Below are 57671 nucleotides of genomic sequence, written 5' to 3'. Positions count from 1 at the left end.
CGCTGCCAGAATTCGAGGTCGTACTTGCGCAGATAGGAAGCGGCGAGTTCGTCCTTGGACGGGAAGGTCCGGTACAGGCTGGGCTTGGTGACGCCGGCGCGCCTGACGATCTCATCGACGCCGATCGCCCGGATGCCTTCGCGATAGAACAGGTCGCGCGCCACGTCGAGGATCTTGTCGGCAGCCTTCGGTGCCGGCGCCGTGCCGGCTCCGCTGATCGACGCTTCAATTTTATTGTCCGATGGCATTCAACAAACTCGCTTGACAATGTTACTGACCGGTACGTATGAATGGCGCCGCTCCATTGCAACGTACCGGTCAGTAACATGATAGCTCATTCCCGTCCCTTTGGCCAGCGCTACGCCTTCGTCGTCGTCGCAGTCATCTTCTTCTGCCTGCTGATCGCCGCCGGGCTTCGTTCCGCGCCGGCGGTCATGATGCTGCCGCTGGAAGAGAGCTTCGGCTGGCGGCGCGATGTCGTCTCGCTTGCCGCCGCTGTCGGCATCTTCCTCTATGGCCTCACCGGGCCGTTTGCCGCGGCGTTGATGGAGCGGATCGGGCTACGCCGCACGCTGCTTGCCGCGCTGCTGATCATGTCGGGTTCCACAGCGCTCAGCCTGCTGATGACCAAGCCGTGGCATCTGCTGCTCACATGGGGGGTATTTTCGGGCATCGGCTCGGGCGCGGTCGCCACCGTGCTCGGCGCCACCATCGTCAATCGCTGGTTCAAGACCAATCGCGGCCTGGTGATGGGGCTGATGTCCGCCTCGAGCGCGACCGGCCTGCTGGTGTTCCTGCCGCTGCTCGCCTCGTTGGCTCAGTCGGGAGGTTGGAAGCCGGTCGCCGTTGCCATCGCCATTGCCACGGCGGCTCTCGTGCCGCTGGTCTTTCTGCTGGTGCCGGAGCGCCCGGCTTCCATCGGCCAGGTGCGTTATGGCGCCGATGCCGACGACGTGCCGCCGGTGTCGCCGGCCGCGCAAGGCAATTTCCTGGCGCATACGCTGAACACGTTGCGCCGTGCCGCGGGAACCAGGGTGTTCTGGTACCTGTTCGCCACATTCTTCGTCTGCGGTTTCACCACAAACGGCCTCGTCGGCACGCACCTCATCGCCTTTTGCGGCGACATGGGCATCGGCGAGGTGCAGGCAGCCGGGCTGTTGTCGATGATGGGCATCTTCGACCTGATCGGCACGACGCTGTCCGGCTGGCTCACCGACCGTTTCGATCCGCGCAAGCTGCTTGGCGTCTATTATGCCGTGCGCGGCCTGTCGCTGATCTATCTGCCCTATTCCGGCTTCTCGGCCGTCAGCCTGGTCATCTTCGCCGTGCTCTATGGGCTCGACTGGATCGCCACCGTGCCGCCGACGCTCAGGCTCGCCAACGAAGCTTTCGGCGACCGCAGCGGCCCGATCGTGTTCGGCTGGATTGTCGCCGGCCACCAAGTGGGCGCCGCGGCGGCGGCGGCCTTCGGCGGCACGATGCGCGAATTGCAGGGCAATTACGAGCTTGCCTTCCTGATCGCCGGCATGACCGGCATAGCCGCGGCCTGTATTTCGCTCTTGATCAACACGAGCAAGCCGGCTTTTGAGCCGGAACCGCAGGCGGCGTAAGCGCGACTTCCCTTCTCCCGCAAGGGGAGAAGGGGAGAGCTGTGACCTGTTATCAAAATTTCATGGTTCCGATATGCGCCTGAAACATTGAGGCCGGAGGTTGGCGGTCCCGTTCAACGCCATCCGGAGACAGCCATGAACAAGCTCTCGTTAACCCGCCGCGCTTTCGTCACCTCGGCCAGCGCCTTTGGCCTAGTCGGCGCCTCCGGATTCGCGTTGCCTTACTATTCGCGCGCCAATCAGCGCCCGGCCTTCACCCACGGCGTCCAGTCCGGCGATATCGACGCCACCTCCGGCATGGTCTGGACCCGCACCGACCGGCCGGCGCGCGTGATGTACGAAGTGTCGACCACCGAAAGCTTCGTCGACGCCGTCAGGCTGGCGCCGCTCGATACCTCGCCCGCCAGCGACTATACGGTGAAGCGGCTGCTCACCGACCTCGCCGCCGACCAGGACATTTTCTACCGGATGACGGCCGCCGATCTTTCCGACATCAACGCCGTCTCCAAGCCGATCGTCGGCCGTTTCCGCACCGCGCCGGCGTCGAAGCGCGACGTGCGCTTCGCGTGGTCGGGCGACACCGCCGGCCAGGGCTGGGGCATCGACGAGACCGGCATGAAGACCTACTCCACCATCGCCAAGCATACGCCTGACTTCTTCCTCCATTCCGGCGACACGATCTATGCCGACGGCGCCATGAAGGACGAGGTCGACCTGCCCGGCGGCGGCAAGTGGAAGAACGTCGTCATGATCGACGGCAAGCGCAAGGTTGCCGAAACGCTGGACGAGTATCGCGACCAGTGGAAGTACAACATGATGGACAAGCACGTGCTCGCGCTTAGCGCCATCTGCCCGACCTTCTACCAGTGGGACGACCACGAGGTGGTGAACAACTGGTCGGATTCGAAGGACCTGACGACCGACAACCGCTACACGGAAAAATCCATCCCTGTGCTGGCGGCCCGCGCGGCGCGCGCCTTCCATGAGATGACGACCATCCGCTACGAACCTTCGGAACCGGGACGCGTCTATCGCAAGATCGCCCACGGGCCGCTGCTCGACGTGTTCTTCCTCGACATGCGCTCCTACCGCGGCCCGAACGGCCCCGACATGGAGGACACGCTGACGCCGAAGTCGCGCATGCTCGGCGAGCAGCAGACGCAGTGGCTGAAGCGCGAGCTGGCGAATTCCAAGGCGACCTGGAAGATCATCGCCGCCGACATGCCGCTCGGCCTCGTCGTCTGGAACGACGCGGCCAAAAAGGTCGGAGCCGAGGCGGTCAGCAACGGCGACAATGGCGCGCCGAAGGGCCGCGAGCTCGAATTCGCCGACCTGCTGCGCTACATCAAGACCGCCGGGATCACCAACACGGTGTGGCTGACCGCCGACGTCCACTACACGGCGGCGCATTACTACAATCCAGACAAGGCGCAGTTCCAGGATTTCAACCCGTTCTGGGAATTCGTCTCCGGCCCGATCCACGCCGGCACCTTCGGTCCCAACGATCTCGACATGACCTTCGGGCCCGAGCTGAAGTTCATCAAGGCGCCGAGCGCCGAGCAGGGCCAGAACCTGCCGCCATCAGCGGGCCTGCAGTTCTTCGGCCTGGTCGACATTTCCGGCGCCACCGAGCAACTAACGGTGCGGCTGATGGATCGCGACGACAACCAGCTCTACAAGGTCACGCTCGATCCGGTGCGGTCGGCTTAGGGTCGGCGCCAGGCAACCCTCTCTGTCCTGTCGGACTGTCCGTCACGGCAGAGGAGGGTGTGCCGGAGTGCTACCTTTGTCGATAGCCGTCGCAATATTAATCCGGATAGCAGGTCGCGGGAATGCTCGGCCAGACGGCGGTGTCGCAGTTGGCTGCCTTCTGGCGCTGCTTGAATGCGGCGCTGACCGGGCCGGTGACGATCGGGTCGACCCCGTCCGGGGCGTCGGCAAACATCTGCTGCGCGGTTTTGGCATCAGGGGGCGAGGGGTCAGCTTCTCTCAGGGCAGCCGCCGACTGCGCGGCGCCAGCCGCAACAAGCACGCCAAGCGCTGCCCACGCGAAAACCGGACGCAATCTGGACATCTGATCGGTCATGAACATGAAATTGCCCGGCCCCTCAAAGGTTCCGCCTTGGTTAACAGAATCATTTCACACCAAGACGTTTAAGAATCAGTGACCATTTATTTGGGGCGGGGCCTCCCCTTTCGCAATTGCGAAAAACCTTGTATGAGCCGCCCAACGAAAAAGGCGGCGCTTTCGGGCCTGCTGCCTGCAACGCTCCCGAGACCAGACAATGAACCTCCGCAATATCGCGATCATCGCGCATGTCGACCATGGGAAAACCACGCTCGTCGACCAACTCCTGAAACAGTCCGGCGCCTTCCGCGAAAACCAGCGCGTCGCCGAGCGCGCCATGGACTCCAACGACCTCGAAAAAGAACGCGGCATCACCATCCTGGCCAAGGCGACCTCGGTCGATTGGAAGGGCACCCGCATCAACATCGTCGACACGCCCGGACACGCCGACTTCGGCGGCGAGGTCGAGCGCATCCTGTCGATGGTGGATTCGGCGATCGTGCTCGTCGACGCCGCCGAAGGGCCGATGCCGCAGACCAAATTCGTCGTCGGCAAGGCGCTGAAGGTAGGTCTGCGGCCGATCGTCGTCATCAACAAGATCGACCGCCCGGACGCCCGTCACATCGAGGTGGTCAACGAGGTGTTCGACCTGTTCGCGGCGCTCGATGCGACCGACGAACAGCTCGACTTCCCGATCCTCTACGGCTCGGGCCGCGACGGCTGGGTGTCGGAAAATCCTGAAGGCCCGAAAGACCAGGGCCTTGCGCCGCTGTTCGATCTCGTCGTCAAGCATGTGCCGGCGCCGACGGTGCATCCCGGTCCGTTCCGCATGATCGGTACGATCCTCGAAGCCAATCCGTTCCTCGGCCGCATCATCACCGGCCGCATCGAGTCCGGTTCGCTGAAGCCCAACCAGGCGGTCAAGGTGCTGCACCATGACGGCACGCAGATCGAGACCGGACGAATCTCGAAAATCCTCGCCTTCCGCGGGCTCGAGCGCCAGCCGATCGAGGAAGCCCAGGCGGGCGACATCGTCGCCATCGCCGGCCTGTCGAAGGGCACCGTCGCCGACACCTTCTGCGATCCGAGCGTGAGCGAGCCGCTGCATGCGCAGCCGATCGACCCGCCGACGGTGACCATGTCCTTCCTGGTCAACGACAGTCCGCTTGCCGGCACCGAGGGCGACAAGGTGACCAGCCGCGTCATTCGCGACCGGCTGCTGCGCGAGGCCGAAGGCAATGTGGCGCTCAAGATCGAGGAATCGCCGGAGAAGGATTCCTTCTTCGTCTCCGGTCGCGGCGAGTTGCAGCTTGCCGTGCTGATCGAGACGATGCGCCGCGAAGGCTTCGAGATCGCCGTGTCGCGCCCGCGGGTCGTCATGCAGAAGGGCGATGACGGCCAGTTGCTGGAGCCGGTCGAGGAAGTCGTCATCGACGTCGACGAGGAGCACGCCGGCGTGGTCGTGCAGAAGATGTCGGAACGCAAGGCCGAGATGGTCGAGCTGCGCCCCTCCGGCGGCAACCGCCAGCGCCTTGTCTTCCATGCGCCGACCCGCGGCCTGATCGGCTACCAGTCGGAGCTGTTGACCGACACGCGCGGCACCGCCGTGATGAACCGGCTGTTTCATGCCTATGAGCCGTACAAGGGCGAGCTGCCCGGCCGCACCAATGGCGTGCTGATCTCCAACGAACAGGGTGAGTCGGTCGCCTATGCGATGTGGAACCTGGAGGACCGCGGCCCGATGATCATCGATCCGGGCGTCAAGGTTTACCAGGGCATGATCATCGGCATCCATTCCCGCGACAACGACCTGGAAGTGAACGTGCTGAAGGGCAAGAAGCTCACCAACATCCGCGCCGCCGGCAAGGACGAGGCGGTGAAGCTGACGCCGCCGGTCCGCATGACGCTGGAACGCGCGCTGGCCTGGATCCAGGACGACGAGCTGGTCGAGGTGACGCCGAAGACCATTCGGCTCAGGAAGCTCTATCTCGACCCGAACGAGCGCAAGCGCTTCGAGAAGTCGGCCAAGGTGATGGGCGCGGCGTAGGGTTTTAGCCCAGGCAGTTACTCAAGGGAGGGGGCATCGCTCCCTCTCTTTTCACTTCATGCACATGCGGCCGAAACGACAGCGTCACGGCCGGTCTCGCCGGAGAGGTCGACGCGTACCACCATGCCGTCGCGCACCGGCCTGCGCAGGGCTTTGGCGCCGCACGGTTCGATAGCGAGCAACCGCCGCGCTTCCCAGGCCTGCAGCCTCGACCGGGAGATGCCGAGCTCGCCGGCGAGCAAGCGGTCAAGCCGCAAGGGCGTTGCGGCATCGAGCCGAAGCTCAAGCCAAAGCGCCGTCGCGCCTTCCGGCCTGCCATCCAGCGGCTCCTTTCGCACCGTGACTTCGGGAGATTCTTCGATCCGCCCGACCCGATTTCTGAGCGCCACGGCATCGAAGCCATAGTGTCGGACCAGCGTCGGATCGTTGCGCTCCAGTGCAGCCATCAGCGCCGGTGCGATGTCGCGACGGTTGCATCGCTCGAAAATGGTTCGGTTCCAGGAATTGTCGCAGTCGGTGCAGCGATAGATCAGCCAGGCATCGATGCGCTTGCCGTTGGCGTTGACGCGGAACTTTCCGCTGCATTGGTAAGGTTTGACGCCGCCGCAGCGATTGCAGTTGATGAGAGGTCGAGGCGCGACTGCGGGCGCGACCACCCAGCGAATGCGCAAAGTTCGAGACATGCCGATAGGCCCTTCCCGTCGGGAAGTCCGTCAGCGCGGCAATGTCCGAGATGCCCATGCGGGCACGGTGTGGCGAAAGGCTGTAGTGGTTGAAAATCAGGCGCCCGCGCGATTGCGCGACGGCGGCTCAGCAATGCCAAACCGGTCTCGCTCCGCCGCCTGAAGAACACATGAAATGAATGCAGGTGCCGCCAAAGCGCGCCTGCGGTGCTTTCGGGAGTAGACGAGACCGGCGGTTACTGAGGCAAAGTGAAACTCGAAATCGGGAAAGGATCGGCTCTTCTAGCCGTGCGACGGCGGGCGGGCAAGAGTATGCCGCCCGCCGTGTTTCACTGTGACGACCTTCGGGCGCTTTGGCGCTACATCATCTCGATGATCGGCGCGACCTCGACGCTGAAGGCCGGGTTCATCAGGATCGGACAATCCCTGGCCTTGGCGACGGCATCGTCGATATCCTTCGCTTCGACGATCGTGTAGCCGGCGGTTGGATTGCTGCCGCCATTGTTCTCGACCGCGCCGCCGGGCAGCACCGTTCTCGACATGCCGACAGGATTGCCGCCGTCGATCACGGCCGAACCCAGCTTGTCGTACCAGCCGGTCCAGGCATCCATCGCGGCTTTGCGCTCGGCCTCGTCGGTCGGCATCTTGCCGGAGCCGTGATAGACATAGAGAAATTTCGCCATGTTCTCCTCCCTTTTCGGCAGCGTCGAGCCGGGATGCGGCAGCGCCGCCTGGCGGTATGCGGCTATGTCGCAATCCGATATGCGGCTACGCCGCAATCCGATATGGGCTACGCCGCAATCGTTGATATGCGAGCTAGCCGCAATCATCGATATGCGGGCTAACCGCAATCGTTGATCATCGACCCAAACGGCGGGGCGGGCAACGAGAAATTCGACGTTGCTAATGTGAGGCCGGTGAGCCTCACCTTGCCATGGCGTGGTATTCGGGGTTCGGTCGCATGTCGACCGCGGCGGCCACCCGGTTCGACATGTTGAAGAAGGCGGCAGTCGAGGCGATGTCCCAGATGTCGCGATCACTGAAGCCCACCTGTCGCAACGCGGCGCGGTCGCCCTCGACGATCTTGGCTGGCTCCTCCGTCAGCTTGACCGCGAATTCCAGCATCGCCGTCTCCCTTTCGGGCAAGCCGGCGGCGCGGAAATTCATCACCATCATCTCGCCAAGAGCGGGCTCACCGGAAAGCTGGCGCACCGCCGCGCCATGCGCGGTCAGGCAGTAGTAGCACTGGTTGATCGAGGAAACGGCGACCGCGATCATCTCGCGCTCCAGCTTCGACAGGCCGGACTCGCCCAGCATCAGCTCGTTATACATGTCGGTGAAGGCGCGCAGCTTCTTCTCGTCGAAGGCGTAGGCCAGAAGCACGTTGGGCACGAGGCCGAGCTTTTCCTCGCATTTGGCGAAATAAGCCTTCGTCGCTTCGCTCAGCTCCGCCCGGGCCAGGTCGAGCGCCGTAATCCTGTCGGTCATATCCGTTCTCCTCGCAGGGTGAGCGTCGGTTCGATTTTCTTAAAGCGTCGTCAAACCTTTGTCGCCAAATAGCGCTCATCTGCTACCATAGACCCAAAAGCATGTGACGGGAGGGACTTCACATCATGGCCAGCCTGAAAACCGCAAGCCAGCCGAAAAAAACCAGTCCGGCAAAAGGAGGCGCGGCAAGGGCAGGCGAAAAGCCCGGCAGGCTCGCCGACTATCTCCTCGCCCGCACGCCGGCCGAAGACATCGCCGCCTATGACGTCGCCGACCTCGAACGCGCCGCCGATCTCGCCGGCCGGGCGGTCGCCAGGCACAGAAAGGGCGATTGCATCATTGCCATAGACGTGGATTCCGGCGTGACGCGCCAGGGCCGGCCGATGACGGTCATCACCGTCGTCAACGACAACATGCCGTTCCTGTTCGATTCCATCCTCGGCGAGATCACCGAGAGCGCCGGCGAGCCGCTTTTGGTCACCCATCCCGTCATCGTCGTCCGGCACGGCAAGAGCGGCATCGAGGAGATCCTCGGAGACGGCGGCTCCGTCAAGGGCGAAACCAGCCATGACCGGCTGAGCGTCGTCCACGTCCATATCGGCCGCCTTTCGGCGGATCAGGCCGAAGCCCTGGCCGGCCGCCTGAAGAAGCTGCTGGACCAGGTGCGCGCCGCCGTCGCCGATTGGAAGCCGATGCTTGCCCGGCTCGATCAGGCCATCTCGGAATTCCGCTACGCGCCGGTGCCGCTCGACAAGGCGCATGTCACCGAGGCGATCGCCTTCCTCGAATGGCTGCGAGACGACAATTTCACCTTCCTCGGCATGCGCGAGTTCAACTACACCGGCGGCGAGAAGAGCGGCATGCTGGAGCGCGCCGACAAACCCGGCCTCGGCATCCTCGCGGATCCCGACGTCCTGGTTCTCAGGCGCGGCACCGAGGCGGTGTCGACAACGCCGGAGATCCGCGCCTTCCTGCATGGGCCGGAACCGCTGATCGTCACCAAGGCCAATGCCAAGTCCCTGGTGCACCGGCGCATCTATCTCGACTATATCGGCGTCAAAACCTACACCGCCAAGGGCGTGCTTTCAGGCGAGCTGCGCATCGTAGGCCTGTTCACCTCGACCGCCTACACGCGTTCGGTGATGAAGATCCCCTATCTGCGCTCGAAGGCCGAGACGGTCATCGCCAAGTCCGGCTTCAATCCACATGACCATTCCGGCAAGGCGCTGATCAACGTGCTGGAGAGCTATCCGCGCGACGAGCTGTTTCAGGTTCCGGTGCCGATCCTCAGGAAGCACGCCGAAGCCATCCTCGGACTGATCGAACGGCCGCGCGTCAGGGCGCTGGTGCGGGTCGATCAGTTCGACCGGTTCGTCTCGATTCTCGTCTTCGTGCCGCGCGACCGCTACGACAGCGTCGTGCGCGAGAAGATCGGCACCTACCTGAAGACAGTATTTCAGGGCCGGCTCTCGGCATATTATCCGGCCTTCCCAGAAGGCGGGCTGGCGCGTGTGCATTTCATCATCGGCCGCTCCGGCGGCAAGACGCCGAAGGTCGAGCCGGCAACGATAGAGGCAGCGATCCGCGACATCGTGCGCACCTGGGACGATGCGCTGCGCGAAGCAGTGTCGGAATCGGGCGCCGATGCAACGCTTACGGCAATTGCCTCGCGCTTTTCGGAAAGCTATCGCGATTCGTTCTCGCCGGCCGTGGCGCTGGCCGATGCAGGACGCATCGCCAGGATCGATGCGGCCAATCCAATCGCCATCGACTATTACCGCCATGCCGACCAGAAGCCGCACCAGGCGGCGCTGAAGATCTATCACCACGGCAGTCCGGTGGCGCTGTCGCGGCGCGTGCCGGTGCTGGAGAATATCGGCTTCCGCGTCATCAGCGAGCGCACCTTCGAGGTTGGCGACGAAGCCTCCGGCATGGTGTTCATCCACGACATGGAGCTGGAGAACAGCTACGGCAAGCCGATCGACCTCGGCGACGGTGCGCTGTTCGAGGATGCCTTCCTGTCGGTCTGGCGCGGCGACGTCGACAATGACGGCTATAACGGCCTTGCCCAGACCGCGGGTCTCTGGTCGGGCGAAATCACGATCCTGCGCGCCTACGGCCGCTATTTGCAGCAGGCCGGTATCCCGCAGAGCCAGGATTTCATCGCCGCCGCGCTCAACCGCTATCCGGAGATCGCGCGCGGCCTGCATCAGCTGTTCGTTGCCCGCCTTGGCCCGACGGCCGAGACCGAGGGCGTGGTCGCCGCCAAGCACCTCAAGGCCAAGATCAAGGACGCGCTGGAAGAGGTGCCCAACATTGATGACGACACCATCATCCGTCGTTATCTCAACCTGATCGAAGCCTCGCTGCGCACCAATCATTTCGTTGCCGATACGAAAGACAAAGGACAGTCGCTGGCGATCAAGCTGGATTCGCAGGCGGTCGACGGGCTGCCGGCGCCCCGCCCCTGGCGCGAGATCTTCGTCTACGGCTCGGAGGTCGAGGGCGTTCATCTGCGCTTCGGCCCGGTGGCGCGCGGCGGCCTGCGCTGGTCTGACCGCGCCCAGGACTACCGCACCGAGGTGCTGGGTCTGGTCAAGGCGCAGCAGGTCAAGAACGCGGTCATCGTGCCGGTCGGCGCGAAGGGCGGCTTCTATCCGAAGAAACTGCCGATGAGCGCCGGCCGCGACGCGATCTTCGAGGCCGGCACTTCGGCCTACAAGAATTTCGTCTCCAGCCTGCTTTCGATCACCGACAATATCGGTGTCGACGGCATCATCCCGCCGGCCGGCGTGGTGCGGCGCGACCAGGATGATCCCTATTTCGTCGTTGCCGCCGACAAGGGCACGGCGACCTTCTCCGATACGGCCAACGCCATTTCGGAGACGCACAATTTCTGGCTGGACGACGCCTTCGCCAGCGGCGGCTCGGCCGGCTACGACCACAAGAAGATGGGCATCACCGCCAAGGGCGCCTGGGAAGCGGTGAAGCGGCATTTCCGCGAGATGAACCGCGACATCCAGACCGAGCCCTTCACGGTCGTCGGCGTCGGCGACATGTCGGGCGACGTGTTTGGCAACGGCATGCTCCTGTCACCGGCAACCAAGCTGATCGCCGCCTTCGACCACCGCGACATCTTCATCGACCCCGACCCGGACATGGCGGCCTCGCTGGCCGAGCGCCAGCGCATGTTCGGACTGCCGCGCTCGTCGTGGCAGGACTATGACAAGTCAAAGCTGTCGGAAGGCGGCGTCATCGTCTCGCGCAGCCTGAAGTCGATAACGCTGCCGCAGGCGGCGGCCGCCGCGATCGGCCTCGCCAAGACCACGGCAACGCCGGTCGAGATCATGAACGCCATCCTCAAGGCGCCCGTCGATCTTTTGTGGTTCGGCGGCATCGGCACCTATGTCCGGGGCTCCGGCGAGACCAATGCCGATGTCGGCGACCGCGCCAACGACGCCATCCGCGTCACCGCGCTCGACGTGCGCGCCAAGGTCATCGGCGAGGGCGCCAATCTTGGCGTCACGCAGCGGGCGCGCATCGAGTTCGGTATGAAGGGCGGCCGCTGCAATTCCGACGCCATCGACAATTCGGGCGGCGTCAACTGCTCGGACGTCGAGGTCAACATCAAGATCGCGCTGGCGTCGGCCATGCGCAAAGGCTCGCTGGCGCGGCCGGCGCGCAACAAGCTGCTTGCCGAGATGACCGATGAGGTGAGCACGCTGGTGCTTTCTAACAACTACCAGCAGACGCTGGCGCTGTCGCTGGCGCGCAAGCGCGGGCTGGCCGACATCGCGCACCAGGCGCGCTTCATGACGGCGCTCGAAGCGCGCGGCCTGCTCGACCGCGCCGTCGAGACGCTGCCTTCGCCGGCGGCGCTCGCCGAGCGCGAGGCTCGCGGCGAGCCGTTGACCAGGGCCGAACTCGGCGTGCTGCTTGCTTATGCCAAGATCGTGCTCTTCTCCGACATCGTCGCCAGCGACGTGCCGGACGATCCGCATTTCGACCGCGATCTGATGGGCTATTTCCCGGAGCGGATGGCGAAGAAATTCGCCGGCGAGATCCGTGCCCACCGGCTGCGGCGCGAGATCATCGCGCGCGTCGTCGCCAACGATCTCGTCAACCGCGGCGGGCCGTCTTTCGTCAACCGGCTGCAGGAAGCGACGGGCCGCACAGCGGGCGCCGTCGTGCGCACTTTCGCCCTGGTGCGCGACGGTTTCGCGCTGCCTTCGCTATACAAGGAGATCGATGCCCTCGACAACCAGATCGACGGCCAGACGCAGCTCGATCTCTACCAGGCAGTCAGCCGGCTCATCTTCATGACCAGCGGCTGGTACCTGAAGAACGACCTATCCTCCGCGCCGCTGGGCCAGCGCATCGCCGACTTGCAGGAAGCGCGCAAGGCTTTGGAGCCGAAGCTCATCTCGCTGCTGCCGGCCTTCTCGCGCGAGCGGATCGAGGCGCGGCGCCATGACCTGTTTGAGGGCGGCGCGCCCGACAAACTTGCCGAAAAGCTGGCGCTGGCCGAGGTGAGCGACCTGATCCCGGACATCGCGCTCACCGCACGCACGGCCAATGCCGACATCGTCAGCGCCGCCAGGGCCTTCTTCGCCGTCAGCGACGCTTTTCGCATCCCTCGCGTCGAGGAGGCCGCGCGCTCGATCATGCCGCCGGACTATTACGACCAGCTGGCGCTGTCGCGCGCGACCGACACGATCGGCGCCGCAAGGCGCGGCATCGCGGTCGCCGCGCTCACCGGCCACGGCAACGCGGCGGATCCGGTGGCGGCCTGGCTGGAGGCCGGCGGCGAGCAGGTCGGGCGCATCCGCGAGCGGCTGCAGGCGCTGACCGAAGGCGGCGACATCACCGTGTCTCGGCTGTCGGTGGCGTCCGGCCTGATGAGCGACCTGACGGGGATGTAGGTTTACCCTCCCCCTTGCGGGGAGGGTCGCTGCGAAGCAGCGGGGCGGGAGGCAGCGCCGACCCCCATGCGGACCTGAGGTGCGACTTCCCCAGAAGGAAGAGGTCGCGGCCGGCGCTCTTGTTCCCGCTGACGCGGAGTGGAAACGCGCAAGCCAATGAGCGGCGGCGCCGTGCTTGTTCATTTGCATCGCCGCCCGAAAACATGCAGACATGCGCGGGTCGCGGGCGGAGCGGACGATGCCGGAGGGGACATGGCCGAAGTAGCAGTGCAGCGGGCAACGGGGCGCGGCATTTGGGGCTGGATGTTCTTCGACTGGGCGGCGCAACCCTTCTTCACCGTCGTCACCACCTTCATCTTCGGGCCATACTTCGTCTCGCGCATGGCGAGCGACCCCACAACCGGGCAGGCTGCCTGGGGCTACGGCATCGCTGCCGCGGGTCTTGTCATTGCGGTGCTTTCGCCGGTGCTCGGCTCGATTGCCGACCAGACCGGGCCGCGCAAGCCATGGATCGCCTCCTTCGCGGCGGTCAAGATCGTCAGCCTTACGCTGCTTTGGTTCGCCGCGCCCGGCTCCAGCCTGTTCCTGATCGTGCTGCTCTTCTCGCTCGCCTCCGTGGCCGCGGAATTCTCCACCGTCTTCAACGATTCCATGATGCCGCGCCTGGTGCCGAAGGAGGATATCGGCAAGATCTCCAACATCGCCTGGGGGCTCGGCTATCTCGGCGGCATGGTGGCCTTGATCTTCGTGGTGCTGTTCCTGGCCGGCAATCTGGAAACCGGCAAGACGATCATCGGCCTCGACCCGCTGTTCGGGCTCGATCCTAAGCTTGGGGAGGACGCGCGCTTCACCGGGCCGATGTCGGCCGGATGGTACTTCCTGTTCATCCTGCCGATGTTCATCTTCACGCCGGACGCCATCAAAGGGCTTTCAATGGGCCCGGCGGTGCGAGAGGGCCTGTCGGAATTGAAGTCCACGCTCTTCGAGGTGCGCAAGCGCGTCGGCATCTTCCGCTTCCTCGTCGCCCGCATGATCTATCAGGACGGCGTCAACGCGCTCCTGGCGCTCGGCGGCACCTTCGCCGCCGGCATGTTCAACTGGTCGATCACCGAGATCGGCATGTTCGGCATCATCCTCAACGTCGTCGCGATCTTCGGCTGCTGGATCGCCGCGCGCCTCGACACCGCGCTCGGCTCGAAGGCCGTGGTGATGTTTGCGCTGATGCTGCTTTTGCTGGCTACGATCGGCGTCGTGTCGACCGGGCCAGGCTTCACGCTGCTCGGCCTAATACAACTGCCCACCACCGATTCCGGCGGCCTCTTCGGCACCGCGGCCGAAAAGGCCTACATCCTCTACGGCCTGCTGATCGGGCTCGCCTTCGGGCCGGTGCAGGCCTCCTCGCGCTCCTACATGGCGCGCAGCGTCACGGCCGCCGAGTCCGGCCGCTATTTCGGCATCTACGCGCTGGCCGGCAGGGCAACGAGCTTCCTGGCGCCGTTCCTGGTGTCGACGATCACGCTGGCCAGCGGCTCGGCACGGCTCGGCATGGCGGTGATCGCGCTGTTCCTCGGCCTCGGCATGGCAATCCTGGTCAGGACGCCATATCCGGCGGACAAGCCGGTGGAATAGCGCTCTCCTTCTCCCCTTGTGGGAGAAGGTGTCGCCGAAGGCGACGGATGAGGGGTGCTGGACGGAATGAGGCGGCGGCAATTTCAAGCGCATTGCCAAGCTGGAACACCCCTCATCCATCTCGGCGCTAAGCGCCGATCCACCTTCTCCCACAAGGGGAGAAGGGAAGAAGGGCCCTCAATGCCTGAAATGCCGCACGCCGGTGAACACCATGGCGATGCCGTGCTCGTCGGCGGCGGCGATCACGTCCTCGTCGCGCATCGAACCGCCGGGCTGGATCACGGCCGTGGCGCCGGCCTCGATGGCCGACAGCAGGCCGTCGGCGAAGGGGAAGAAGGCGTCGGAAGCGACGACCGAACCCCGGGTCAGCGGCTCGGCCAGGCCAGCCGCCTCGGCAGCGTCGAGCGCCTTGCGGGCGGCGATGCGCGAGGAATCGACGCGGCTCATCTGGCCGGCGCCGATGCCGACGGTCGAGCCCTCCTTGACGTAGACGATGGCGTTCGACTTGACGTGCTTGGCGACGCGGAAGGCAAATTTAAGGTCGGCCATCTCGGCCGGAGTCGGCGCGCGTTTCGTCACCACCTTGAGCTCGAGGTCGTCGACCACCGCATTGTCCCGGCTTTGCACCAACAGCCCGCCGGCGACCGATTTGGCGACCGTGCCGGCGGCGCGCGGGTCGGGCAGACCGCCGGTGACCAGAAGGCGCAAGTTCTTCTTCGCCGCTATGATCGCCGCGGCCTCATCGGTGGCATCGGGCGCGATGATGACCTCGGTGAAGGTCTTCACGATCTCTTCCGCTGCCTCGGCGTCGAGCATGCGGTTCATGGCGACGATGCCGCCATAGGCCGAGACCGGATCGCAGGCCAGCGCCTTGGCGTAAGCCGCCTTCAGCGTCGCGCCCTCGGCCACACCACACGGGTTGGCGTGCTTGATGATGGCTATCGCCGCTGACCGGGTCGGATCGAATTCACCGACCAGCTCGAAGGCGGCGTCGGTATCGTTGATGTTGTTGTAGGAAAGCTGCTTGCCCTGCAGCTGCCTGGCGGTCGCGACGCCCGGGCGCTTGTCGCCGGAGAGATAGAAGCCGGCGCCCTGATGCGGGTTCTCGCCATAGCGCATCACCTGGTCGAGACTGCCGCCAAAGGCGCGCCAGGTCGGATGCTCGATTTCGAGCGTGTCGGCAAACCAGCCGGAGATCGCCGCATCGTAGGTCGCGGTGCGGGCAAAGGCCTTCGCCGCCAGCTTCTTGCGGAAATCGAGCGACAGCGAGCCGAGATTCATCTCGAGCGCGTTGAGCACCGAGGCATAGTCGGCAGGGTCGGTGACGATGGCGACATAGGCGTGGTTCTTGGCCGAGGCGCGGATCATCGCCGGGCCGCCGATGTCGATGTTTTCCACGATCGAGGCGTAGCCGGCGCCGGAGCGGCGGACCTCCTCGAACGGGTAGAGGTTGGACACGACGAGGTCGATCGGCTGGATGTGGTGGTCGTGCATCGCTTTCGCGTGCTCTGGGTCGTCGCGCACGCCGAGCAGGGCGCCATGCACTGAGGGATGCAAGGTCTTGACGCGGCCGTCCATGATCTCGGGAAAGCCGGTCAGCTCCGAAACATCGCGCACGGCAAGGCCGGCCGCGGCGATCTCCTTCGCGGTGCCGCCGGTGGAGACCAGCTCGACGCCGGCGGCGGCAAGGGCTTTGGCAAAGTCGATCAAACCGGTCTTGTCGAAAACGGAAAGCAGCGCGCGGCGAATCGGAACGAGGTCGGGCGCCGGAATGTTCTTGGCGGGGACGGCCATGGCTGGCGGCCTTTCAAGGCTGGTTGGGAACGTTCGCGGGCCGTAGCATATGAGGCTCGGAAATCAAGCGCGCAACTCGGGTTCCTTGGCCGCGAATCAGTTGTTCTCGGGATAGCCGGCGACGGCGGCGCGCGTCAGCTGCCAGTGCACCTCGGCGATCTCCGAGGCCTTGAAGGCAAGCACGATCTGCCGGCTGCGGCGCGGTCCGCCGAGCCCGGCGAAATAGATCGATTCCTCGATTTCCGGCGCCACTTCGGCACAAGTGAACACCCAGGTGTCGCCCTGGGAGGCCGCCAGGGTCAGGCGGCCCTGCTCGTCGTGCAGCAGGCCGATGTCGGGATGGATATGGAAGCGCACGGTGACGAAGTCGCGGCCATTGTTGCGGATCGCCGCACCTCCGGGGCGAAGGAAGCGGTCGCGGCCGGTCAGCACATTGCCGTTCTCCGCCAGCTTCAGCTCCCGCTCGTGCAGCAAGCCGAAGCGCGCGGCATAGCCGTCGTGGCGCGCGACAAAGCCCTGCACACCCTTCTGGTCGATGCGCTTGCAGGGCACATGCTGCGGGCCGCCGATCAGCGGCGAGCCGAGCAGGTCGCTGACCCGCAACGAGTGACTGAAGCGCGCCGAGGACGTGTCGTTGACGGTGGCTGTCGAATGCGCGGCGGTGGCGCGGGCGAGCGGCCGGAATTCGGCCGCGCCATAGGTATCGATGCCTGCGTTGACGATGAAATGCTGGCGCCCGGAAGAAAGCTCGAAAGCGAGGCAGCCGGCATGCGCCGCGTTGGAGATGTCGACAGGCGGCGGCAGGCCGGTGTCGGCGATCACCGTGACGCCGCCCATCGACAGGCGCTCATAGCCGGAATGGGGCGCGTGCAGCAGCGGCGCGCCGACCGTGTCGTCATGACGCAGGATGGTGGCGATGCGATCGTGGATGGTGGCGCCCATGCCGTTGAAGCGGGCAAGGCTGCCGTCCTGGTGGCGGAAGAAGCGCAGCGCCGGCAGCATGCGGTCGATGGCGTTGATCAGCGCCGGCGGCGGCGCCTCCGCCTGGTTGGCATAGGTCTGGCGCAACGGCAGAAGGTCGGCGAGCAATTCCAGCACCGTCATCGGGTTGCGCGAGATGTGACCGCCGTCCGGCAGGATCTGGTGGTCGAGCTCCTCGGCCAGGTTGCGCGTGGCGGCGCGCAGCGCCGAGGCCGGCGCGGGCAGCGACAGGGTGGAGAAGGCGAGCGCGATGCGAGCGCGCAGCCTGTCCTTGCCGTCCGGCATCTCGCGCGCCATCGATCTGAGATAGCGGATCTGCATGGCGAGCGATTTGAGGAAGGCGCGGTAGAACGGGAATTCGGCGCCTTGCAGCACGACCGAGGAATGCTGGAGCCAGGCAATCACCCGCTTGGCTGTCGTGCCAGGCTCCCAGGCAACGCCCGATATCTGGTTGCCGTGCATGACGATCCAGTCCGAGACCAGGGCGCGAGCGTTGGCGGCGGCGAGCTCGGTGCCTGCGGCGCGCATATGGCGCAGCCAGCGGAAGCCGTGCAGCGACTTTTGCCAGCCGCGGTTGGGCACATTGATCTGGAAAGGCGATTTGCCGCCGGTCTCGACCATGTGGCCGGACAGCGGATAGCGGCCATAGTAGATTTCGAGCGCGATCTGCGGGTCGGCAAGCCTCAGATCTGGCGGCGCGATGAGGACGCGCTCGGGCGTGCGGCCGGAATAACGCCAGCGATAGATAGGACCGGCACGAAGGCGGCGGCGCGTTTTGCGCCAGAACTCCCTCGCGACAAGCGTCCAAAGACGCGTCGTGCTGCCGGCAGCAAGTGCCAAAACCCCTCCTGATAGTCGTCAGCCCCTAAGCACAAGCTTATATGATTCAAGAACTTATGCGAAGGCGGATTTCCACGAAGTGAACCCCTTCACGCGGCCATGACCTGGGCATCGCTAAAAAAGTCGGCAAGATTTATGCAATAACGTCCTAAATCGTCCTTCTCATCCGGGCGGCAAAGAAGCCGTCGAGCCCCGAAACCCCCGGTGAATTCAGCACCAAATCGGCGGGGGTGGTGCGCAGCGTGCCATCGGGCGTGAGGAAGGGATCGAGGCCGGCGAATTCACCCGCTTGGATCGGATCGGCGATCACGCCGCGAGTTCCGGCAAGGAAGACGCGATAAAGCTCCTCGCCCTCGATCGGGTCGAGCGAACAATTGGAAAAGACGAGCCGTCCGCCCGGTTTGACGAGAGTGACGGCGTGAGCGAGCAGGCGCCGCTGCAGCGTGGCGAGCTTCTCGACATCGGCTATGTTTTTTGTCCACGGCACGTCGGGATGCCGGCGCACGGTGCCGGTCGAGGAGCAGGGCGCGTCGAGCAGCACGGCGTCGAACGGCTCCGCCGGCCGGTAGTCGAGCAGGTCGGTGTGCGCCAGTTCGGCCGAAAGGCCGAGGCGTTTTAGGTTCTCACCCAGCCTGGCCAGCCGGTTCTTTGAACTGTCGACGGCGGTGACGTTCGCGCCGGCGAGGATCAGCTGGGCCGTCTTGCCGCCGGGCGCGGCGCAAAGATCGGCGATGCGTTGTCCCTTGATGTCGCGGAAAAGGCGCGCGGGCAGGGCTGCCGCCGCATCCTGCACCCACCAGGCGCCGTCGGCGAAGCCGGGCAGATCGGTGACGCCGGTCTGCAGCTTCTCGACGCGCACCGTGCCGGTCGGCAGCACGATGCCGCCCAGCTTCTCCGCCCAGAGCGAAGGGTCGGTTTTAACGGTGAAATCGACCGGAGCCTCATGGCGATGGGCGGCAAGAATGGCCTCCGCCCTGGCGGCGCCATAGGCTGTGGCCAGTCGGTCTGCGAACCACTGGGGCGCCTCGGTCGTCGCGGCGAGCGTCGGCGCCAGCTCGGCGCCCTTGGCACGCGCCAGCGAGCGCAGCACGCCGTTGACGAGACCGGAGAAACGCAGCGTGCGTGGGTCGGACTTGGCGTGGGTGACGGCGAGGTCGACGGCGGCGCTGTCGGGAATGTCGAGAAACAGGATCTGCGCGGCGGCCACGTGCAGGATGTGCGAGAGCACGGTGGCGTTGGCCGGCAACGGCCTTTCCAGACGCCTTGCAAGCAGTCCGGCAATGGTCATGCGGTGGCGCAGCGCCGTGACCAGAATGGCGCGCACCAATGCGCGGTCGCGCTGGTCGAGCGCCTTGTATTGCGGGTGGCCGTGCTCGTTGTCGGTCAGGCCGTCGAGCGGGGTATGGGCATCGATGACGGCGGCAAGCAGGCGGGCGGCCGCCTTGCGCGCCGCGAGGCCGGCGACCGTTTCGCTCGCACTTGCGTCACCTCTGCCTTGGGTTTGCGGTCGGCGCTTCGCTCCGTTCACGACCACGGACCTTTGGATCCTGTGCCGCGGGGGCCGGTCGGGTTGCGACCCCAGGGATTGGGCTTCGGCCGCTCCGGCTCGGCCGGCTGGCTCCATGGTCCTGCCTGCGGCTCGTCCGGCTGGCCTGGCGCAGGGGCTTCGCGCCGCGCGGCTTGGGCGGCACCGCTCATCTCGCGCGCCATCTGCTGCAGGGCGGCGATGCGGTTCTCTGTGCTCGGGTGGGTCGAGAACAGATTGTCCATGCGCTCACCGTGCAACGGATTGATGATGAACAGATGTGCCATCGCCGGATTTCGCTCGGCATCCGGATTGGGAATGCGCTCGGCGCCGCGCGCGATCTTGTCGAGCGCCGAGGCGAGCCACAACGGATTTCCGCAAATTTCGGCGCCGCGCCGGTCGGCCTCGTATTCGCGGGTGCGGCTCACCGCCATTTGCACGATCATGGCGGCAAAGGGCGCAACGAGCATGGCGACAAGCACGCCGACGAAGCCCAGCGGATTGTTGTTTTCGCGGCTGCCGCCGAAGAAGAAGGCGAAATTGCCGAGCATCGAGATCGCGCCGGCAAGCGTCGCGACAATCGTCATGGTAAGCGTGTCGCGATGCTGCACATGGGCGAGTTCATGCGCCATCACCGCCGCGACCTCTTCGTGGCTGAGCCGCTCCAGCAGGCCGGTCGATGCGGCTACAGCGGCGTTTTCGGGATTGCGGCCAGTGGCGAAGGCGTTCGGCTGCGGACTGTCGATCAGATAGGTCTTCGGCATCGGCAGGCCGGCCTGCTTGGCCAGCGCCTCAACGATCGCATAATATTCGGGAGCGTTCCTCTCGTCGACCTCGATGGCGCGGTTCATCGACAGCACCATCTTGTCGGCATTCCAGTAGCTGAACAGGTTCATGCCGGCGGCCAACAGCAAGGCGATCACCATGCCGCCGGTGCCGCCGATCAGAAAGCCGACGCCCATGAACAGCGCGGTCATCGCAGCAAGGAGCATGGCGGTGCGAAGCGTATTCATCGTCTCTTCCGTCTGGCGTGGTGGCGAATAGGGGTCGATCCTGCCATTGTCATGGCTATATGATGGGAAAGGCCGGTCCCCGTTTCAATCGGCAGGAAGCATCGCATGACCGATCAACCCAACAAAACCGAAGGCGCCAAGCCGCAAAGGACGCTGTCGCCTGAGGCGCAACGCGCATTGGCGGAAGCGGAAGCCAGGCGGAAGGCATACCGCGAGGCGGAAGCCCGCCTGCCGAAAGAGTTCGGCGGACGCGGCGGCAAGGAACCCGGGCGCTACGGCGACTGGGAGGTGAAGGGTCTGGCCACTGATTTTTAATGACACTCAAGGCGCGTCGCGCTGAAGCGGATTCAGGCGACGCGCTTTAAGTCATTGTTCGTGCTGTCGTCTTCGCAAAACCGCTGCACACCGCGACATGCATCAGGCCGCGTCGCGCTGCGGCTCGATGATCATCCAGCCATCGTCGTCGGTGGCGACGCCGAGCGCATCGTAGGTGGCGATGCTGGCGTGCTGCGTCACGACCGGATGGACATGCGTGGCGCTGATCACCATGACCGAGGCGCCGGAGGCTTCGCCCGCGGCGATGCCGGCCGGGGCATCCTCGAAGACGAGGCAATCGCGCGCCTCGACGCCGAGACGCTTTGCCGCCAAAAGAAAACAGTCGGGCGCCGGCTTGCCGCGGGTGACGTCCTCGGCCGAGACCATGATGGCGGGCACCGGAATGCCGGCCGCCGCCATACGCAGCAGCGCGAGTTCCCGCGGCGCCGAGGTGACGACCGCCCAGCGCTCCGGCGGCAGCGACTTGAGAAACGCCACAGCACCCGGAATCGGAACGATGCCCTCGAGGTCGGCCGCCTCGGCCTCGAGCAGCGCATCGGCTTCCACGACGGGATCGACGCCGGGAAGCTTCAGCGCGGCTATGGTCTCGATCGCGCGCTTGCCGTGGATAGTCGGCAGGAAGCTCGCGACGTCGAGGCCGTGACGGCGAGCCCACTTGGTCCACACGCGTTCCGCCGCGGCGATCGAATTGAGGACCGTGCCGTCCATGTCGAAAAGGAAAGCGGCGAACTTTCTGCCTGGGAACATCGGATATCCTGGGGGAATCGTTTTCGGGGAGCGCGAAACGCACCGCTATCCTAACCTCCGAAGCGGAGCCTGCAAAGGCGCATGCCGGCATTTCGACTCGCCGCCGGAACAACGCTCCTCATTGCGGCGTTCTCCAACCAGTCTTGCAAGACCACCAACAAGGGCAAGACCACCAACAAGGGCAAGACCACCAACAAGGGGAAGTGATGCTGATCAGGCTCGGCTACGAAATCGCCATCGAATGCGATGCCGCGACGCCGATCATCGCGCTTCTCGACATCCACCCGGATCGCCATGCCGACATCAAGCGGCAGACTCGCTTTCTCACCTCGCCTTCGGTGCCGACGACCACCTATCGCGACTGCCATGGCAATATCTGCCGCCGCTTCACGGCGCCGGCCGGCGGTTTTCGCATCCTCTTTGATGGGGTGGTCGAGGACAGCGGCGAGGCCGACGAGATCAACACGCTGGCGCGCGAAATGCCGGTGGCGGAGCTGCCGGACGAGGTGCTCGTCTACCTGCTCGGCAGCCGCTATTGCGAAACCGATCACCTCAGCAACCTCGCCTGGGAGCTGTTCGGCCACCTGCCGCCCGGCTGGGCGCGCGCGCAGGCGATCGTCGACTATGTCCATAGCCGGCTTTCGTTCGGCTACGGCTATGCCCGCGCCACCCGCACGGCGGCGCAGGCGCATGAGGAGCGCGTCGGCGTTTGCCGCGACTTCGCGCATCTCGCGATCGCGCTCTGCCGCGCGATGAACATTCCAGCGCGCTATGTGAACGGCTATCTCGGCGACATCGGCGTGCCGGCCGATCCGGCGCCGATGGATTTCTCAGCCTGGATGGAAGTGTTCCTCGACGGGAAATGGTACGCGTTCGATCCGCGCCACAATCGTCCAAGGATCGGCCGCGTCGTGATCGCGCGCGGCCGCGACGCCACCGACGTGCCGCTGCTGCACAGCTTCGGCCCGCATCGGCTTACCCTGTTCAAGGTGTGGACCTATGAGCAGCAAGGCAACCTGTTCAAGCCGCCGCATCACGGCATCGACAGGACCGCGAGCGCCCAGATGCTCGCGTAAGCCAGGCGGCTGTTTCACTGCGGCGCCAGCACCAGCGCTGACCCGCTTTGGCACAGGGCGCACTGTGCCGAAGCGGGAAGGGCCGCAATGGCTCCGCCACTCATGGTAAGCGCTTTATGAACGGCATTTCCCTATTGCGTTTCCATTTACCCGCCATTCACCTTCCTGTCTGCCGTGTTCCAGCAGAAACAATGAGTTAGCTGTCGCTCCGCGCTTTCGAACAGAAGGGTGGCCGTGTCTGGCCGAAGTCCTGCAGCGCTTCCGTTGAGCGGCACCGAAGCCGCAGCAGGCGGGGGTGAGGATGCGGCAGTTGAAAGGTCTCGTTTGTGGGGTGGACGGCTTTGCGCGGGATCGCGGAGGCAATTTCGCGGTTCTGTTTGGGGCTGCCGCATCGGTGCTGGCGCTGGGGGTGGGATTCGCAGTCAATATCGCGCAGGTCTACAATGCGAGATCGAGTCTGCAGAGCGTCGTCGATGCCGCTGTGACCTCGACGGCACGCGATCTCACCCTTGGTGTCATCAAGGAAGCCGATGCCGACGCGTCGGTACAGGCATTTCTCGACGCCAACAGCGCGGCCGGCATCCTGCAGGCCAAACAGATCGTGCTCGACAAGCTCACCATCGACAGGACATCGAAGACCGTGCAGGTGAATGCGCATGCCGATGTCGGCCTCTATTTTCCGCTGTTCAGCGTTGGCGATATGCAGCGTGTCGGCGCCTCGACCACCGCGCTCTATTCAGACAAGAAGATCGAGGTGGCGCTGATGCTCGACATCACCGGCTCCATGGCGGCCAACAAGCGCGCCAAGACCAATAAGATCGGCGACCTGCAGGCGGCCGCGTCGCAGACGGTCAAGGATCTCCTGGGACAGAACCGGGATCCCAGCGAGCCTCGGGTCCGGGTGGCGATCGTCCCCTATGCCGAGGCCGTCAACACTGGCGGCCTCGCCGACACCGTCTTCGTCGAGACGTCGGCCGGACCGAAGCTGCCGCCGCCGATCGATGCGCCGCTTGCCGTTTCCGTGACGACCGCGCCTGACAAATGCGCCACCGAGCGCAAGGACAAGGACGGCTATGCCGATTATTCGTCGGATGGCCCGTATACGCTGCGGCAGGACAACAATGGCAGGACCTATCAGGCCAAGGTCAACCGCGACTACCGCATGAAAGTGTGTCCATCCGCGGCGCTGGTTCCGCTGACGGCCGATCAGAACACGCTGCTCACGGCCATCGGTCATTTCCAAGCTGCGGGCGTGACGGCAGGTGGGATTGCCGCGCAATGGGGCTATTACATGCTTTCGCCGTCCTGGCGTTCGGCCATCGCCGATGCCCGCCTGGGCGCTGGTCCGGCGAATTTCGATCCGAAGAAAGTGGCAAAGATCGCCATCCTGATGACGGATGGCCAGTTCAACACCGCCTTTGCCCGCGGGCGCGGCACGTCCGCGTCCGACGACGAGGGCCGGAGGTCGCGCGCCAATGCCGAAGCCATTTGCGAGAATATGAAGCACGACGGCATAGAGGTTTTCACCATCGGCTTCGATCTCAACGATCCGTCGATGACGACGACCGAGAGGGATCAAGCGAGATCCGTATTGAAGGACTGTGCGACCGACGACACGTCGTCGCTGAAGCATTTTTACGAGGCCGCCACGGGCACCGAACTGTCAGATGCCTTCGATCAGATCACCCGCAATATCGAGAAGCTCACCATCAATCGCTGACCCACAGGGCAGGCCGCGAGAAAAGGAAAAGGCCGCCGCTTCTTGACGAAGCAGGCGGCCTTCCGTGTTTCCGTCCATGACGCGGCTCCTGGCGGCGACCCCTTCGGGTCACCTGCCGCGCGTCTCGCGCCTTAACGGGAAGACTGCTTCCCGGAAGTGCAATCCGCTGAGCTCACGTTATGGAAAACGAAATCACTCGACATCGGATCACCTCCTTTCGGTTTGTTGAACACAGCCAAATGATGGGGTGCGTCGCGGCAAAACACAAGATGACGCTACGGAATGGCCGTGCATCGGGCGAGGATCATCCTCGCGCGATGCTTTTGCGCAACAGATCGGGATTGCGGTCGACGGGCCGGTGGACGACAGTGGCGCTCGAGGGCGGGGTTCGCCTATTGGGAGGTGGGAATGGACGCCGCCGACAGAGCCGCGCGGATCGTACGCAGGGTCGTCGAGACGTTGAAGCCGGGTTTTGCGGTCAGGCTTTGGACCGGCGAGCGGATCGGGCCCGCCGGCGGTCCGGTGCTTGCCATCAACGATCAGGACATCGTCTGGCAACTGGTGCGGCGTCCTGCCTTCTCGACGCTTGTCGAGATGTGGATTTCCAAGACCGTCGACATCGAAGAGGGCACGCTGTTCGACTTCTACGCCGTGCCCTCGCAGGGCAGGCTCAAGACGAAGCTCAGATCATTGCCCAAGCTGGAGATCCTGCGCGACCTCCCGGTAGTGCTGTTCTCGCGAAAACAGATGACGGCGCGCAGCGACCTCTCCGGCCGCAACCCTTATGTCAGCGGGTCGAACAAGGAAGCGATCCAGCATCACTACGACATCTCGAATGCCTTCTACCGGCTCTTCCTTGACGAGCGCATGGTCTATAGCTGCGGCTATTTCAAGGATTTCGCCAACGGCATCGACCAGGCGCAAGTCGACAAGCTCGACCATATCTGCCGCAAACTCAGGCTGAAGCCCGGCGAAAGGCTGCTCGACATCGGCTGCGGCTGGGGCGCGATGCTGATCCATGCGGCGAAGCATTACGGCGTCGTCGGCCATGGCGTCTCGCTGTCGCGGGCCCAGACGGAGCTTGCCCGCGAGCGCATCCGCGCCGAGGGTCTCGAGGACCGTATCACCATCGAGATCAAATCCTACGCCGAGCTCTCCGGCACGTTCGACAAGATATCGTCCATCGGCATGTTCGAGCATCTGGGTATCGCCAATCACGACGCCTACTTTTCGGCCGTCCATCGTCTGCTCAAGCCCGGCGGCGTCTATCTGCACCACGCCATCACCAGGCGCAGCAAGGGCGACATCCGCAAGACGTTGCGCAAGGGTCCGGAATACAAGGCGCTGATCAAATACATCTTCCCAGGTGGAGAGCTCGACACGATCGGCATGACGCTCGGCAATCTCGAGGCGCGTGGCTTCCTCGTCCATGATGTCGAGAACCTTCGCGAGCATTATCAGCGCACCTGCCGGCTGTGGGCCGAGCGTCTCCATGCGCGCTTCGACGAGGCGATCGCCGAGGTCGGCGAGGCGAAAGCTCGGCTATGGCTGCTCTATCTCACCGGCTGCTCGATCGCCTTCGAACGCGCCTCGGCGCAGATTTTCCAGACGGTCGCCACCAAGCGCGCGCGCGGACCAAGCGGCCTGCCGCCGACGCGTGAGGATTTGTATCGGTAGGGACAAAGGCGGGTCAGGCGAACCGCACCTCCGCGCCGATCTCGACGCGTGCCGGCCGGTCGACGGTGCAATAAACGCCGATATTGTGGGCGTTGTAGCGGACCAGGTTGCGCAGGATGCCGGGGTCGTTGTCGAAGCCGTCCTGGGCGATGATGGTGAAGCCGCAGCGGCGGCAGGGCTCGGAGATCGTGAGCAGCAGATCGCCGATCGCGAGCTTGCGGCCGAGCCATTCCGTCTCCGGGAAGGAGCCTTCCACCGGCTCCATGTCGACGACGATGTTGGGGCGAAAGCGGCGCGAATCTGGCACGCCTTGCGGATGCAGCGCCTTCAGCCGCGCCAGCGAGGCGGTGGTGAGCAGATGGATCGGCGTCCTGCTGTATCGCTCGGCCGTCAGCGAGCCGGCATAGCCCGGCGCGTGCTCGCGGAAGTAAGGCCGGATCGAGGCGTCGAAGCCAAGAAATCCGGAAAGAACCCGGTCGCTTTCCGGGTCGGGCGCCGGCAGCCAGTCGCCGCCGGGCACAGCCACTTCGAGCCGGCGGTCTTCGGTCAGCCGGGTGCGGATCAGCGGCACCTTGTGCCATTTCGGTCCGCGGTCCGGCCTGGCGATCTCGCCATCCGAGGCATCGACCAGGCCGAACAGCCGGTCGCCGTCGACAGTCGACGTGCCGACGGAGATGGTGTCCAGCCGCTCGCCGGCGAGCGAGCTCGCCGGATAGCGCCATAGCTGGCTGACGGTGCCGAGTGCGGACTGCGCGTTCATCAGGCCCTTTTATTCTGCCGGTTGGCAACGAGATCGTCGACCACGGCCGGATCGGCGAGCGTCGAGGTGTCGCCGAGCGCGCCGTAATCGTCCTCGGCGATCTTGCGCAGGATGCGCCGCATGATCTTGCCTGAACGGGTCTTGGGCAGGCCCGGCGCGAACTGGATCTTGTCGGGCGTTGCGATGGCGCCGATCTCCTTGCGGACATGGGCGACAAGCTCCTTGCGCAGATCCTCGCTCGACGTCGTGCCGGACATCAGCGTGACGTAGCAGTAGATTCCCTGACCCTTGATATCGTGCGGATAGCCGACGACGGCGGCTTCCGAGACCTTGTCGTGGCTGACCAGCGCCGATTCAACTTCCGCCGTGCCCATGCGGTGGCCTGAAACGTTGATGACGTCGTCGACGCGGCCGGTGATCCAGTAGTAGCCGTCGGCGTCACGGCGGCAGCCGTCGCCGGTGAAGTATTTGCCCTTGTAAGTCGAGAAATAGGTCTGCACGAAACGGTCATGATCGCCATAGACGGTGCGCATCTGGCCGGGCCAGGAATCGGTGATGCAGAGATTGCCGTCGGCCGCGCCTTCCAGCACCTTGCCTTCGCCATCGACCAGCTGCGGCTTGACGCCGAAGAAGGGCCGTGTCGCCGAGCCGGCCTTAAGGTCGGTGGCGCCCGGCAGCGGCGTGATCAGGATGCCGCCGGTCTCGGTCTGCCACCATGTGTCGACGATCGGCACCTTGGCGTTGCCGACGACGTTGAAATACCACTCCCAGGCTTCCGGATTGATCGGCTCGCCGACCGTGCCCAGCACGCGCAGCGACTTGCGCGAGGTCTTCTTCACATGGGAATCGCCGGCGCCCATCAGGGCGCGCAGCGCCGTCGGCGCGGTGTAGAAGATGTTGACCTGGTGCTTGTCGACGACTTCCCAGAAGCGCGACTGCGACGGATAGTTCGGCACGCCCTCGAACATCAGCGTCGTGGCGCCGTTGGCCAAAGGGCCATAGACGATGTAGCTGTGGCCGGTGACCCAGCCGACATCGGCGGTGCACCAGTAGATGTCGCCGTCATGGTAATCGAAGACATACTGGTGCGTCATCGAAACATAGACGAGATAGCCGGCGGTGGTGTGCAGCACGCCTTTCGGCTTGCCGGTCGAGCCCGAGGTGTAGAGGATAAACAACGGGTCCTCCGCCTTCATCTTCTCGGGTTTGCAGTCGGCCTTAACGGTCGCGGCCTCGTCATGGTACCAGACGTCGCGGCCCGGCACCCAGCCGGTCTTGCCGCCGGTGCGTCGCACCACCACCACTTTTTCCACCTTGGTGCCGGCCTTGGCGGCGATGTCGATGGCCTTGTCGGTGTTGTCCTTCAGCGCAATCGGCTTGCCGCCGCGCAGGCCCTCGTCGGCGGTGATGACGATGGTCGACTTGCAGTCGTCGATGCGGCCGGCCAGCGCATCGGGCGAGAAGCCGCCGAAGACGACCGAATGGATCGCGCCGATACGCGTGCAGGCAAGCATCGCGTAAGCCGTTTCCGGGATCATCGGCATGTAGATGGTGACGCGGTCGCCCTTCTTGACGCCGTGCTTCTTCAGGACATTGGCGAAGCGGCAGACATGCGCATAGAGCTCGTTGTAGGTGATCTTCCTGTCATCGTAAGGGTTGTCGCCTTCCCAGATGATGGCGGTCTGGTTGCCGCGCTTCTTCAGATGCCGGTCGATGCAGTTGTAGGAAACGTTGGTCTGGCCGTCCTCGAACCACTTGATCGAGACCTTGCCGTCGAAGGAAGTGTTCTTGACCTTGGTGAAGGGCTTGAACCAGTCGATGCGCTTGCCGTGCTTGCCCCAAAACTTGTCCGGGTTCTTCACGCTGTCGGCATACCATTTGAGATAGGTGTCGTTGTCGATCAGCGCGTTTTTCTTCCACGCCGGCTGGACGCGGTGGACATGGACATCGGACATTTTCTAGCTTTCCTCCGAAACCGTTCCGCCGGCTTGATGTGCCGACGGCATCACGGCGAAGCAGCCGTGAATTCGCGGCATTATTAACAGTTCCGCCGTGACGGCAATATTAGACGTTGGATTCGCGCGGCGGGATGACGCAGGGGCAAGTGAAAACGCCTGTCAGCACTCTCGCCCAAGGGCTGCTAACCGTCTGTTTTTTCGATGGAAAACTTGGGTCTGATATGCGAAAATCAATAGACGGTTAAGCAACGAGGCGCAGAGTTTCGCGTTGGGAGGAAAGGAGAATCAACTGAGGACGGCAATGCGCCATCATCTCGAAATGGACTTGATGCTCAGCGGCTATGGGCTGACCACCGCCAAGATCCTTTATCACTTCCCAGACCATCCACATCTGCTGCAAAGCTATATCTGGCAGGATTACGACATCGCGCCGGAGTTTCCGGTGCTGATCCGCTTCATCGAATTCTGGAAGACCAAGCTCGACGGCCCGCTGCATTCGGTGACGTACACGCACCAGAAGCTGATCGCGCCGAACGAGTGGCGGAAAGTGGACGGGGAGTTCGTGCTGCACTGAGCGGCGCAGAGGTTCTCTGGACGTCCGACGTTTGGCGGAAACGCCCATCACTCGTTATCCCCGGGCGGAGCAAGGAGCTGCAGCTAATCGCAAACGTTCACGCTTGCCCTGATAGGGACGGCCGTAATGACGTGGCCCCGAGCATCGTGTTCCGCCAAGCTGAATGACGACGGGGGAATAGGAACGGCCCGCTTCGCTTCAAGCGCCGGCGAAAGCGTTATCATTGTCGGGTCGGTAACAAGATCGTTACGGAGGTGTCGAGGCGCTTAGCGACTGCCGAAGATCGCCGAGCCCAGCCTGACGCTGGTCGCGCCGAAGGCGATCGCGGTCTCGTAATCGCCGGACATGCCCATCGAGAGCATTGCGACGCCGGCCTCGCGGGCGATCTTTTCCAAAAGCGCGAAATGCGGACCGGGATTCTCGTCCGCCGGCGGGATGCACATGAGGCCCTCAATGGCGAGGCCGTGCACCTCGCGGCAGCGTTTGACGAAGGCGACCGCGTCGCGCGGCTCGATGCCGGCCTTCTGCGGCTCGGAACCGGTGTTGACCTGGACATAGAGTTTCGGCGCCCGGCCTTGTCTGGCGGTCTCCTTGGCAAGCTCGGCGGCGATCTTCTCGCGATCGACGGTCTCGATGACATCGAAAAGCGCCACCGCTTCCTTCGTCTTGTTGGATTGCAGCGGCCCGATCAGGTGCAGCTCGATGTCGGGAAACGCCGCTTTCAGCGCCGGCCATTTACCTTGAGCTTCCTGCACGCGGTTCTCGCCGAAAACACGCTGGCCCGCCTCGATGACCGGGCGGATATCTTCGGCCGCGAAGGTCTTCGAGACCGCAACCAGCATGACGGCGCCGGGCTCACGCTTTGCCTCGCGTTCGGCGCTTGCGATCTTCGCCTTGACCGCGCGAAGCTGTTCGACGGGGCTCGTCATGTCCATATCCTGCCCATAGTTTTAGCACCAACGCCGGATCGCCACAGTTGACGGGTCTGGCAATCCATGGTGAACACCGACATTGTCTCGGCTGCCGGCCTTGCCCAGCGCCGCGCACCCGCTTTTAAGTGAAAAACATCTGATGGCAACCGAACGATACAATCCGCGCACGTCAGAGCCCAAATGGCAGAAGGCCTGGGCCGAAAAGAAGCTGTTCGAGGCCAGGAACGAGGACCCGAAGCCGAAATACTACGTGCTCGAGATGTTCCCTTATCCCTCGGGGAAGATCCATATCGGCCACACCCGCAACTATACGATGGGCGACGTCGTCGCGCGCTACAAGCGGGCCAAGGGCTTCAACGTGCTGCACCCGATGGGTTGGGACGCCTTCGGCATGCCGGCCGAGAATGCCGCGATGCAGAACAAGGTCCATCCCAAGGACTGGACCTACGAAAACATCGCCGTCATGCGCGAGCAGCTCAAGATGATGGGCCTGTCGCTCGACTGGGCGCGGGAGTTCGCCACATGCGACGTCGACTACTATCACCGCCAGCAGATGCTGTTCCTCGACTTCGTCGAGAAGGGGCTGGTGACGCGCAAATCCTCCAAGGTCAACTGGGACCCGGCAGACATGACGGTGCTCGCCAACGAGCAGGTCATCGACGGCCGCGGCTGGCGCTCGGGCGCGCTGGTCGAGCAGCGCGAGTTGACGCAGTGGTTCTTCAAGATCACCGATTTCGCGCAGGACCTGCTGGATTCGCTCGGCCGTCTCGACGAATGGCCGGAGAAGGTCAAGCTGATGCAGCATAACTGGATCGGCCGCTCGGAAGGGCTGCTGATCCGCTGGCCGCTGGCGGCTGCAAGCTCTGCCAAGATCGGCGGCGACATGCACGAGCTGGAAGTCTACACGACCAGGCCGGACACCATCTTCGGCGCCTCCTTCATGGCGGTCGCGGCGGATCATCCGCTGGCCAAACAAGCCGCCGAGAACAATCCGGCGCTGGCCAAGTTCATCGACGAGGTCCGCCATATGGGCACCTCGGTGGCGGCGCTTGAGACTGCCGAAAAGAAGGGTTTCGATACCGGCATCCGCGTCGTCCATCCTTTCGACGACGGCTGGACGCTGCCTGTCTACGTCGCGAATTTCGTGCTGATGGAGTATGGCACGGGCGCCATCTTCGGCTGCCCGTCGGGCGATCAGCGCGACCTCGACTTCGCCAACAAATACGGCCTGCCGGTAGTCCCGGTAGTGATGCCGGAAGGCGGCGACGCAAAAAGCTTCCAGATCACCGAGGAGGCCTATGTCGACGACGGCGTGATGATCAATTCGCGCTTCCTCGACGGCATGAAGCCGCAGCGCGCGTTCGACGAGGTGGCGAAGCTGCTCGAACAGAAGACGATCGGCGGCCGGCCGATGGCGGAGCGCAAGGTGAATTTCCGCCTGCGCGATTGGGGCATCTCGCGCCAGCGCTACTGGGGCTGCCCGATCCCGATGATCCACTGCGAGGCCTGCGGCGTGGTGCCGGTGCCGAAGGCCGATCTGCCGGTGAAACTGCCTGACGACATCGAGTTCGACCGTCCGGGCAATCCGCTCGATCGGCATCCGACATGGCGTCACGTGAAATGCCCGCAATGCGGGCGCGACGCGCGGCGCGAGACCGACACGATGGATACATTCGTCGATTCGTCGTGGTATTTCGCGCGCTTCACCGCCCCCTGGGCGAACGAGCCGACCGAGCCGAAGGCGGCGGACGAGTGGCTGGCGGTGGACCAGTATATCGGCGGCATCGAGCACGCGATCCTGCATCTGCTCTATTCGCGCTTCTTCACGCGTGCCATGCGCGAGACCGGCCATTTGAACCTCGCCGAGCCGTTCAAGGGCCTGTTCACGCAAGGCATGGTGGTACACGAGACCTACCGCGTCGGCGGTCCGTCGACAAATGGGCGCTGGCTGTCGCCGAGCGAGGTCAGGATCGAGGATGCCGGCGGCAAGCGCCGCGCCATCGAGATCGCGACCGGCGAGGAAGCGTCGATCGGCGCGCTCGAGAAGATGTCGAAATCGAAGAAGAACACGGTGAGTCCGGAGGAGATCACCGACGGCTACGGAGCCGATACCGCGCGCTGGTTCATGCTGTCGGATTCGCCGCCCGAGCGCGACGTCGAATGGACCGACGAAGGTGCCGCCGGCGCGCATCGCTTCGTGCAGCGCGTCTGGCGCCTGGTGCAGATCTCGGCCGAACAGCTTGGCGACGTGAAGCCGGCCGCGGCGAGCGAAGGCGAGGCAGGTGCCGTTTCCAAGGCCGCGCACAAGATTCTTAAGGCGATCGGCGAGGACATCGAGAAGCTCGGCTTCAACCGAGCTATCGCCCGCATCTACGAGCTTGCCAATGCGCTGGCCGTGCCGCTCAACGACGTCGCCGAAGGCAAGGCTGACGCGGCGCTGAAGGGCGCCTGCCGCGAGGCCGTCGAGATCCTGGTGCATGTGATCGCGCCGGTGATGCCGCATCTGGCCGAGGAATGCTGGGAGGCGTTGGGCGGCACCGAGATGGTCGCCGAACGGCCTTGGCCTGCCTACGATCCGGCCCTAGTCGTCGACCACGAGATCATGCTGCCGGTGCAGGTCAACGGCAAGAAGCGCGGGGATTTGACAATTGCCCGCGACGCGGATCAAGGTGCCGTCGAAAAAGCGGTGCTGGCTCTCGACTTCGTGCAGAAAGCGCTCGATGGTAAAGCCCCGCGCAAGGTGATCATCATCCCGCAGAGGATCGTCAATGTCGTTGCCTGATCCGGAAAAGTCACAGGCGGCGCGTTTGCTGCGTCGCGCTGCTCTCAGCGGCCTGATCGCCTCGCTGGCACTGGTCTCCGCCTGCACGGTGCGGCCGCTCTATTCCAGCGCGCCGCTCACCGCCGGGTCGCAGGTCGGGGCCGCCGCCGAGCTGGCCTCGATATCGATCAAGCCGGTCAGCACGCGCCCTGCGCAGCAGGTGCGCAACAACCTGATCTTCGCTTTCGGCCAGGGCTCGGGCGAGCCGGCATCGCCTGCCTATACGCTCGACCTCGGCGTCACCGAGCTTGTCGAGTCGGCGGCCATCGTTCAGGTGCAAACCGAAGAGGACGAGCCGACGGCGGGCACCGTGACCCTCACCGCCAATTATGTGCTCAGAGACGCCGCGACCGGCACTGTGGTCGCGCTCGGCAAGCGCTCGATTCCTTCCTCCTTCGACCGGCCGCGCCAGGAGTTTGCGGCCTACCGGGCGCAGATCGACGCCGAGAACCGCGCCGCCCGCGAGCTCGCCGATCTGCTCAGGCTGGCGATCGCCCAGGACCTGGCCAAGAATGGCAAGAAGGCCTGAGCTGGTCTCTGAGCGCCGCCGCGCTATTCCCCTATTCGAGGCAACAAAAAGGCCAGGTTATCCCGGCCTTTTTGTTGTCTGATCTCCGGCCTCAGCCAATCTTCTGGCCGGTCTTGGCCCAGTCGGCGAGGAAGGCGGCAAGGCCCTTGTCGGTGAGCGGATGGTTGACCAGCGCCTTCAACGTCGCCGGCGGCGCGGTCACGATATCGGCGCCGATCAAAGCCGCCTGCTTGACGTGGTTCACCGTACGCACGGAAGCGGTCAGGATCTCGGTCTTGAAATCGTAATTGTCGTAGATGGTGCGGATTTCCGATATCAGCTCCATGCCGTCCGAGCCGGTGTCGTCGATGCGGCCGACGAAGGGCGAGATGAAGGAGGCGCCGGCCTTGGCGGCAAGCAGCGCCTGGTTGGCCGAGAAGCAGAGCGTGACGTTGACCATGCGGTTCATCTCGGTGCGGATCGTCTTGCAGGCCTTCAGACCATCCAGCGTCAGCGGCACCTTGATGGCCACATTCGGTGCGATCTTGGCCAGCACCTCGGCCTCGGCCATCATCTCCTTGTACTCGGTCGCCACGACTTCGGCCGAGACCGGGCCTTCGACAATGTCGCAGATCTGCTTGGTGACCTCGGCGATCTTGCCGCCCGATTTCAGGATTAGCGACGGGTTGGTGGTGACGCCATCGAGCAGCCCCAGATCGTGCAGCTCCTTAATTTCCTTGATGTCAGCGGTATCGACAAAAAACTTCATGGCTGTCTCCTTGGGGGTTGCCTGACGCCGGCCAGGCAGATGGGGGGTCCCCTTTGATCTAGAGCAAAGTCGGGGCAAGGTCACGCCCGATGATCGAAGATTCGCCCTTTGTCGCGGCCGCGCCGGTGCTGGTGCCGATGCCGGCCGAACGGCCCTACACATATGCCGTGCCGCCAGGCATGCGCGTGGTGCCGGGCTCGATCGTGCGCGTGCCGCTGGGGCCGCGGCAGGTCGCCGGCATCGTCTGGGACGCCGTCGTCGAATCCGTCGATCCGAAAAAGCTGCGGCCGATCGAGGAGGTCTTCGACTGCCCGCCGATCGACAAGGCCATGCGCCGTTTCGTCGACTGGATCGCCCAATACACGCTGTCGGCGCCCGGCATGGTGGCGCGGATGTTGTTGAGGGCGCCGGAAGCTTTCGACCCGGAGCCGTGGATCGAAGGCCTGCAGCGCACGCTTGCCGAGCCCGACCGATTGACCGACGCGCGACGCCGCGTGCTGGAGACGGCCGAAGGCGGGCTTGCCTGGACGCGCTCCGGTCTCGCCCATGCGGCGGGTGTCTCCTCGACCGTCATCGATGGCTTGAGGGCACAAGGCGTGTTCGAGACGGTGATGATCCCGCCAAGGCCGGTGGTCGCCGCACCCGATCCCGGCCATGCTGTGCCGGAATTGATGCCGGACCAGAAGGCGGCGGCCGAGAAGCTGCGCGCGGTGATCGCCGCCGACGCCTTCAACGTCACCTTGCTCGACGGCGTCACCGGATCGGGCAAGACGGAAGTCTATTTCGAGGCGGTGGCGGCGGCGCTCGACAAGGGCAAGCAGGTGCTGATCCTGCTGCCGGAGATCGCGCTGACGCACGCTTTCCTCGAACGCTTCCAGGACCGCTTCGGCGCCAAACCGGCGGAATGGCATTCGGACCTGCCGCCCCGGATGCGCGAACGCGTCTGGCGGCAGGCGGCGGAGGGTGGCGTGCGCGTCGTGGCCGGGGCGCGCTCCGCGCTGTTCTTGCCGTTCAAGGAGCTAGGCCTGATCGTCGTCGACGAGGAGCATGACCCGGCCTACAAGCAGGAAGACCGCGTCTTCTATAATGCGCGCGACATGGCAGTGGTGCGCGGCCATATCGGCGCTTTCCCGGTCGTGCTCGCCTCGGCGACGCCGTCGGTCGAGAGCCGCGTCAACGCCAGCCAGGGCCGCTACCAGCGAGCGGTGCTGTCGGCGCGTTTTGCCGAGGCGGCGCTCCCCGACCTGAAATCGATCGACATGCGGCGCGCGCCGCCGGCGCGCGGCGGTTTTCTGTCGCCTCTCCTTCTGGAGCAGATGGAGCGCACGCTGGAGAGACAAGAGCAGTCGCTGCTCTTCCTCAACCGGCGCGGCTATGCGCCGCTGACGCTCTGCCGCGTCTGCGGCCATCGCTTCGGCTGCCCGGTCTGCTCGGCCTGGCTGGTCGAGCATCGCTTTCGCGGCCAGCTCGTCTGCCATCATTGCGGCCACAATGAGCGGCGGCCGGAAGCCTGCCCGGAATGCGGCACGCTCGATCATCTGGTCGCCTGCGGGCCGGGCGTCGAGCGCATCGCCGAGGAAGTGGTGGCGCATTTCCCGGAAGCCCGCACGATCGTATTGTCGTCCGATCTCTTGGGCGGCGTGCGCCGGCTGCGGCTCGAGCTCGAGGCCGTCGCCAATGGCGAGGCCGATATCGTCATCGGCACGCAGCTCGTCGCCAAGGGTCACAACTTCCCCGGCATGACGCTCGTCGGCGTGGTCGACGCCGATCTCGGCCTCGCCAATGGCGATCCGCGCGCCGCCGAGCGCACCTTCCAGCTGCTCAGCCAGGTGACCGGGCGCGCGGGCCGCACCGGCAAGAAGAGCCTCGGCCTGCTGCAGACCTACCAGCCCGACCATCCGGTGATGCGGGCGATCGTCTCCGGCGATTCGGAAGCCTTCTACGAGCGCGAAATCGCGGAGCGGGAGCGCGCCGCGCTGCCACCGTTCGGCCGGCTCGCCGGCATCATCGTCAGTGCCGCGACACGCGCCGAGGCCGAAACCCATGCGCGGGGCTTGCGGCGCGCGGCACCTACAGCCTCCGATCTCTTCGTGCTCGGACCGGCCGAGGCGCCGCTGTCGCTGATCGGCGGCCGCCACCGCTTCCGCTTGCTTGTCCAGGGCGGGCGGCGCGCGGACATGCAAGGGTTTATTCGAGCCATGCTGGCGGAGGGGCCGAAGCTGCGCGGCTCCGTCAGGGTGCAGGTCGACATCGACCCGCAGAGCTTCCTATAAGCGAGAAAGACAGTCCCAACGGAGTGCTCGCTTTATGAAAACCCTCGGCCTTATCGGCGGCATGAGCTGGGAATCGACGGCGATCTACTACCGACTGCTCAACGAGATCGTGCGCGAGCGGCTGGGCGGGCTGCATTCGGCCGAGCTGTTGCTCTGGTCGTTCGACTTCGCCGAGATCGCCGAACGCCAGCATGCCGGCGACTGGGACGGCGCCGGTGTCCTTCTGGTAAAAGCAGCGCGCAAGCTGGAGGCCGGCGGCGCCGAGGGCTTGATGATTTGCACCAACACGATGCACATACTCGCCGACACGGTGCAAGCGGCCATCTCGATTCCCATTATCCATATCGCCGACGCAACTGGACACGCTGTTGTCGCCGCAGGCGTGAAGCGCCCGGCGCTGCTGGCGACACGCTTCACCATGGAACAGGATTTCTATAAAGGGCGGCTCGCCGACAAATACGGCCTGCAGCCGGTCGTGCCCGCCCAGGCCGGCCGCGACATGGTGCACCGGATTATCTATGATGAGCTCTGCCAAGGCGTCGTCAAAGCCGACTCGAAGTCCGCCTACGTCGAGGAAGTCGGCCTTCTGCGGCGCGACGAAAAGATCGACGGCCTCATCATGGGCTGCACCGAGATCACCATACTGATCGGCCAGGGCGATTTCGACATGCCGGTGTTCGACACCACGCGCATCCATGCCGAGGCAGCGATCGACTTCGCATTGTCCTGATCGGGCGCTGTTCTGTCGCTTCTTCTCTTGCGGTCTTTTCAAATGTGCCGGCCGACATCTGGCGCGCGGATTTTCCTCGGCTAGAATGCCGGCAATTTCAGAACAAGACTTTACGAGGGGGATCAGATGGAGTTCGCGTTTCCGTGGCCGGCGAGCCAGGGCGAGTGGCTGGCATGGTCGAGCGCCGTCGTGACGCTGCTCATCGGCCTCGTCCTCTTCCTGGCGCCGAATCTCGCCTTCCGCATCCTGCGCCTGCAGGCAAAGCCGGAGAAAGCGGCGGCGATCGCCGAAGGGCGCGGCCGCATGTCGGGCTTCTATCTCGGCGTCAGCCTGTGTTGCATCCTGCTCGCGCAGCCGCTGCTCTATATGGCGCTCGGCTTCTCATGGCTGTTCACCGCTTTCGGTCGGCTTTTGTCGATGATGTCGGACGGCGCCAATACACCTTTCAACTGGGCTTCCATCGTGGTTGAATTGGCCCTGGCGGCGCTGCCGCTTGCCTTCGCCTTCGGCTTCGTACCGTGAATTCGTGACTAATCCGCCGCTCAGGCTCGGCCTTCGCCGCCTGATGCGACAAAAGTGCCTGAAAACCATGCCGGACGATGCATTGCGGTCTCAAAAGGCCTGTGCTAGACGGCAATCGACTTTCGGCCGGGGATAGCGGAAGCCATCTCTCCGTGCTTGGAAAAATCGTAGTAAGGTCAAAGATTTAGCCAGAGTTTTCGCTCGCGCCAACAATCTGCGGCCTGTCAGACAAGAGAAAAGACGGTCCGTGGCCCAATCGTCATCGCCAATCTCAGCTGTCGCAGAGCGCTATGCAAGCTCGTTGTTCGAGCTCGCGCTGCAGGAAAATTCGGTCGCCCAGGTCGAGGCCGACCTCAACGATTTCGAGGCGATGCTGAACGGCAGCGCCGACCTTGCCCGGCTCATCAACAGCCCGGTGTTCTCCAGCGACGATCAGGCCAAGGCGATCGGGGCGATCATCTCCAGAGCCAACATCACCGGCCTCGTCGGCAATTTCCTGCGCGTCGTCGCCCGCAACCGCCGCCTGTTCGCCGTGCCCGGCATGATCAAGGCGTTCCGCCAGATTGCCGCCGACCACCGTGGCGAGGCGTCCGCCGAAGTCACCTCCGCGCATGCGCTGACGGATGCGCAGCAGGCCGAACTCAAGGCGACGCTGACGGGCATCGCCGGCAAGGACGTGGCCATCGCTATGACCGTCGACCCGTCGCTGCTCGGCGGCTTGATCGTCAAGATGGGCTCGCGCCAGATCGATACGTCGCTCAAAACCAAACTCAATTCGCTCAAGCTTGCACTGAAAGAGGTCGGCTGATGGACATCCGCGCCGCGGAAATTTCCGCAATTCTGAAAGACCAGATCAAGAATTTCGGCAAGGAGGCCGAGGTCTCCGAAGTCGGCCAGGTTCTGTCCGTCGGTGACGGCATTGCCCGCGTCTACGGGCTCGATAACGTCCAGGCGGGCGAGATGGTCGAATTCCCGGGCGGCATCCGCGGCATGGCGCTGAACCTCGAAGCCGACAATGTCGGCGTCGTCATCTTCGGCAACGACCGTGACATCAAGGAAGGCGACACCGTCAAGCGCACCGGCGCCATCGTCGATGTTCCGGTCGGTCCCGGCCTGCTCGGCCGCGTGGTCGACGCGCTCGGCAATCCGATCGACGGCAAGGGCCCGATCCAGGCGACCGAACGCCGCCGCGTCGACGTCAAGGCGCCCGGCATCATTCCGCGCAAGTCGGTGCATGAGCCGATGTCGACCGGCCTCAAGGCCATCGACGCGCTGATCCCGGTCGGCCGCGGTCAGCGCGAGCTGGTCATCGGCGACCGTCAGACCGGCAAGACCGCCATCATCCTCGACACGATGCTGAACCAGAAGTCGGTGCACGACAACGGCCCGGAGAAGGAGAAGCTCTACTGCGTCTACGTCGCTGTCGGCCAGAAGCGCTCGACCGTCGCGCAGTTCGTCAAGGTGCTCGAGGAGCGCGGCGCGCTCGACTACTCCATCATCATCGCCGCCACCGCGTCGGATCCGGCGCCGATGCAGTTCCTGGCGCCGTTCGCCGGCTGCACCATGGGCGAATATTTCCGCGACAATGGCATGCATGCCCTCATCAGCTATGACGACCTGTCGAAGCAGGCCGTCGCCTACCGCCAGATGTCGCTGCTGCTGCGCCGCCCGCCGGGTCGCGAAGCCTATCCGGGCGACGTGTTCTACCTGCATTCGCGCCTGCTGGAGCGCGCCGCGAAGCTCAATGACGATAATGGCAACGGCTCGCTGACCGCGCTGCCCATCATCGAGACGCAGGCCAACGACGTGTCGGCATACATCCCGACCAACGTGATCTCGATCACCGACGGCCAGATCTTCCTCGAGACCAACCTCTTCTTCCAGGGCATCCGCCCGGCGGTGAACGTCGGTCTGTCAGTGTCGCGCGTCGGCTCCTCGGCGCAGGTCAAGGCGATGAAGCAGGTCGCCGGCTCGATCAAGGGCGAGCTCGCGCAGTACCGCGAAATGGCGGCCTTCGCGCAGTTCGGCTCCGACCTCGACGCCGCCACCCAGCGTCTGCTCAATCGCGGTTCGCGCCTGACGGAGCTCCTGAAGCAGCCGCAGTTCTCGCCGCTCAAGACCGAAGAGCAGGTCGCAGTGATCTTCGCCGGCGTCAATGGCTATCTCGACAAACTGGCGCTGAACCAGGTCGGCAAGTTCGAGCACGGCCTGCTCAGCCACATGCGCTCGGCCGGCAAGGACGTGCTCGACGGCATCCGCAAGGAGAAGGCGCTGTCGGACGACTTGCGCGGCAAGCTCAAGGCCGAGATCGACGCCTTCGCCAAGACCTTCGCTTAACGAACAGCCGGACGCACGGGATCAGGTTTGAAGCATGCCTTCATTAAAAGACCTTCGTAACCGTATCGCCTCGGTCAAGGCGACGCAGAAGATCACCAAGGCGATGCAGATGGTCGCCGCGGCGAAGCTGCGTCGCGCGCAGGAAGCGGCCGAAGCGGCGCGTCCCTATTCCGAGCGGATGGGGGCGGTGCTGGCCAACATCACCCAGGCGATTGGCGGCGGCGGCGATGCCCCGGCGCTGATGACGGGCACCGGCAGGGACGACGTGCATCTGCTCATCGTCTGCACCGCCGAGCGCGGCCTGTGCGGCGGCTTCAATTCCCAGATCGCGCGCCTGGCCCGCGAGCATATTCGTAAGCTTCTCGCCGACGGCAAGCAGGTCAAGATCATCTGCGTCGGCAAGAAGGGTTTTGACATCCTGCGCCGCGAGTACGGCTCGCTGATCCTCGAGCGCGTCGACCTGCGCGAGGTCAAAACGCTCGGCTTCGTCAATGCCGATGCGATCGCGCGCAAGGTGATCAACCTGTTCAACCAGGGCGGCTTCGACGTCTGCACGCTGTTCTATTCGCAGTTCAAGTCGGTGATCAGCCAGATTCCGACGGCGCAGCAGATCATCCCGGCGGCCCCTGCTTCCGCCGCTGCCGAGACGAGCAACGGCGCCACGGCCGTCTACGAATACGAGCCGGAGCCGGGCGAGATCCTCTCCGACCTCATCCCGCGCAACATCGCGGTGCAGATCTTCCGCGCGCTGCTGGAAAACGCGGCCGGCGAGATGGGCGCCAAGATGAGCGCGATGGACAATGCGACGCGCAACGCCGGCGACATGATCAACAGGCTGTCGATTACCTACAATCGCCAGCGGCAGGCGCAGATCACCAAGGAACTCATCGAAATCATTTCGGGCGCCGAGGCGCTCTAGGCGCGCCCCGCCGCCGAGGCCATCGACCTCGCGGCAGAAGGCGTGAGCAACAGACAGACGAAAAGGGCAAAGACGATGGCGAAAGCAGCTACCCCGAAGACCGCCGCCAAGGCGGCACCGGCCCCCAAGGCGGCAAAGGCTCCGGCAGCAGCCGCGAATGCCGCTCCGGCCAAGAAGGCGGCCGCTCCGGCCAAGGCAGCGGCTCCGGCGAAGGCGGCCAGCGTTGCGGCGAAGCGGGTCGGCGCCGCCGGCAAGGTGCGCCAGGTCATCGGCGCCGTCGTCGACGTCCAGTTCGAAGATCATTTGCCGGCCATTCTGAATGCGCTGGAAACCGACAATGTCGGCAACCGCCTGGTCCTCGAAGTCGCCCAGCATCTCGGCGAGAACACCGTGCGCTGCATCGCCATGGACTCGACCGAAGGTCTCGTGCGCGGCCAGGATGTCTATGACACCGGCGGACCGATTTCGGTGCCGGTCGGCCCGGGCATGCTCGGCCGCATCATCAACGTCATCGGCGAGCCGGTCGACGAGGCCGGCCCCGTCGACGCCGTCGAAATGCGCGCCATCCACCAGCCGGCTCCGGCCTATGTCGACCAGTCGACGGAAGCGCAGATCCTGGTCACCGGCATCAAGGTCCTCGACCTGCTGGCGCCTTACGCCCGCGGCGGCAAGATCGGCCTGTTCGGCGGCGCCGGCGTCGGCAAGACCGTGCTGATCCAGGAGCTGATCAACAACGTCGCCAAGGCCCACGGCGGCTTCTCGGTGTTCGCCGGCGTCGGCGAGCGCACCCGCGAAGGCAACGACCTCTATCACGAGTTTATCGAATCGGGCGTCAACAAGAAGGGCGGCGGCCAGGGCTCGAAGGCCGCGCTGGTGTACGGCCAGATGAACGAGCCGCCGGGCGCGCGCGCCCGCGTCGGCCTGACCGGCCTCACCGTCGCCGAGTATTTCCGCGACCAGGGCCAGGACGTGCTGTTCTTCGTCGACAACATCTTCCGCTTCACCCAGGCGGGATCGGAAGTGTCGGCGCTGCTCGGCCGCATCCCCTCGGCCGTGGGCTATCAGCCGACGCTCGCCACCGACATGGGCGCGCTGCAGGAGCGCATCACGACCACGACCAAGGGTTCGATCACCTCGGTGCAGGCCATCTACGTTCCGGCCGACGACTTGACCGACCCGGCGCCGGCCACGTCCTTCGCCCACCTCGACGCCACGACCGTGCTCAACCGCGCGATCTCGGAAAAGGGCATCTACCCGGCCGTTGATCCGCTCGACTCGACCTCGCGTATGCTCGACCCGATGGTCGTCGGCGAGGAGCACTACCAGGTCGCCCGCCAGGTGCAGTCGATCCTGCAGCGCTACAAGTCGCTGCAGGACATCATCGCCATCCTTGGCATGGACGAGCTGTCGGAAGAGGACAAGCAGACCGTTGCCCGCGCCCGCAAGATCGAGCGCTTCCTGTCGCAGCCGTTCTTCGTCGCCGAAGTGTTCACCGGCTCGCCCGGCAAGCTGGTCGACCTCGCCGACACCATCAAGGGCTTCAAGGGCCTTTGCGCCGGCGACTACGACCACCTGCCGGAAGCGGCCTTCTACATGGTTGGCGGCATTGAGGAAGCGGTCGAGAAGGCGCAGCGCCTGGCGGCTGAAGCGGCGTAAAGAAGCGAATAGCGAATAGGGAGTAGCGAATAGGGATCAGTGGGCCGGCCGAGTTTTTCACTACTCGCTACTCGCTATTCCTACTCGCTAGATTGGCATGGCTGAAGCTTTCAAGTTCGAATTGGTCTCGCCGGAGCGGCTGCTCGTTTCCGAGCAGGTCGAGTCCGTCGTCATCCCGGGCGCCGAAGGCGAGATGACCGTGATGGCGCAGCACGCTCCGGTCATGACCACGATCAAGCCCGGCGTCGTCACGGTGAAAACAGCGGCAGGCAAGGAAGAGCGCTACGTCGTGTTCGGCGGCTTCGCCGACATCTTGCCTTCCGGCTGCACGCTGCTGGCCGAATCGGCGGTCGCCGTCGGCGACATCGACCGCGCTGATCTCGCCCGCCGCATCCAGGAAGCCAGGGAAGACGCCGCCGACGCCAAGGACGACGAAGCCCGCAGCAAGGCAGAGCAGTTTCTCAGCCAGCTCACCACGTTGGAAGGCGCGCTGCTGCCGGCCTGACGGCGGCATCTTAGGATGGACTGAAAGAGAGCGGGCTTGCCCCGCTTTTTTGTTTGCCTCGTTTGCCCGTTTTCTCGTTTGGGAGACAGTTCGCCCTGCTTGTCAGGGTGTCTTGCGGTTTCATGCAAACGGCGAGCCGCTCTATCTTCTTGTTTGGGTGATCGACCCCGACACGAGTTCGGCAGGCGACGACACGCCGGAAATCGTCGTGCCGCCTGATGAATATTTCATGCTCGGCGACAATCGCGACAATTTGGCCGACAGCCGCTTCACCGGGCACGGTGCCGTACGGCAATCTCGTTGGCAAGGCAGTGCGCCTGTTCTGGACGGGGCCTACTCTGCCGCACGGGCGAGTAGTCTCGGTTCAGAGACGCGCTACTCGGCCAGCCGGGGCGGTTCCTTGCCGATGCCGAGCGCCGCGAGAGCCAGCTTCGGACCGCCCTGCTTGAAATGGACGAAATGCGTCGCGACAAACTCGATCAATTTCTGTCGCTCCGGATGATCTTTGGCAAAGCCGGCGAGGTCGAACACGGCCTCGGCCATTGTTGCCGTCGGCAGATTGCGGCCGAACAGGTTGCTGAGGGCGTCGTCGAGCGGGTCGGTGAAATGACCCTCGGGCAAGCTGCCACCGCGCGCGGAGCATGCGGCGATCCAGGCGGCGACAACCAGCGACAGATGTTCCGGCAGCAGGCCCGCCTCCAGCCGGGCAAGCGCGGAAGCGACGATGCGCTGCGGCAGCTTCTGGCTGCCATCATTAGCGATTTGCGCGGTGCGATGAGCAAGCGCGGTGTTGGAGAAGCGCTGGGCGAGCTCGGCGGTGTAGGCGGCGGTATCAAGGCCTGCATCCTGGGGCAGCGTCGGCACGGCTTCGGCCCACAATGCGTCGACAAACCGTCGGATCGACGGGTCGGCGAAGGCGCGGTCGACGGTCGCGTGGCCGCTGAGCAGCCCTAGATAGGCGATGCCGGAATGCGCGCCGTTGAGCAGTCTCAGCTTCATGTCCTCGAAGGGACCGACATGCTCGACCATGGTGACGCCGAATTTCTCCCAGGCCGGCCGCCCGGTGGGGAAACGATCCTCAATCACCCATTGCCGGAACGGCTCGGTCATCACCGGCCAGGCATCCTCGAGACCAAGCTCGCCGGCGATGCGGGCGCGGTCGGCGTCGGTGGTCGCCGGCACGATGCGGTCGACCATGGAAGACGGGAAGGCCACTTCGTTGGCGACATGGCTGGCGAGTTCGGTATCGTCCTGTCGAGCGAGCCCGGCATCGCCCTGTCGAGCGAGCCGTAAGTCGCGCAGTTTCGCGAACTCGAGCAACAGCTTGTGCAGCGTGGCGCCGTTGGCCGGAAGGTTGTCGCAGCACAGCACCGTGAAGGGCGGCGTGCCGGCGGCGCGGCGGCGCGCAAGCGCCTCGGCCAGAAAACCATGCGCCGTCTTCGGCGATCCAGGGTTTCCCAGATCGTGGACGATGTCGGGATGAGTTTCGTCGAGCCTGCCGTCGGCGGCCCTTAGATAGGCCTTTTCGGTGATGGTCAGCGTGACGATGCGGGTGCGCGGATCGGTGAGCGCGGTAAGCACGGCGCCCGGATCTTCGGGCGCCACCAGCAACGACAGGATCGAGCCGATGACCTGCAACTGCTCGCCGGCGCTTTCCCTCACCGCCAGCGTGTAGAGACCGTCCTGCGGCGACAGCGCATCGCGTGTGTCGGGACTGCGCAGCGAGACGCCAGTGATGCCCCAACCCGTCTCGCCATCAGCCAGGGAGGCGTCGACATAGGCCGCCTGATGAGCGCGATGGAAGGCGCCGACGCCGAGATGGACGATGCCGGGCGTCACGGCGCCGCGATCGTAGCGGGGTATGGCGATTGTGCCCGGCAGCTGCGCGATCGTGGCGTTCGACATTCGGCTGTTCATTGGTTTGAAGTCTCCGATCGGCGCGTCGAGCCTGGCAGGAATGGCGGCAGCGGCGTAGCACCCCCCGCTGCCCCGTACAATGGCCGGGCTTTATGCAAAAGTCATCATACAACTAGCTGGTTTTTGTATGTTGACATTACTCTTTGTCAATCTACCAATGGGTTAGCCTGGGAGGAGCGAAGTGGCTGCATTGACTGATCCGGACCTGCTGTTCGCGCCGGAAACGCGAACGCTGGCTCGCGCCCTTCATGCAGGGGTCAAGGACCTGCCGATCGTCAGCCCGCATGGCCACACGGACCCGCGCTGGTATGCGCTCAACAAACCCTTTCCCGACCCGGCGCAGCTCCTGATCGTGCCGGACCACTACATCTTCCGCATGCTGTTCAGCCAGGGCGTTCGGTTGGAAGAACTCGGCGTGCCGACGCTCGACGGTGCACCGGTCGAGACCGACGGCCGAACGATCTGGCGCCGCTTTGCCGAGCATTACTATCTCTTCCGCGGCACGCCGACCCGGCTCTGGCTCGACCATGTGTTCGAGCATCTGTTCGGCATCGACGAGCCGCTCAACGCCAGCACCGCCGATCGGTGCTACGACACGATCGCGGCGTTGCTTCAGCGCGCCGACTATCGGCCGCGGGCGCTGTTCGAGCGCTTCAACATCGAGGTGATCGCCACCACCGAAGGGGCGCTCGACGATCTCAAATGGCATCGGATGATCCGTGACAGCGGTTGGCAGGGCCGCGTCGTGACCGCCTACCGGCCGGACGCCGTGGTCGATCCCGACTTCGAAGGGTTTCTAGCCAATCTCGATCGCCTGGGCGAAATCACCGGATGCCACACCGGCACATGGGCCGGCTATCTCGAGGCGCACCGAAAGCGCCGCGCCTATTTCAAGGAATTCGGCGCCACCTCGTCCGATCACGGCCATCCGACCGCCGACACCGCCAATCTTTCCGACACGGCGGCGCAGGAGCTGTTCGACAGCATCCGCCGCGGTTCGGAGGACGAGCGCGAGCGAAAACTGTTCCGCGCCCAGATGCTGACCGAGATGGCCAAGATGAGTCGCGACGATGGGCTGGTAATGCAGATCCATCCCGGGTCGTGGCGCAATCATTCGCCGGCTGTTTTCCAGAAATTCGGCCGCGACAAGGGCTTCGATATCCCGACCCGGACCGACTATGTGACGGCGCTGAAGCCGCTGCTCGACTGCGTCGGGCTGGAGCGAGACCTGACGATCATCCTGTTCACGCTCGACGAGACGAGCTATGCGCGCGAGCTGGCGCCGCTCGCCGGCGTCTATCCGGCGCTGAAGCTTGGGCCGGCCTGGTGGTTCCACGACAGCCCGGAAGGCATGCGCCGCTTCCGCGAAATGACCACCGAGACGGCGGGCTTCTACAATACGGTCGGCTTCAACGACGACACGCGCGCCTTTCCATCGATCCCGGCGCGCCACGACGTCGCGCGGCGTGTCGACTGCGCCTTCCTGGCGCGGCTCGTCGCCGAACATCGGCTGCGCGAGGAGGAAGCGCATGAGCTGGCGCGCGAGCTTGCCTACACGCTTGCCAAGAAGGCGTACCGGCTCTGAGCCGGGCGCCAGGATTTGAAGGGCATGAAGTTCGGCAAGATCACGGTCTGGGAAGCGATACGCTCGAACTGGCCGTTCTAAGGCGCGGGTATCGTGGTTCTGGCGCTGGTGACGTATATTCCCGCGATCTCGCTGTGGTTGCCAAGTGTCTTCAAGTAGGCGTCCTCAAATAGGGCGTTCAGATAGAGGAGTGCGACGGTGGCCGGGCCCATGACGGATCTCAGGGTCGAACGGAAGCCGAAGCTGTCGGAAACGGTGGTCGCGGCGATCCGCAAGCAGCTGTTGGCGGGCGAGATCCCGCCCGGGCACAAGCTGCCGACCGAAGGGCAGCTCACGGAAACCTTTGGCGTCAGCCGCACCGTCATTCGCGAGGCGCTGGCAAAGCTTGCCGCCGACGGTCTCGTCGAGGCGCGGCAGGGCGCCGGCGTCTTCGTAACCGAACACATCTCCACCACGCTCGGCGTTTTAGCCGCCGATATGGGCGCCAAGGATTCGATCGCGCTCAACGTGCTCGAGGTGCGGCTGGCGATCGAGATCGAATCGGCCGGCCTTGCCGCCATCCGCCGCAACGCGGCGCAAGAGGCGGCGATCCAGGAGGCTTTCTTCGAGTTCGAGCGGCTTCTGCTCGCCAGCCAGCCGACCGGTCCGGCGGATCTCGCCTTCCATAGGGCAATCGCCAGCGCCACCAATAACCCGTTCTATGTCGAGATGCTCGACGTGCTCGGCCGCCGCGCCATCCCCTGCGACGTCACCTCGCCCTGGTCGGCCGAGCTCGTCCAGTCCGACGAGTACCAGCGCGGCCTGCAGCGCGAGCATCTGGTGATCCTCAACGCGATTTCGGCGGGCGACGCCAACGCCGCGCGCGAGGCGATGCGGGCACATCTCACCTCCAGCCAGCAGCGCTACCGCGAGCGCCTGCAGGCGCGGCAGGCCTATTACGCAAAGTCCGTGGCGGCTGCGTCGACCGGATAATCATTCGAGCAAGGTAGAGATGGACCAGACACACACCGGCGCTTTCATCTGGGCCATGGCCGGCGACAATGTCGACCATATCGACGTCGACCAGGTGGCGATGGACCAGCTCAAGTGAGCGATCTTTTCGCCTTCAGCCTTGCGGGAAATCGCATCCTCGTAACCGGCGCCAACACCGGCATCGGCCAAGGCATTGCAGTGTCGGTCGCGCGCGCCGGCGGCGCCGTCATCGGCGTCGGGCGCTCGGCGATGGATGAAACCGCGGAGAAGATCGCGGCCATTGGTGGCCAGTTCGAAACCGTGGCCGCCGATCTCGGCGATCCTGCCGCGGCTGCCGTCATGCTCGACCGGATATGGGACGAGAAGGGACCGCTCGACGGCTTGGTCAACAATGCCGGCATCATACGGCGCGCCGACGCGGTCGATCTGACCGAAGCCGACTGGGACGAGGTGATGGACATCAATTTGAAGACGGTCTTCCGGCTTTGCCAGAGTTTTGCCAGACGCGTGCTGGCCGAGCCCGGGCGGCGCGGCAAGATCGTCAACATAGGCTCGGTGCTGAGCTTCCAGGGCGGCATCCGCGTCGCCTCCTACACCGCTTCGAAACATGGTGTGCTTGGCCTCACGAGGCTGCTCGCCTGCGAATGGGCGGCGAAAGGCATCAACGTCAACGGCATCGCGCCGGGCTATATCCAAACCAACAACACCGAAGCCTTGCGCGCCGACCCCGACCGCAGCGCCGCCATCCTCGGACGCATTCCCGCGGGGCGCTGGGGCCGGCCGGGCGACATCGGCGACGCGGCCGTTTTCCTGCTCGCGCCCGCGTCGGACTACATGCATGGCGCGGTGATGCCGGTGGACGGCGGCTGGCTGGCGCGGTGACCATTCTGCCAATTTCGAACGGAAGCTAAGCGGTGACGCCTCTCTTTTCACATGCCGGCGAAAAAGCCTGGGAGCCGACGCCCGACGGCAACAGACGGCGCGTGCTGGTGCACACGGCCGAACTGATGATGGTCGAATTCGCCTTCGACAAGGGCGGCCTCGGCGCGCTGCATTCGCATCCGCACGTCCAGGCAAGCTATGTCGCCGAAGGCCGCTTCGAAGTCACCATCGACGACAAGTCAGAGATCCTGGCAGCGGGAAGCAGCTTCATCGTGCCGTCCAACCTGGTGCACGGCGGCAGGGCGCTGGAAGCGGGGCGGCTGGTCGACAGTTTTGCGCCTTATCGGGCCGACTTCCTATAGCGGTATTCCTGTTGCCAAAGAAAAACCCGCGCCGTGAGGCGCGGGTTTGTTGCCTGGGCGCAGGTGGCGCCGCCGCGGTACTCAAACATTGCCGCAGGACGACAACGGTGCCGCAACATGGTGAAGATAGGTTTAACGAAGAGGACTGGCACTCTGCCGGCATATCGGCCAAAGAGACGGCGCGCCGCAGCTTTGGCACGGATGAACTAAGCCGGCGGGAGCGGAAGTCGGAAATGGACGTCGCACGAAAATCAGAAGCCTTTTTGCGCAAGGCCATCAGGCGGCCGATCAGAGAGGTTCGGCGCTTGGCGCTGGATGTGAAGCGGCTGTGGCGGCTTTGGTTTGCTGGACGCTCGGCGCCTTACAAGAAGATATTCATTGCCGGCTGCGCGCGCAGCGGAACGACGCTGACCCAGCGCCTGATGGGGTGTTTCGAGGACACCTTCGTCCATCGAGCCGAAGCGAAATACACCCAGCTGGATATGTTGGACCGCTCCGAAACCAACCTTGTCGTCAAGCGCACGGATCGGGGTCATATGCATCTGGCGAAATTGCCCGCCGCCATTGGCCTGATCTATTGCGTTCGCCATCCTTTCGACGTGCTCACCAGCTCGCATCCGGAAAGCAGGGCGGAGCGCCGGTTCCATGTCACCTCCGAACGCTGGCTGGCCGAATACGAGGCCTTGCTGCGGCTGAGAAAGGCGCAGCCGGACCGCGCGATCGTCTATGTCCGCTACGAGGACATGATCGCTCGGCCGGACGAGGTCCAGGAGAGGATCGCGCGAGCATTCGACCTCAGGCCGCGTATCCGCTTCAGCGAGGATGCCGGTAACCCGATACGGGCAACATCGCTCAAGAAGTGGGAACGGAACGAGGAATACCTTGCCTATCTCAAAGCCCTGCCCCCCGCCTTCCTCGCCCGGCTGAGAGGGTTCTGTGACGAGTTCGGCTATGACATGCCGGAGTGGGCAAACGCATGACGTCGATGCTCGGTATTTCAGCCGAACGGCGCGGACCTTTGATTACGCCCGATATGCTGCCGGGCGATGAGGGAACCAGCATAAACGGCCCATCGCTGGTGAGGATGCCGGCCTGGGCGACCGGCCGGCTCGCAACGTATCACCTCTATTTCGCGCATCACAACGGCACCTACATCCGCCTAGCCTATTCAGATACGCTGCAAGGCCCTTGGCGCATCCACCCGGGCGGCGTGCTTTCGCTTGGCGAATGTCCTTTTCTGAGGGATCACATCGCCTCTCCCGACGTGCATGTCGACGAGCAGACCCGACGCATCGTCATGTATTTTCACGGCCCCGAGCGACATGGCCGCGAGCAGACGACCTTTGCGGCGACATCGGTCGACGGCCTTTGCTTCAACCCCAGTCCCCAGGCGCTAGGGCCGTTCTATGCGCGGATCTTTCGGCACGACGGCTGGTGGTATGGGCTTTTCGGCACCGGCAGTATCAGGCTTCGCCGATCTATCGATGGTCTTTCCGGTTTCGAGGAAGGGCCGGTCGTGCTGCCGGGCTCGAGCCGGGTTCGGCCGCGGCATGTGGCGGTGCAGAAGAATGGGGATTCGCTGATTGTCTATTATACGCGCAAGGGCGACGCGCCGGAGCGCGTGATTTACGGCAGCATCGACCTTTCCAAGGACTGGCGGCGCTGGGTCGTGCGCGGCAGGACCGAATTGCTGAGACCCGGCACCGACTACGAGGGCGCCGGCCTGCCGGTTCGCCACAGCAAGGCGGGCGTGGCAAGAAGCAAGGAGAACGGGCTGCGCGATCCGGCCATTTTCGAGGAGGATGGCCGGACCTGGCTGCTCTATGCCATCGCGGGTGAGAGCGGCATCGCGCTGGCCGAAATCCGACCGGGGGAACTGCGGGCTGCCGGGCTGCGAAGATCGATTGCGGATCTATGGAGCCGGCTCGGAGTCTGACGCGCCCTGCCTTTGCTAACCTCGGCTCAGTGGACACTGCCGACCGCCTTGCCCTGCCATCTCAGTATCGCCGGGTTGCGGCGCAGGGAGGAGCCGACACCTCCGGCAGAGACGGCGGCATCGCCAGGCAAAAACGGCGGACAGCGCGGGTTGCGATGGCGTTCGGGCGATCCGCGCCTTAAGAACGTGACCTCAGCCGAAACCGGGAATCACTCTCAATGCAAAACGCGATGGCGGGGCGGGCATCGGTGGCGGGCATTGCGGCGGAGGGACGCGATCCGAAGCGTCGCGTGCTGAAGGACGTGTTCGGCTTCGACGATTTTCGGCCCGGTCAGGCCGACGTGATAGAGACGCTGCTGTGCGGCCGCCACGTGCTGGCGGTCATGCCGACCGGCGCCGGCAAGTCGCTCTGCTACCAGGTTCCGGCGCTGGTCCTTGGCGGGCTCACCATCGTCGTCTCGCCGCTGGTGGCGCTGATGCAGGACCAGGTCGCGGCGCTGCGGCTCGCCGGCGTCGCCGCCGATACGATCAACTCCTCGCTCGATCGCGATGCCAATGTCGCGGCGTGGCGCCGCGTCGCCTCGGGCCAGACGCGTCTGCTCTATCTGGCGCCGGAGCGGCTGATGACCGAGCGGATGCTCGACGCGTTGGCCAGGCTCGACATCCGGCTGATCGCCGTCGACGAGGCGCATTGCATCTCGCAATGGGGGCCAGCCTTTCGGCGCGAATATGAGGACCTTGCGCGCCTGCGGGACCTCTTTCCGAAAGTGCCGATGATCGCGCTGACCGCGACCGCGGACGAAACGACGCGCACCGACATTTCGGCGCGGCTGTTTGCCGAGTGTGTCGACACGCTGGTGCTGGGCTTCGACCGGCCGAACATCAAGCTTGCCATCGAGCCGAAGCAGGACAGCAAGCGCCAGCTGCTGCGTTTCGTCGAACGCCATGCGGGACAGAGCGGCATCGTTTATTGCCTGTCGCGCAGGAAGACAGAGGAGATGGCGGCCTTCCTCGAAAAGAACGGCGTCACCGCGCTCGCTTACCATGCCGGCATGAGCAAGGAGGCGCGGGACGCGAACCAAAACGCTTTCATGACGCTGTCCGGCGTGGTCATGGTGGCGACCATCGCCTTCGGCATGGGCATCGACAAGCCGGACGTCGCCTATGTCTTCCACACCGACCTGCCGGCGAGCCTCGAGGCCTATTACCAGGAGATCGGCCGTGCCGGCCGCGACGGGCGGCCGGCCGAGGCGCATATGCTCTACGGCCTCGGCGACATCCGCACGCGGCGCCTGTTCATCGACGACGAGAATGCCTCGCCGGAGCACAGGCGGCGCTCGCATGGCCGGCTGGACACGCTGATCGGCTATTGTGAGACGACGCAATGCCGGCGCCAGGTCCTGCTTGGCTATTTCGGCGAAGGCGCCTCGCCTTGCGGCAATTGTGACAACTGCCTCAGCCAGGCGCCGCGCGCGGACGGAAGCATCGAGGCGCGCATCATCCTTTCGGCCGTGGCGCAAACCGGCGAGCGGTTCGGGGCCTCCCACATCGTCGACATCCTGCTTGGCCACGAGACCGAAAAGGTGCTGGCCCGAGGTCATCAAAGGCTTGCCAGCTTCGGCACCGGCGCGGCACACAAGCGCCCCGCGTGGCTGTCGCTGATCCGCCAGCTTGTGGCGGGCGGGTTCCTGGTGCCGGACCCGGACGGCTATGGCGGCCTTGCCATTTCCGAGAGCGGCCGCGCGCTCGGGCGCGGCGAGATCGCCTTCGAGTATCGCGTCGAGACGCGGCACCGTTCCCTGCGCGACAAGGCGCGTTCGGCCCAGGCCGCGGCGGACGCCGAAGACCTGGACGCCGCGCTGCTCGCCACGCTCAAGGCGCTGCGGCTGCGCCTGGCGAAGGAACGCCAAGTCCCGGCCTATGTCGTTTTCTCCGACCGCACGCTGATCGACATGGCCGAGCGCTGCCCGCGCGACCTCGCTGCCTTCGCCGCGGTGAACGGCGTCGGCGAAGCCAAGCTCAAGGAATTCGGCGAGGTCTTCCTGAGCGCGATTGCGGAGCATCAATCCGGCGGATCAGGTTGAGGCACAATCGGCCGGCGCTCACGCTCGGCCGGCCCAACCCACGGCGGATCATTCGCACTCAAACCCAATCGCCCAGCCGGCGCGCAACGCCCGCTTTCAAGTTGCGCCTTGGATGGCCCCGACCATGGTGTTTACAGCGTGCAAGGGCTGCAAGCCGGCCTCGCGCACCAGCGTGCGCCAGGTGAAGAAGCTCAGCGCCGGCTGAAGCATCGCGCGCTGGCCGTCGAGGCCTTGGCCGAGCACGTCCTGGCAGGCCGTGGCGGCAAGCGCGTGCGCTTCATCGATACACCCGATACGCCGCACGCTGAAATGTGAACGGCGCCGATCGGTGGTTCCGCGCCGTTCCTGTGGAAACATTCCTGTTGCAATCTTCGAGGCAAACAGTTCGAATAAAGTCTTTCCGGGGGAACAAGAATTGTGAACAAGGGTGTGGTACGGCTTATTCCAAAGCCGAGGGCCTCAATATTCATCTGTGGTTGCGGTCATACCGGGTCGACCTTGCTCGCCCGGATATTGGCAGCGCATCCGGATGTCTTCAGTGTTCCGCGGGAGACAAGCGCTTTTGTCTCGGACAAAGGCGCCAGATGGACCAAGCTAAGCTTGCTTTTGCTTGAGGCGGCGATTTCGCGCCGGAGCGTCTGGGTCGAGAAAACCCCCGGGCATATTCATTACACCCGTCAGATACGCGAGACGATCCCGGATGCCCGTTTCATCGTGGTGACGCGCGATGGCCGCGATGTCGTGACATCGCTCGGGCAGCGCTACGAGGGCGATTTCGACAGAGCTTTCCAAAGGTGGGTCGCCGACAGCAGGGCCTCGATGCTCTGCATCGAGAGGGGCGGGGCCATGTTGTGGCGCTACGAGGACTTTATCGAGTCGCCTGCGCTCTCCATCGAACGGCTATGCCGCTTCATGGATGTGGCCTTCGATGCTGCCATCCTGGACTATCACCGGCATCCGGTCGTCTGGGGAAGGGCAAGAAGAGTTCGCACGGCGCATTCGGCTCGCCGTTCGACGCAGGTCAACCAACCGATCACCGACTACAGGGGCGGCTGGCGATCGAAGCTGCCTGCGGAATTCGCCTCGCGTTTCGAGGCAGGTGAGGCTCAGGAGCTGATGACCTATTTCGGATATTGCTGAGGGCGACTGTCGCGCTCCTTCGCCAAGGCTTCGGAGGGTATCTCGCTCGCTCTTAAGGGATTTGAGGCTTGTCCCGCGAAAGCGCGCAGCTCGAAGCAGGATGGCGGAGAGGGAGGGATTCCCTTTCACCTCTATGATACTGAAAATACTAGTCTTTTCGCGCTTTTTGTTACACAGTTTGTTACACAGCTACAACTACGATTTATAACCGCTCTAAGCTCGCAGCTTTTGGGCTCGCCTGCCCAATCCATCCGATCTGTCGAAACCGATGGCTTGTAGGACACTCCCGCGTGTGTACGTTGGGGCTTGGGTCAGAAGGTGACCCACAGCAAAGACGGGAGCGCCGCAGCGCAAAAGATCTCATCGGTCAAGGAACAGATAGTGAAGTAGCCTGTGACAATCGGCGCCAGCATCACCTCCAAAGCCGACCAGGAAAAACCCGCAAAAAACGTCGCCCTCAGATACCCCGTCGGCAATGAATATGGGACCGAAGTTGCGCGGCAGATCGGGCGTTAGATGCCTTCATGACATCTGAACCTGAGCAGGCTCCTACGCCGCGAGCCGGCACATTTCCGAACGGAGTTTCGTCCGGCTGCGCAAAAAGGTGCCCTGTCGAGACTTACTTGTTGGCCAAATGGCTTAGCAGGGACGAACTCGTGAAGAGATTGATAATGCAACACTATCAGTCGTTGTGCTGATCCGACAGGCTGTGCGTTTTGGCACGAAAATCATGGCGAAAAGCGCACCGGCACTTTACTCTCCAAATTATGATTCACCTCGATCCCGCGACCGCCAGCTCCTCTGCGCCGCCCTCCGTTCCCGCGTGGGCGATCACAAGCGCCGGCGCGCCGAGTGACGGCGACGCCGCCTTCCGGGCCGGCGCCGCCCTGGGTGCCCTCGACACGCTCGCCCGCGCGCAGGCAGCCTGGGCCGGCGCTTGGCGGCAGCGGCTGGCGGTTCGCTGCGCCGCCTCCAGCATGCGGCTCGCCGGCCGCGCCGAGGATGCGGCCGCCTTGCGCGATGCCTGGCATTTGCGTCCCCTACGTGCTGACCCCGGTCCCGCAGGCGCCGTCTTTGGCGCCTGGCGGCAGTTGGCCAGGCAGCCGCCCGCCGCTACGCCCGGCCGGCTCGGGAAGATACTCGACCAGCTTGGCCTCCATTGGGACGGCGCCGCGCTCGCCGACCTTTGCACGCAGATCGAAAAACTCGGGGTATCCCAGCGGTCGGCGCCATTCGACGCCGCGGCGATCGCCGCTGAGGTCGTCGCCATGCGTCCCGATGCCGAACTCTTTGGCTGGTGGCTCGCCGACCTGGTACTGGCGCAACGCCTGGGCTGGCCGCAGCCCCTGCCGCTCCTAATGGCGCAGGGTTTTGGACCATCTTTCCGCACCGAGGCCGGCGGTGGCCGGCGCATCCGGCCCGGGGACAAGAATTTTGAGCGGGCGGTTTGCATCGCGCTCGTCGCGGCCGCCGCGGACGCTTGTCGGTTGGCCGCCGAGCTGTCGCGCCGGGCCGAAAAACTCCTGGCGGTGGCGCCGAAACTGCGCGCCAAAGGCGCCGGCGACGTAATCTTTCTGCTGCTCAGTGAAGACGCCGTGTCCGGATCGCTGACGACGGACAATCTGTCGCGCTTTGCATCGCGACGGCTGTTCGAACGGCTGCAGCAACTGGAGGTCGTGCGCGAGCTCTCCGGCCGCCCCACATTCCGGCTGTTCGGGCTGTAGCGATGAGCGAAGCGTCCGCCCGCCGCAAGCCAAACGATCAGCCGGCGCTGCTCGACACCGAACTGGAACATCTGCCGCCGGAGCTGCGCTGGTGCGAATGGATGGCCCGCGTCGAAGCGGTGATCTTTGCGGCAAATGAACCGGTGACACGTAGTGTCCTCGCGCGGGTGGTGGGAAAAAACTGCAATATCGAGCTGATCATCGACGACATTCGCGCCGAACTCGCCGGCCGCCCTTACGAGCTGGTCGCGGTCGCCGGCGGCTGGCAGCACCGGACCAAAAAGGTTTTTGGCGACGCCATTCACGCAGCCTTCGGCACGGCAGCGGGCGAGGGAGCAAAAGAACTGTCGCAGGCGGAGGCGCTTGTCTTGATGTGCATTGCCTATTTCCAGCCGATCACCCGTGGCGAGCTGTCGAGCTTTTTCGGCAAGGAGGTGTCACGTGACCTGATCGGCGTGCTGCGCGCTGAGCAGCTGGTCGCCTCGGGGCCGCGCAGCCCGCAGCCGGGCGCGCCCTACACCTATGTGACGACCAAAACTTTTCTGTCGCAGTTCGGGCTCGACACGCTGCGCCAGCTGCCGGATTTCGAGGCGCTCGAGGACGCCGGGCTGCTGTCGAAGGAGAAGCTGCTGGATCATCCCAGGGTTTGCAGATATCGACGATGATGGCGCCAGCGCCGCGCTCGACGAATAGATGATCCCATCACGGCGGGACACACGCGATCTCGCCGCTCGTCACATAGAAGATTGCGCCACGCACGCCGTCTGGTCTCGCCGGCTGGGTCCTTCGCGTGACGGAAGGGAGGTGGCGGCACGCGTCCGCTTGTCGATGAAGGATAAGCGAACAGGCAATTGATCGAGCCTGGTCGCACATGTCTATCACCATTGAGAGCTCTCGAAGGGAGAAAGTTCAATTGAACCACGTCTACCTTGAGCTTCTCGCGACGATTGAGGCGTTAAGATCCAGCCCATCGGGGCGACCATTCAGACGCTGATGGACAAGGTTCGCGACCTTTCACAGACGATCAAAGCCCTGAAAGACGATCTCCACCAGACAGCCGGCTATGGCCTGCTAAGAACCTAGCCAGCCGGCGAGTGCCCATCCCGGCCATTGTCAGCGAGGCGGCCATCCCAACAAGATCGCCTTGCCGCCACCGCCAATGGCGGATGCTGACAGCAGCGCCATAAGAACGCCAACGTAGATGGGGAAGATCATCCTCGGGCTATTCGTCCTTCCAAATGACAGTCTTCCCCCGAAAATCCCAATGAAATTTGAGGTTGGCTTTCAGTACCTCGGTGGGGATCCTCGGCTCGATCGCTGTGTGGAGAGCGTTATACGTTTCTCGGCAGAAGCTCGGCGGCGGGACATTCAGCTTGTACCCCGACGGGTACCTAAAATCTTGCTGAGAATTCATCAGGTCAAGGTTGTTGGCAATCATCTTCACGTTCCCAATCGGCGGCATTCCTAGGGCCACTGCGGCTTCGTAAATGTCCTCGATCTTGTGACCGAAGCCGAGCCGGAGACCGCGTTTCGACACGCCCTTTGAAGCTAGATACGCTTTCAAGAGGAGTTCTAGGTGTGAGCTTTCGAGAGGTTGTCCATTCGGACCGGACCGAGGAGACTGGAGTTACCACGCTTCAGCATCCATC

47 protein-coding genes and 1 pseudogene (1 of these 48 running past the window's edge) are annotated in these 57671 nt (G+C 64.4%); 33 read left to right on the top strand and 15 right to left on the bottom strand.

The features are described 5' to 3' along the window. Positions 1-248, bottom strand: partial view of a TetR/AcrR family transcriptional regulator gene (locus EOD29_RS17215; protein WP_127247295.1) — the beginning only. 370 nt of this gene lie to the left of the window's left edge; 248 of the gene's 618 nt are visible here — the first part of the coding sequence; it begins with the start codon at positions 246-248; the stop codon falls past the left edge of the window. A 78-nt stretch (positions 249-326) separates the two neighbouring features. Between EOD29_RS17215 and EOD29_RS17210 the strand changes: the two genes are divergently transcribed. Continuing rightward, on the top strand, positions 327-1610 hold the full coding sequence (locus EOD29_RS17210) for an MFS transporter (protein WP_127239477.1): 1284 nt from the start codon (positions 327-329) through the stop codon (positions 1608-1610). Positions 1611-1745: 135 nt separating this feature from the next. After that, the gene (locus EOD29_RS17205; protein WP_127247294.1) at positions 1746-3320 is read left to right on the top strand and encodes an alkaline phosphatase; all 1575 of its coding nucleotides are present in this window, start codon (positions 1746-1748) and stop codon (positions 3318-3320) included. A gap of 97 nt (positions 3321-3417) precedes the next feature. Here EOD29_RS17205 and EOD29_RS17200 read toward each other — a convergent pair whose 3' ends face one another. Continuing rightward, positions 3418-3702 (bottom strand): hypothetical protein, encoded by a 285-nt coding sequence (locus EOD29_RS17200; RefSeq protein WP_245475361.1) that lies wholly within the window; start codon positions 3700-3702, stop codon positions 3418-3420. Positions 3703-3895: 193 nt separating this feature from the next. On the opposite strand from EOD29_RS17200, the gene typA reads away from it, so the two are divergent. Further along, the gene (gene typA / locus EOD29_RS17195; RefSeq protein WP_067001463.1) at positions 3896-5725 is read left to right on the top strand and encodes a translational GTPase TypA; all 1830 of its coding nucleotides are present in this window, start codon (positions 3896-3898) and stop codon (positions 5723-5725) included. Between the two features lie 56 nt (positions 5726-5781). Here typA and EOD29_RS17190 read toward each other — a convergent pair whose 3' ends face one another. From EOD29_RS17190 to EOD29_RS17180, 3 genes are all read right to left on the bottom strand, one after another. Then, positions 5782-6408: a DUF1062 domain-containing protein gene (locus EOD29_RS17190; RefSeq protein WP_067324929.1), complete on the bottom strand. Its 627-nt coding sequence runs from the start codon at positions 6406-6408 to the stop codon at positions 5782-5784. A gap of 359 nt (positions 6409-6767) precedes the next feature. Continuing rightward, positions 6768-7091, bottom strand: a complete 324-nt coding sequence (locus tag EOD29_RS17185) for a YciI family protein (protein WP_095799958.1) — start codon at positions 7089-7091, stop codon at positions 6768-6770. Between the two features lie 241 nt (positions 7092-7332). Next, positions 7333-7896 (bottom strand): peroxidase-related enzyme, encoded by a 564-nt coding sequence (locus EOD29_RS17180; RefSeq protein ID WP_067001468.1) that lies wholly within the window; start codon positions 7894-7896, stop codon positions 7333-7335. 125 nt (positions 7897-8021) lie between these two features. On the opposite strand from EOD29_RS17180, the gene EOD29_RS17175 reads away from it, so the two are divergent. Both EOD29_RS17175 and EOD29_RS17170 read left to right on the top strand, forming a co-directional pair. Beyond that, entirely contained in the window at positions 8022-12818 is a 4797-nt protein-coding gene (locus EOD29_RS17175; RefSeq protein WP_127247293.1) for an NAD-glutamate dehydrogenase, read from the top strand. A gap of 252 nt (positions 12819-13070) precedes the next feature. Continuing rightward, positions 13071-14447, top strand: coding sequence for an MFS transporter (locus tag EOD29_RS17170; protein ID WP_067001474.1), 1377 nt, complete (start codon positions 13071-13073; stop codon positions 14445-14447). A gap of 177 nt (positions 14448-14624) precedes the next feature. Here the strand turns inward: EOD29_RS17170 and purH are convergent, their stop codons facing one another. The 4 genes from purH to htpX form a co-directional block, all read right to left on the bottom strand. After that, a complete protein-coding gene (gene purH / locus EOD29_RS17165) occupies positions 14625-16241 on the bottom strand; it encodes a bifunctional phosphoribosylaminoimidazolecarboxamide formyltransferase/IMP cyclohydrolase (RefSeq protein WP_127247292.1) in 1617 nt (538 codons plus the stop codon). Positions 16242-16337: 96 nt separating this feature from the next. Further along, on the bottom strand, positions 16338-18062 hold the full coding sequence (locus tag EOD29_RS17160; RefSeq protein ID WP_127247291.1) for a heparinase II/III family protein: 1725 nt from the start codon (positions 18060-18062) through the stop codon (positions 16338-16340). A gap of 148 nt (positions 18063-18210) precedes the next feature. Then, positions 18211-19596, bottom strand: a complete 1386-nt coding sequence (locus EOD29_RS17155) for an RsmB/NOP family class I SAM-dependent RNA methyltransferase (RefSeq protein ID WP_245475360.1) — start codon at positions 19594-19596, stop codon at positions 18211-18213. Beyond that, entirely contained in the window at positions 19587-20600 is a 1014-nt protein-coding gene (htpX, locus tag EOD29_RS17150; RefSeq protein ID WP_127247289.1) for a zinc metalloprotease HtpX, read from the bottom strand. Before htpX ends, EOD29_RS17155 begins: the two co-directional genes overlap by 10 nt. A gap of 105 nt (positions 20601-20705) precedes the next feature. On the opposite strand from htpX, the gene EOD29_RS17145 reads away from it, so the two are divergent. Beyond that, positions 20706-20915: a DUF1674 domain-containing protein gene (locus tag EOD29_RS17145; protein ID WP_067324941.1), complete on the top strand. Its 210-nt coding sequence runs from the start codon at positions 20706-20708 to the stop codon at positions 20913-20915. Between the two features lie 102 nt (positions 20916-21017). Here the strand turns inward: EOD29_RS17145 and EOD29_RS17140 are convergent, their stop codons facing one another. Continuing rightward, on the bottom strand, positions 21018-21683 hold the full coding sequence (locus EOD29_RS17140) for an HAD-IA family hydrolase (protein ID WP_067324943.1): 666 nt from the start codon (positions 21681-21683) through the stop codon (positions 21018-21020). A gap of 81 nt (positions 21684-21764) precedes the next feature. Here EOD29_RS17140 and EOD29_RS37875 point away from each other — a divergent pair, with 81 nt between their 5' ends. The 4 genes from EOD29_RS37875 to EOD29_RS17125 all read left to right on the top strand — a co-directional run bounded on the left by EOD29_RS37875 (position 21765) and on the right by EOD29_RS17125 (position 26156). Next, positions 21765-21890, top strand: a complete 126-nt coding sequence (locus EOD29_RS37875; RefSeq protein ID WP_278057108.1) for a hypothetical protein — start codon at positions 21765-21767, stop codon at positions 21888-21890. Beyond that, on the top strand, positions 21890-22759 hold the full coding sequence (locus EOD29_RS17135; RefSeq protein WP_127247288.1) for a transglutaminase family protein: 870 nt from the start codon (positions 21890-21892) through the stop codon (positions 22757-22759). The genes EOD29_RS37875 and EOD29_RS17135 overlap by 1 nt, the downstream gene beginning before the upstream one ends. A gap of 301 nt (positions 22760-23060) precedes the next feature. Beyond that, entirely contained in the window at positions 23061-24479 is a 1419-nt protein-coding gene (locus EOD29_RS17130; RefSeq protein ID WP_127247287.1) for a pilus assembly protein, read from the top strand. Positions 24480-24887: 408 nt separating this feature from the next. After that, positions 24888-26156, top strand: a complete 1269-nt coding sequence (locus EOD29_RS17125) for a cyclopropane-fatty-acyl-phospholipid synthase family protein (RefSeq protein WP_127247286.1) — start codon at positions 24888-24890, stop codon at positions 26154-26156. A gap of 13 nt (positions 26157-26169) precedes the next feature. Here EOD29_RS17125 and EOD29_RS17120 read toward each other — a convergent pair whose 3' ends face one another. Both EOD29_RS17120 and acs read right to left on the bottom strand, forming a co-directional pair. After that, the gene (locus EOD29_RS17120; protein WP_095799710.1) at positions 26170-26916 is read right to left on the bottom strand and encodes an MOSC N-terminal beta barrel domain-containing protein; all 747 of its coding nucleotides are present in this window, start codon (positions 26914-26916) and stop codon (positions 26170-26172) included. Next, on the bottom strand, positions 26916-28871 hold the full coding sequence (acs, locus tag EOD29_RS17115) for an acetate--CoA ligase (RefSeq protein WP_095824161.1): 1956 nt from the start codon (positions 28869-28871) through the stop codon (positions 26916-26918). Before acs ends, EOD29_RS17120 begins: the two co-directional genes overlap by 1 nt. A gap of 304 nt (positions 28872-29175) precedes the next feature. On the opposite strand from acs, the gene EOD29_RS17110 reads away from it, so the two are divergent. After that, positions 29176-29448, top strand: a complete 273-nt coding sequence (locus tag EOD29_RS17110) for an aspartate-semialdehyde dehydrogenase (RefSeq protein ID WP_067001506.1) — start codon at positions 29176-29178, stop codon at positions 29446-29448. A gap of 266 nt (positions 29449-29714) precedes the next feature. Here the strand turns inward: EOD29_RS17110 and EOD29_RS17105 are convergent, their stop codons facing one another. After that, a complete protein-coding gene (locus EOD29_RS17105; RefSeq protein ID WP_127247285.1) occupies positions 29715-30377 on the bottom strand; it encodes a YggS family pyridoxal phosphate-dependent enzyme in 663 nt (220 codons plus the stop codon). Positions 30378-30519: 142 nt separating this feature from the next. Between EOD29_RS17105 and leuS the strand changes: the two genes are divergently transcribed. Further along, complete coding sequence (leuS, locus tag EOD29_RS17100; protein WP_127247284.1) at positions 30520-33162, top strand: leucine--tRNA ligase; 2643 nt, start codon at positions 30520-30522, stop codon at positions 33160-33162. Next, positions 33149-33730: an LPS assembly lipoprotein LptE gene (gene lptE, locus EOD29_RS17095; RefSeq protein ID WP_067324955.1), complete on the top strand. Its 582-nt coding sequence runs from the start codon at positions 33149-33151 to the stop codon at positions 33728-33730. The genes leuS and lptE overlap by 14 nt, the downstream gene beginning before the upstream one ends. A 91-nt stretch (positions 33731-33821) precedes the next feature. Here the strand turns inward: lptE and fsa are convergent, their stop codons facing one another. Next, positions 33822-34478, bottom strand: a complete 657-nt coding sequence (gene fsa, locus EOD29_RS17090) for a fructose-6-phosphate aldolase (RefSeq protein ID WP_095799713.1) — start codon at positions 34476-34478, stop codon at positions 33822-33824. A gap of 89 nt (positions 34479-34567) precedes the next feature. Between fsa and EOD29_RS17085 the strand changes: the two genes are divergently transcribed. The 9 genes and pseudogenes from EOD29_RS17085 to EOD29_RS37165 form a co-directional block, all read left to right on the top strand. Beyond that, positions 34568-36751 carry a primosomal protein N' gene (locus EOD29_RS17085; RefSeq protein ID WP_127247283.1) on the top strand — a complete coding sequence of 728 codons (2184 nt, stop codon included), beginning with the start codon at positions 34568-34570 and terminating at the stop codon, positions 36749-36751. A 34-nt stretch (positions 36752-36785) separates the two neighbouring features. After that, positions 36786-37481, top strand: a complete 696-nt coding sequence (locus tag EOD29_RS17080; RefSeq protein WP_127247282.1) for an aspartate/glutamate racemase family protein — start codon at positions 36786-36788, stop codon at positions 37479-37481. A 126-nt stretch (positions 37482-37607) separates the two neighbouring features. After that, the gene (locus tag EOD29_RS17075; protein ID WP_067324963.1) at positions 37608-38003 is read left to right on the top strand and encodes a DUF4345 family protein; all 396 of its coding nucleotides are present in this window, start codon (positions 37608-37610) and stop codon (positions 38001-38003) included. Positions 38004-38250: 247 nt separating this feature from the next. Further along, complete coding sequence (locus tag EOD29_RS17070; RefSeq protein ID WP_067324965.1) at positions 38251-38811, top strand: F0F1 ATP synthase subunit delta; 561 nt, start codon at positions 38251-38253, stop codon at positions 38809-38811. After that, a complete protein-coding gene (atpA, locus tag EOD29_RS17065; protein ID WP_067001528.1) occupies positions 38811-40340 on the top strand; it encodes a F0F1 ATP synthase subunit alpha in 1530 nt (509 codons plus the stop codon). The genes EOD29_RS17070 and atpA overlap by 1 nt, the downstream gene beginning before the upstream one ends. A 34-nt stretch (positions 40341-40374) precedes the next feature. After that, on the top strand, positions 40375-41259 hold the full coding sequence (locus EOD29_RS17060) for a F0F1 ATP synthase subunit gamma (protein WP_067001531.1): 885 nt from the start codon (positions 40375-40377) through the stop codon (positions 41257-41259). Positions 41260-41334: 75 nt separating this feature from the next. Further along, positions 41335-42915, top strand: coding sequence for a F0F1 ATP synthase subunit beta (atpD, locus tag EOD29_RS17055; RefSeq protein WP_067002177.1), 1581 nt, complete (start codon positions 41335-41337; stop codon positions 42913-42915). 97 nt (positions 42916-43012) lie between these two features. Continuing rightward, positions 43013-43420 (top strand): F0F1 ATP synthase subunit epsilon, encoded by a 408-nt coding sequence (locus EOD29_RS17050; RefSeq protein WP_067001534.1) that lies wholly within the window; start codon positions 43013-43015, stop codon positions 43418-43420. A gap of 175 nt (positions 43421-43595) precedes the next feature. Beyond that, a pseudogene (locus EOD29_RS37165) lies at positions 43596-43869 on the top strand (S26 family signal peptidase); the annotation flags it as partial. On the opposite strand, the gene EOD29_RS17040 reads toward EOD29_RS37165, so the two are convergent. Next, on the bottom strand, positions 43796-45337 hold the full coding sequence (locus EOD29_RS17040) for a mannitol dehydrogenase family protein (RefSeq protein ID WP_127247281.1): 1542 nt from the start codon (positions 45335-45337) through the stop codon (positions 43796-43798). The pseudogene EOD29_RS37165 and the gene EOD29_RS17040 sit on opposite strands and share 74 nt — an antisense overlap. A gap of 181 nt (positions 45338-45518) precedes the next feature. On the opposite strand from EOD29_RS17040, the gene uxaC reads away from it, so the two are divergent. From uxaC to EOD29_RS16980, 11 genes are all read left to right on the top strand, one after another. Further along, positions 45519-46922 carry a glucuronate isomerase gene (gene uxaC, locus EOD29_RS17035; protein WP_127247280.1) on the top strand — a complete coding sequence of 468 codons (1404 nt, stop codon included), beginning with the start codon at positions 45519-45521 and terminating at the stop codon, positions 46920-46922. A 210-nt stretch (positions 46923-47132) separates the two neighbouring features. Beyond that, positions 47133-47894, top strand: a complete 762-nt coding sequence (locus EOD29_RS17030) for a FadR/GntR family transcriptional regulator (protein ID WP_082953895.1) — start codon at positions 47133-47135, stop codon at positions 47892-47894. A gap of 114 nt (positions 47895-48008) precedes the next feature. Continuing rightward, positions 48009-48776, top strand: a complete 768-nt coding sequence (kduD, locus tag EOD29_RS17025) for a 2-dehydro-3-deoxy-D-gluconate 5-dehydrogenase KduD (RefSeq protein WP_127247279.1) — start codon at positions 48009-48011, stop codon at positions 48774-48776. A gap of 32 nt (positions 48777-48808) precedes the next feature. After that, on the top strand, positions 48809-49138 hold the full coding sequence (locus tag EOD29_RS17020; protein ID WP_127247278.1) for a cupin domain-containing protein: 330 nt from the start codon (positions 48809-48811) through the stop codon (positions 49136-49138). Positions 49139-49371: 233 nt separating this feature from the next. Next, positions 49372-50118 (top strand): sulfotransferase, encoded by a 747-nt coding sequence (locus tag EOD29_RS17015; RefSeq protein WP_127247277.1) that lies wholly within the window; start codon positions 49372-49374, stop codon positions 50116-50118. Beyond that, positions 50115-51074, top strand: a complete 960-nt coding sequence (locus EOD29_RS17010; protein WP_127247276.1) for a hypothetical protein — start codon at positions 50115-50117, stop codon at positions 51072-51074. The genes EOD29_RS17015 and EOD29_RS17010 overlap by 4 nt, the downstream gene beginning before the upstream one ends. A gap of 218 nt (positions 51075-51292) precedes the next feature. Continuing rightward, on the top strand, positions 51293-53158 hold the full coding sequence (recQ, locus tag EOD29_RS17000) for a DNA helicase RecQ (protein ID WP_245475359.1): 1866 nt from the start codon (positions 51293-51295) through the stop codon (positions 53156-53158). Between the two features lie 108 nt (positions 53159-53266). Continuing rightward, positions 53267-53473 (top strand): hypothetical protein, encoded by a 207-nt coding sequence (locus EOD29_RS16995; RefSeq protein WP_127247275.1) that lies wholly within the window; start codon positions 53267-53269, stop codon positions 53471-53473. A 285-nt stretch (positions 53474-53758) separates the two neighbouring features. After that, positions 53759-54298 carry a sulfotransferase gene (locus EOD29_RS16990; RefSeq protein ID WP_348630426.1) on the top strand — a complete coding sequence of 180 codons (540 nt, stop codon included), beginning with the start codon at positions 53759-53761 and terminating at the stop codon, positions 54296-54298. Positions 54299-55065: 767 nt separating this feature from the next. After that, positions 55066-56022 (top strand): DUF1403 family protein, encoded by a 957-nt coding sequence (locus EOD29_RS16985; RefSeq protein WP_127247273.1) that lies wholly within the window; start codon positions 55066-55068, stop codon positions 56020-56022. A gap of 2 nt (positions 56023-56024) precedes the next feature. Continuing rightward, entirely contained in the window at positions 56025-56687 is a 663-nt protein-coding gene (locus EOD29_RS16980; protein ID WP_063169436.1) for an SMC-Scp complex subunit ScpB, read from the top strand. The last annotated feature ends 984 nt before the right edge of the window (positions 56688-57671 follow it).

The sequence above is a fragment of the Mesorhizobium sp. M1A.T.Ca.IN.004.03.1.1 genome, from assembly GCF_003997555.1.
In the GTDB taxonomy this organism is placed as follows: Bacteria; Pseudomonadota; Alphaproteobacteria; order Rhizobiales; family Rhizobiaceae; genus Mesorhizobium.
Note: the sequence above shows the minus strand (reverse complement) of the source record. Positions and strands in the feature narration are given on the sequence as shown.

Coding starts and splice junctions, on each gene's coding strand:
- EOD29_RS37875 (WP_278057108.1), top strand. CDS start 21,765: ATGCCGGCATTTCGACTCGCCGCCGGAACAACGCTCCTCATTGCGGCG.
- EOD29_RS17170 (WP_067001474.1), top strand. CDS start 13,071: ATGGCCGAAGTAGCAGTGCAGCGGGCAACGGGGCGCGGCATTTGGGGC.
- leuS (WP_127247284.1), top strand. CDS start 30,520: ATGGCAACCGAACGATACAATCCGCGCACGTCAGAGCCCAAATGGCAG.
- EOD29_RS17185 (WP_095799958.1), bottom strand. CDS start 7,091: ATGGCGAAATTTCTCTATGTCTATCACGGCTCCGGCAAGATGCCGACC.
- EOD29_RS16985 (WP_127247273.1), top strand. CDS start 55,066: ATGATTCACCTCGATCCCGCGACCGCCAGCTCCTCTGCGCCGCCCTCC.
- EOD29_RS17120 (WP_095799710.1), bottom strand. CDS start 26,916: ATGAACGCGCAGTCCGCACTCGGCACCGTCAGCCAGCTATGGCGCTAT.
- atpA (WP_067001528.1), top strand. CDS start 38,811: ATGGACATCCGCGCCGCGGAAATTTCCGCAATTCTGAAAGACCAGATC.
- acs (WP_095824161.1), bottom strand. CDS start 28,871: ATGTCCGATGTCCATGTCCACCGCGTCCAGCCGGCGTGGAAGAAAAAC.
- EOD29_RS17015 (WP_127247277.1), top strand. CDS start 49,372: ATGGACGTCGCACGAAAATCAGAAGCCTTTTTGCGCAAGGCCATCAGG.
- EOD29_RS17040 (WP_127247281.1), bottom strand. CDS start 45,337: ATGAACAGCCGAATGTCGAACGCCACGATCGCGCAGCTGCCGGGCACA.
- EOD29_RS17030 (WP_082953895.1), top strand. CDS start 47,133: ATGACGGATCTCAGGGTCGAACGGAAGCCGAAGCTGTCGGAAACGGTG.
- recQ (WP_245475359.1), top strand. CDS start 51,293: ATGCAAAACGCGATGGCGGGGCGGGCATCGGTGGCGGGCATTGCGGCG.
- EOD29_RS17205 (WP_127247294.1), top strand. CDS start 1,746: ATGAACAAGCTCTCGTTAACCCGCCGCGCTTTCGTCACCTCGGCCAGC.
- EOD29_RS17200 (WP_245475361.1), bottom strand. CDS start 3,702: ATGTTCATGACCGATCAGATGTCCAGATTGCGTCCGGTTTTCGCGTGG.
- EOD29_RS17105 (WP_127247285.1), bottom strand. CDS start 30,377: ATGACGAGCCCCGTCGAACAGCTTCGCGCGGTCAAGGCGAAGATCGCA.
- EOD29_RS17180 (WP_067001468.1), bottom strand. CDS start 7,896: ATGACCGACAGGATTACGGCGCTCGACCTGGCCCGGGCGGAGCTGAGC.
- EOD29_RS17085 (WP_127247283.1), top strand. CDS start 34,568: ATGATCGAAGATTCGCCCTTTGTCGCGGCCGCGCCGGTGCTGGTGCCG.
- fsa (WP_095799713.1), bottom strand. CDS start 34,478: ATGAAGTTTTTTGTCGATACCGCTGACATCAAGGAAATTAAGGAGCTG.
- EOD29_RS16980 (WP_063169436.1), top strand. CDS start 56,025: ATGAGCGAAGCGTCCGCCCGCCGCAAGCCAAACGATCAGCCGGCGCTG.
- htpX (WP_127247289.1), bottom strand. CDS start 20,600: ATGAATACGCTTCGCACCGCCATGCTCCTTGCTGCGATGACCGCGCTG.
- EOD29_RS17145 (WP_067324941.1), top strand. CDS start 20,706: ATGACCGATCAACCCAACAAAACCGAAGGCGCCAAGCCGCAAAGGACG.
- EOD29_RS17175 (WP_127247293.1), top strand. CDS start 8,022: ATGGCCAGCCTGAAAACCGCAAGCCAGCCGAAAAAAACCAGTCCGGCA.
- EOD29_RS17135 (WP_127247288.1), top strand. CDS start 21,890: ATGCTGATCAGGCTCGGCTACGAAATCGCCATCGAATGCGATGCCGCG.
- EOD29_RS17130 (WP_127247287.1), top strand. CDS start 23,061: ATGCGGCAGTTGAAAGGTCTCGTTTGTGGGGTGGACGGCTTTGCGCGG.
- purH (WP_127247292.1), bottom strand. CDS start 16,241: ATGGCCGTCCCCGCCAAGAACATTCCGGCGCCCGACCTCGTTCCGATT.
- typA (WP_067001463.1), top strand. CDS start 3,896: ATGAACCTCCGCAATATCGCGATCATCGCGCATGTCGACCATGGGAAA.
- EOD29_RS17110 (WP_067001506.1), top strand. CDS start 29,176: ATGCGCCATCATCTCGAAATGGACTTGATGCTCAGCGGCTATGGGCTG.
- EOD29_RS17050 (WP_067001534.1), top strand. CDS start 43,013: ATGGCTGAAGCTTTCAAGTTCGAATTGGTCTCGCCGGAGCGGCTGCTC.
- EOD29_RS17080 (WP_127247282.1), top strand. CDS start 36,786: ATGAAAACCCTCGGCCTTATCGGCGGCATGAGCTGGGAATCGACGGCG.
- EOD29_RS17060 (WP_067001531.1), top strand. CDS start 40,375: ATGCCTTCATTAAAAGACCTTCGTAACCGTATCGCCTCGGTCAAGGCG.
- lptE (WP_067324955.1), top strand. CDS start 33,149: ATGTCGTTGCCTGATCCGGAAAAGTCACAGGCGGCGCGTTTGCTGCGT.
- EOD29_RS17075 (WP_067324963.1), top strand. CDS start 37,608: ATGGAGTTCGCGTTTCCGTGGCCGGCGAGCCAGGGCGAGTGGCTGGCA.
- EOD29_RS17210 (WP_127239477.1), top strand. CDS start 327: ATGATAGCTCATTCCCGTCCCTTTGGCCAGCGCTACGCCTTCGTCGTC.
- EOD29_RS17125 (WP_127247286.1), top strand. CDS start 24,888: ATGGACGCCGCCGACAGAGCCGCGCGGATCGTACGCAGGGTCGTCGAG.
- EOD29_RS17190 (WP_067324929.1), bottom strand. CDS start 6,408: ATGTCTCGAACTTTGCGCATTCGCTGGGTGGTCGCGCCCGCAGTCGCG.
- atpD (WP_067002177.1), top strand. CDS start 41,335: ATGGCGAAAGCAGCTACCCCGAAGACCGCCGCCAAGGCGGCACCGGCC.
- EOD29_RS17140 (WP_067324943.1), bottom strand. CDS start 21,683: ATGTTCCCAGGCAGAAAGTTCGCCGCTTTCCTTTTCGACATGGACGGC.
- EOD29_RS17010 (WP_127247276.1), top strand. CDS start 50,115: ATGACGTCGATGCTCGGTATTTCAGCCGAACGGCGCGGACCTTTGATT.